The 55,403-nt window shown below is 72.3% G+C and carries 54 protein-coding genes (1 of these 54 cut by a window edge); 21 read left to right on the forward strand and 33 right to left on the reverse strand.

The genetic code is table 11. The features are described from left to right. Both AB0A97_RS21330 and AB0A97_RS21335 read right to left on the reverse strand, forming a co-directional pair. A protein-coding gene (locus AB0A97_RS21330; protein ID WP_361152131.1) for a right-handed parallel beta-helix repeat-containing protein crosses the window boundary here: on the reverse strand, positions 1–1,027 show its 5' portion. 518 nt of this gene lie to the left of the window's left edge; the window shows 1,027 of its 1,545 coding nt (coding positions 1–1,027); it begins with the start codon at positions 1,025–1,027; the stop codon falls past the left edge of the window. Between the two features lie 229 nt (positions 1,028–1,256). Continuing rightward, on the reverse strand, positions 1,257–3,008 hold the full coding sequence (locus tag AB0A97_RS21335; RefSeq protein WP_361152133.1) for a tryptophan halogenase family protein: 1,752 nt from the start codon (positions 3,006–3,008) through the stop codon (positions 1,257–1,259). A 186-nt stretch (positions 3,009–3,194) separates the two neighbouring features. Between AB0A97_RS21335 and glnT the strand changes: the two genes are divergently transcribed. Further along, a complete protein-coding gene (gene glnT, locus AB0A97_RS21340; RefSeq protein ID WP_361152136.1) occupies positions 3,195–4,553 on the forward strand; it encodes a type III glutamate--ammonia ligase in 1,359 nt (452 codons plus the stop codon). A gap of 65 nt (positions 4,554–4,618) precedes the next feature. Here the strand turns inward: glnT and asnB are convergent, their stop codons facing one another. From asnB to AB0A97_RS21355, 3 genes are all read right to left on the reverse strand, one after another. Beyond that, positions 4,619–6,484 (reverse strand): asparagine synthase (glutamine-hydrolyzing), encoded by a 1,866-nt coding sequence (asnB, locus tag AB0A97_RS21345; protein ID WP_361152138.1) that lies wholly within the window; start codon positions 6,482–6,484, stop codon positions 4,619–4,621. A gap of 83 nt (positions 6,485–6,567) precedes the next feature. Beyond that, positions 6,568–7,266, reverse strand: coding sequence for a TenA family transcriptional regulator (locus tag AB0A97_RS21350; RefSeq protein WP_361152141.1), 699 nt, complete (start codon positions 7,264–7,266; stop codon positions 6,568–6,570). A 206-nt stretch (positions 7,267–7,472) separates the two neighbouring features. After that, complete coding sequence (locus AB0A97_RS21355; RefSeq protein WP_361152143.1) at positions 7,473–9,077, reverse strand: FAD-dependent monooxygenase; 1,605 nt, start codon at positions 9,075–9,077, stop codon at positions 7,473–7,475. A 249-nt stretch (positions 9,078–9,326) separates the two neighbouring features. On the opposite strand from AB0A97_RS21355, the gene AB0A97_RS21360 reads away from it, so the two are divergent. The 3 genes from AB0A97_RS21360 (at position 9,327) to AB0A97_RS21370 (ending at position 12,849) form a co-directional block, all read left to right on the forward strand. Further along, on the forward strand, positions 9,327–10,340 hold the full coding sequence (locus tag AB0A97_RS21360; RefSeq protein WP_361152146.1) for a methyltransferase: 1,014 nt from the start codon (positions 9,327–9,329) through the stop codon (positions 10,338–10,340). A gap of 177 nt (positions 10,341–10,517) precedes the next feature. After that, the gene (locus tag AB0A97_RS21365; protein ID WP_361152149.1) at positions 10,518–11,846 is read left to right on the forward strand and encodes a SidA/IucD/PvdA family monooxygenase; all 1,329 of its coding nucleotides are present in this window, start codon (positions 10,518–10,520) and stop codon (positions 11,844–11,846) included. 250 nt (positions 11,847–12,096) lie between these two features. Continuing rightward, complete coding sequence (locus AB0A97_RS21370; protein ID WP_361152151.1) at positions 12,097–12,849, forward strand: SDR family NAD(P)-dependent oxidoreductase; 753 nt, start codon at positions 12,097–12,099, stop codon at positions 12,847–12,849. Between the two features lie 186 nt (positions 12,850–13,035). Here the strand turns inward: AB0A97_RS21370 and AB0A97_RS21375 are convergent, their stop codons facing one another. Further along, positions 13,036–14,250 carry an FAD-dependent monooxygenase gene (locus tag AB0A97_RS21375; RefSeq protein ID WP_361152154.1) on the reverse strand — a complete coding sequence of 405 codons (1,215 nt, stop codon included), beginning with the start codon at positions 14,248–14,250 and terminating at the stop codon, positions 13,036–13,038. Between the two features lie 261 nt (positions 14,251–14,511). Between AB0A97_RS21375 and AB0A97_RS21380 the strand changes: the two genes are divergently transcribed. Then, on the forward strand, positions 14,512–15,366 hold the full coding sequence (locus tag AB0A97_RS21380; protein ID WP_361152156.1) for an LLM class flavin-dependent oxidoreductase: 855 nt from the start codon (positions 14,512–14,514) through the stop codon (positions 15,364–15,366). A gap of 96 nt (positions 15,367–15,462) precedes the next feature. Here AB0A97_RS21380 and AB0A97_RS21385 read toward each other — a convergent pair whose 3' ends face one another. The 11 genes from AB0A97_RS21385 to AB0A97_RS21435 all read right to left on the reverse strand — a co-directional run bounded on the left by AB0A97_RS21385 (position 15,463) and on the right by AB0A97_RS21435 (position 23,448). Beyond that, positions 15,463–16,668, reverse strand: coding sequence for a nucleotide disphospho-sugar-binding domain-containing protein (locus AB0A97_RS21385; RefSeq protein WP_361152158.1), 1,206 nt, complete (start codon positions 16,666–16,668; stop codon positions 15,463–15,465). A gap of 128 nt (positions 16,669–16,796) precedes the next feature. Continuing rightward, positions 16,797–17,660 (reverse strand): NAD(P)-dependent oxidoreductase, encoded by an 864-nt coding sequence (locus AB0A97_RS21390; RefSeq protein WP_361152161.1) that lies wholly within the window; start codon positions 17,658–17,660, stop codon positions 16,797–16,799. A 39-nt stretch (positions 17,661–17,699) separates the two neighbouring features. Further along, on the reverse strand, positions 17,700–18,011 hold the full coding sequence (locus AB0A97_RS21395; protein WP_361152164.1) for an antibiotic biosynthesis monooxygenase family protein: 312 nt from the start codon (positions 18,009–18,011) through the stop codon (positions 17,700–17,702). Then, positions 18,001–18,324 (reverse strand): antibiotic biosynthesis monooxygenase family protein, encoded by a 324-nt coding sequence (locus AB0A97_RS21400; RefSeq protein ID WP_361152167.1) that lies wholly within the window; start codon positions 18,322–18,324, stop codon positions 18,001–18,003. The genes AB0A97_RS21395 and AB0A97_RS21400 overlap by 11 nt, the downstream gene beginning before the upstream one ends. Next, positions 18,324–19,076 (reverse strand): SDR family NAD(P)-dependent oxidoreductase, encoded by a 753-nt coding sequence (locus AB0A97_RS21405; protein WP_361152170.1) that lies wholly within the window; start codon positions 19,074–19,076, stop codon positions 18,324–18,326. The genes AB0A97_RS21400 and AB0A97_RS21405 overlap by 1 nt, the downstream gene beginning before the upstream one ends. Positions 19,077–19,150: 74 nt before the next feature. Continuing rightward, positions 19,151–19,606 carry an anthrone oxygenase family protein gene (locus AB0A97_RS21410; protein ID WP_361152173.1) on the reverse strand — a complete coding sequence of 152 codons (456 nt, stop codon included), beginning with the start codon at positions 19,604–19,606 and terminating at the stop codon, positions 19,151–19,153. A 10-nt stretch (positions 19,607–19,616) separates the two neighbouring features. Next, a complete protein-coding gene (locus tag AB0A97_RS21415) occupies positions 19,617–20,078 on the reverse strand; it encodes an SRPBCC family protein (RefSeq protein WP_361152176.1) in 462 nt (153 codons plus the stop codon). Between the two features lie 29 nt (positions 20,079–20,107). Further along, positions 20,108–21,343, reverse strand: a complete 1,236-nt coding sequence (locus AB0A97_RS21420) for a ketosynthase chain-length factor (RefSeq protein WP_361152179.1) — start codon at positions 21,341–21,343, stop codon at positions 20,108–20,110. Beyond that, positions 21,340–22,668, reverse strand: a complete 1,329-nt coding sequence (locus AB0A97_RS21425; protein WP_361152182.1) for a beta-ketoacyl-[acyl-carrier-protein] synthase family protein — start codon at positions 22,666–22,668, stop codon at positions 21,340–21,342. Before AB0A97_RS21425 ends, AB0A97_RS21420 begins: the two co-directional genes overlap by 4 nt. Next, positions 22,626–23,060, reverse strand: a complete 435-nt coding sequence (locus tag AB0A97_RS21430) for a cupin domain-containing protein (RefSeq protein WP_361152185.1) — start codon at positions 23,058–23,060, stop codon at positions 22,626–22,628. The genes AB0A97_RS21425 and AB0A97_RS21430 overlap by 43 nt, the downstream gene beginning before the upstream one ends. A gap of 52 nt (positions 23,061–23,112) precedes the next feature. Next, positions 23,113–23,448, reverse strand: a complete 336-nt coding sequence (locus tag AB0A97_RS21435; RefSeq protein WP_361152188.1) for a TcmI family type II polyketide cyclase — start codon at positions 23,446–23,448, stop codon at positions 23,113–23,115. A 175-nt stretch (positions 23,449–23,623) separates the two neighbouring features. Between AB0A97_RS21435 and AB0A97_RS21440 the strand changes: the two genes are divergently transcribed. Continuing rightward, on the forward strand, positions 23,624–24,022 hold the full coding sequence (locus AB0A97_RS21440) for a SchA/CurD-like domain-containing protein (RefSeq protein WP_361152191.1): 399 nt from the start codon (positions 23,624–23,626) through the stop codon (positions 24,020–24,022). Positions 24,023–24,139: 117 nt separating this feature from the next. Here the strand turns inward: AB0A97_RS21440 and AB0A97_RS21445 are convergent, their stop codons facing one another. From AB0A97_RS21445 to AB0A97_RS21485, 9 genes are all read right to left on the reverse strand, one after another. Continuing rightward, a complete protein-coding gene (locus tag AB0A97_RS21445) occupies positions 24,140–24,592 on the reverse strand; it encodes a DUF1772 domain-containing protein (protein WP_361152194.1) in 453 nt (150 codons plus the stop codon). Next, on the reverse strand, positions 24,589–24,978 hold the full coding sequence (locus AB0A97_RS21450) for a SchA/CurD-like domain-containing protein (RefSeq protein WP_361152197.1): 390 nt from the start codon (positions 24,976–24,978) through the stop codon (positions 24,589–24,591). The genes AB0A97_RS21445 and AB0A97_RS21450 overlap by 4 nt, the downstream gene beginning before the upstream one ends. Continuing rightward, a complete protein-coding gene (locus AB0A97_RS21455; protein ID WP_361152200.1) occupies positions 24,978–25,757 on the reverse strand; it encodes an SDR family oxidoreductase in 780 nt (259 codons plus the stop codon). Before AB0A97_RS21455 ends, AB0A97_RS21450 begins: the two co-directional genes overlap by 1 nt. Next, positions 25,754–26,023 carry an acyl carrier protein gene (locus AB0A97_RS21460; protein WP_361152203.1) on the reverse strand — a complete coding sequence of 90 codons (270 nt, stop codon included), beginning with the start codon at positions 26,021–26,023 and terminating at the stop codon, positions 25,754–25,756. The genes AB0A97_RS21455 and AB0A97_RS21460 overlap by 4 nt, the downstream gene beginning before the upstream one ends. Positions 26,024–26,117: 94 nt before the next feature. Continuing rightward, positions 26,118–26,942 carry an AfsR/SARP family transcriptional regulator gene (locus AB0A97_RS21465; RefSeq protein ID WP_361152206.1) on the reverse strand — a complete coding sequence of 275 codons (825 nt, stop codon included), beginning with the start codon at positions 26,940–26,942 and terminating at the stop codon, positions 26,118–26,120. 30 nt (positions 26,943–26,972) lie between these two features. Beyond that, positions 26,973–27,743 carry a thioesterase domain-containing protein gene (locus AB0A97_RS21470; protein WP_361152209.1) on the reverse strand — a complete coding sequence of 257 codons (771 nt, stop codon included), beginning with the start codon at positions 27,741–27,743 and terminating at the stop codon, positions 26,973–26,975. Positions 27,744–27,813: 70 nt separating this feature from the next. Continuing rightward, complete coding sequence (locus tag AB0A97_RS21475) at positions 27,814–28,626, reverse strand: 4'-phosphopantetheinyl transferase superfamily protein (RefSeq protein WP_361152212.1); 813 nt, start codon at positions 28,624–28,626, stop codon at positions 27,814–27,816. Positions 28,627–28,718: 92 nt separating this feature from the next. Beyond that, positions 28,719–30,494: an acyl-CoA dehydrogenase family protein gene (locus AB0A97_RS21480; RefSeq protein ID WP_361152215.1), complete on the reverse strand. Its 1,776-nt coding sequence runs from the start codon at positions 30,492–30,494 to the stop codon at positions 28,719–28,721. An 81-nt stretch (positions 30,495–30,575) separates the two neighbouring features. Next, a complete protein-coding gene (locus AB0A97_RS21485) occupies positions 30,576–30,794 on the reverse strand; it encodes a hypothetical protein (protein WP_361152218.1) in 219 nt (72 codons plus the stop codon). A 217-nt stretch (positions 30,795–31,011) separates the two neighbouring features. Between AB0A97_RS21485 and AB0A97_RS21490 the strand changes: the two genes are divergently transcribed. From AB0A97_RS21490 to AB0A97_RS21505, 4 genes are all read left to right on the forward strand, one after another. Beyond that, positions 31,012–31,686 (forward strand): antibiotic biosynthesis monooxygenase, encoded by a 675-nt coding sequence (locus AB0A97_RS21490; RefSeq protein WP_361152221.1) that lies wholly within the window; start codon positions 31,012–31,014, stop codon positions 31,684–31,686. A gap of 75 nt (positions 31,687–31,761) precedes the next feature. Beyond that, positions 31,762–31,977 (forward strand): acyl-CoA carboxylase subunit epsilon, encoded by a 216-nt coding sequence (locus AB0A97_RS21495; protein ID WP_361152224.1) that lies wholly within the window; start codon positions 31,762–31,764, stop codon positions 31,975–31,977. 124 nt (positions 31,978–32,101) lie between these two features. Beyond that, positions 32,102–33,841: a fatty acyl-AMP ligase gene (locus AB0A97_RS21500; protein WP_361152227.1), complete on the forward strand. Its 1,740-nt coding sequence runs from the start codon at positions 32,102–32,104 to the stop codon at positions 33,839–33,841. 34 nt (positions 33,842–33,875) lie between these two features. Then, on the forward strand, positions 33,876–35,117 hold the full coding sequence (locus AB0A97_RS21505) for an acyltransferase domain-containing protein (protein ID WP_361152230.1): 1,242 nt from the start codon (positions 33,876–33,878) through the stop codon (positions 35,115–35,117). Between the two features lie 26 nt (positions 35,118–35,143). On the opposite strand, the gene AB0A97_RS21510 is transcribed toward AB0A97_RS21505, so the two are convergent. Both AB0A97_RS21510 and AB0A97_RS21515 read right to left on the reverse strand, forming a co-directional pair. Further along, the gene (locus tag AB0A97_RS21510) at positions 35,144–35,758 is read right to left on the reverse strand and encodes a response regulator transcription factor (protein WP_361152233.1); all 615 of its coding nucleotides are present in this window, start codon (positions 35,756–35,758) and stop codon (positions 35,144–35,146) included. Between the two features lie 48 nt (positions 35,759–35,806). Beyond that, positions 35,807–36,817, reverse strand: coding sequence for a histidine kinase (locus tag AB0A97_RS21515; RefSeq protein ID WP_361152236.1), 1,011 nt, complete (start codon positions 36,815–36,817; stop codon positions 35,807–35,809). A 652-nt stretch (positions 36,818–37,469) separates the two neighbouring features. On the opposite strand from AB0A97_RS21515, the gene AB0A97_RS21520 reads away from it, so the two are divergent. Next, the gene (locus AB0A97_RS21520) at positions 37,470–38,264 is read left to right on the forward strand and encodes an AfsR/SARP family transcriptional regulator (RefSeq protein WP_361152239.1); all 795 of its coding nucleotides are present in this window, start codon (positions 37,470–37,472) and stop codon (positions 38,262–38,264) included. A 131-nt stretch (positions 38,265–38,395) separates the two neighbouring features. Continuing rightward, the gene (locus AB0A97_RS21525; RefSeq protein ID WP_361152242.1) at positions 38,396–39,985 is read left to right on the forward strand and encodes an acyl-CoA carboxylase subunit beta; all 1,590 of its coding nucleotides are present in this window, start codon (positions 38,396–38,398) and stop codon (positions 39,983–39,985) included. A gap of 99 nt (positions 39,986–40,084) precedes the next feature. Here the strand turns inward: AB0A97_RS21525 and AB0A97_RS21530 are convergent, their stop codons facing one another. Next, a complete protein-coding gene (locus AB0A97_RS21530; protein ID WP_361152245.1) occupies positions 40,085–41,131 on the reverse strand; it encodes a methyltransferase in 1,047 nt (348 codons plus the stop codon). A 72-nt stretch (positions 41,132–41,203) separates the two neighbouring features. Then, on the reverse strand, positions 41,204–42,214 hold the full coding sequence (locus AB0A97_RS21535) for a methyltransferase (RefSeq protein ID WP_361152248.1): 1,011 nt from the start codon (positions 42,212–42,214) through the stop codon (positions 41,204–41,206). Positions 42,215–42,485: 271 nt separating this feature from the next. Between AB0A97_RS21535 and AB0A97_RS21540 the strand changes: the two genes are divergently transcribed. Continuing rightward, positions 42,486–43,610 carry a cytochrome P450 gene (locus tag AB0A97_RS21540; protein WP_361152251.1) on the forward strand — a complete coding sequence of 375 codons (1,125 nt, stop codon included), beginning with the start codon at positions 42,486–42,488 and terminating at the stop codon, positions 43,608–43,610. A 7-nt stretch (positions 43,611–43,617) separates the two neighbouring features. Further along, positions 43,618–43,860 (forward strand): ferredoxin, encoded by a 243-nt coding sequence (locus AB0A97_RS21545; RefSeq protein ID WP_361152254.1) that lies wholly within the window; start codon positions 43,618–43,620, stop codon positions 43,858–43,860. A gap of 177 nt (positions 43,861–44,037) precedes the next feature. Here AB0A97_RS21545 and AB0A97_RS21550 read toward each other — a convergent pair whose 3' ends face one another. Next, a complete protein-coding gene (locus AB0A97_RS21550; RefSeq protein ID WP_361152257.1) occupies positions 44,038–44,547 on the reverse strand; it encodes a MarR family transcriptional regulator in 510 nt (169 codons plus the stop codon). A 141-nt stretch (positions 44,548–44,688) separates the two neighbouring features. On the opposite strand from AB0A97_RS21550, the gene AB0A97_RS21555 reads away from it, so the two are divergent. The 4 genes from AB0A97_RS21555 to AB0A97_RS21570 all read left to right on the forward strand — a co-directional run bounded on the left by AB0A97_RS21555 (position 44,689) and on the right by AB0A97_RS21570 (position 49,032). Next, positions 44,689–45,285 (forward strand): hypothetical protein, encoded by a 597-nt coding sequence (locus AB0A97_RS21555; protein WP_361152261.1) that lies wholly within the window; start codon positions 44,689–44,691, stop codon positions 45,283–45,285. Positions 45,286–45,434: 149 nt separating this feature from the next. Beyond that, positions 45,435–46,199 (forward strand): SDR family oxidoreductase, encoded by a 765-nt coding sequence (locus AB0A97_RS21560; RefSeq protein WP_361152264.1) that lies wholly within the window; start codon positions 45,435–45,437, stop codon positions 46,197–46,199. Between the two features lie 259 nt (positions 46,200–46,458). Continuing rightward, positions 46,459–47,838 carry an NAD(P)/FAD-dependent oxidoreductase gene (locus AB0A97_RS21565; protein WP_361152267.1) on the forward strand — a complete coding sequence of 460 codons (1,380 nt, stop codon included), beginning with the start codon at positions 46,459–46,461 and terminating at the stop codon, positions 47,836–47,838. Positions 47,839–48,207: 369 nt separating this feature from the next. Beyond that, entirely contained in the window at positions 48,208–49,032 is an 825-nt protein-coding gene (locus tag AB0A97_RS21570; RefSeq protein ID WP_361152270.1) for a transposase, read from the forward strand. A gap of 41 nt (positions 49,033–49,073) precedes the next feature. Here the strand turns inward: AB0A97_RS21570 and AB0A97_RS21575 are convergent, their stop codons facing one another. Then, on the reverse strand, positions 49,074–50,315 hold the full coding sequence (locus AB0A97_RS21575) for a hypothetical protein (protein WP_361152273.1): 1,242 nt from the start codon (positions 50,313–50,315) through the stop codon (positions 49,074–49,076). A gap of 757 nt (positions 50,316–51,072) precedes the next feature. Continuing rightward, positions 51,073–52,551 carry an MFS transporter gene (locus AB0A97_RS21580; protein ID WP_361152276.1) on the reverse strand — a complete coding sequence of 493 codons (1,479 nt, stop codon included), beginning with the start codon at positions 52,549–52,551 and terminating at the stop codon, positions 51,073–51,075. A gap of 684 nt (positions 52,552–53,235) precedes the next feature. On the opposite strand from AB0A97_RS21580, the gene AB0A97_RS21585 reads away from it, so the two are divergent. The 3 genes from AB0A97_RS21585 to AB0A97_RS21595 all read left to right on the forward strand — a co-directional run bounded on the left by AB0A97_RS21585 (position 53,236) and on the right by AB0A97_RS21595 (position 55,041). Then, positions 53,236–53,964, forward strand: a complete 729-nt coding sequence (locus tag AB0A97_RS21585) for a DJ-1/PfpI family protein (protein ID WP_361152279.1) — start codon at positions 53,236–53,238, stop codon at positions 53,962–53,964. A gap of 151 nt (positions 53,965–54,115) precedes the next feature. Continuing rightward, on the forward strand, positions 54,116–54,799 hold the full coding sequence (locus AB0A97_RS21590) for a DUF3159 domain-containing protein (RefSeq protein WP_361152282.1): 684 nt from the start codon (positions 54,116–54,118) through the stop codon (positions 54,797–54,799). A 14-nt stretch (positions 54,800–54,813) separates the two neighbouring features. Continuing rightward, positions 54,814–55,041: a hypothetical protein gene (locus AB0A97_RS21595; protein WP_361152285.1), complete on the forward strand. Its 228-nt coding sequence runs from the start codon at positions 54,814–54,816 to the stop codon at positions 55,039–55,041. Positions 55,042–55,403: the final 362 nt, after the last annotated feature.

Consider the following 55,403-nt stretch of genomic DNA (forward strand, 5'->3'; position numbering starts at 1 on the left):
AGAGGAAACCACCGCCGTTGTCCTGTGAGTAGTTGTACTGGTAGGTGGTACCGACATTTCCCCCTTCCACGGCGAAGGCCATGCCCGGGCCCTTCCCGCGCCGCACGGTGTTGTGTTCGATGACGGTGCGGTCCGAATTCCAGGCGTAGGCGCCGATGTTGTAATCGGTGGAGCGCATGTTATATCCGTCGACCGTGTTCTCGGTCACCCGGGCCCGGTTCCCGTTGAACAGGATGATGCCGTCACCGCCGATGTTCTTCACGGTGTTGCGGCTGATGACGATGCCCTCGTTGGGGACGAACTCGGTACCGGGGCCCTTGGGGTTCTCCGGGCGCTTCTGCCAGTCGGAGGTGATGCCGATGCCGGTCCGGTCGACGTTGTCGACCGTGCTGTCGGTCACCGCGATCCCGGAGAAGCCGGTCGGTACCGAGGAGCCGGCCGCCTCGAAGAGGATGCCGCCGCTGGGACGGGGATAGCGGTGGTCGGTGCCGTTGACGTCGCGGACGGTGACGTTGTCGATCACGTAGTGGTGACCGATGCCGTAGTCCCGCAGCAGCACCCGGATGCCCGCGCGCTGGGCCGGCGTCGCGCCGGTGTTGGTGACGGTGATCTTCCGTATCTGGTAGTACTCGACGTTCTCCAGCAGGACGGCGGCGGACGCCCCGGCGCCGTCGACGACGGGGGCGCCGCCCCTGCCGTAGGGCTCCACGGACACCGGTGCCTGCGCGGTGCCGGACCCCTTGGGGGCGAGGGTGCCCTGGCAGGTCGTCCCGGCGCGCAACTGGAGCGAGTCGCCCGGCGCGAACTTCACCTTGTTGGCCCGGGCCAGGGACCGCCAGGCGGTGCTCTCCGAGGTGCCGTCAGCGTTGTCGTCGCCGCCGGCGCAGTCGACGAAATACGTGGTGCCGGCCTTGGTGTGGGCCGTGGCGACGGGCGGTGCCGCGGCGGCCGGCGCCGGTACGGGACCCAGGGCCAGCGCGCCGGCCAGTACGGTCCCGACCGGCCCGATGGCGAACCATTTACGCACATCTCCTCCATTCCGCCCACGCGGACGGCCGTCGTCGGCGTGGGTGTGCGCCGCATCGTGGTCGGGTCCGCATGAGCGGGACTAGAGAAGGCCTGGACTCCTCTTGTGGATTTTCGAATTGATGTGGTAGCAGGGTATTTACGTTCGGTGACGGCGGTCACCGTCGGCTGTTGTCAGTGCCCGGCGGTACCCGGCCGGCCCGCGCCGGTCGGGCGCCGCGGGCGGGACGTCACCGCATCCCCATCCGCCGCGCGATTTCCCTGCCGGCCCAGCTGTCGTCGTCCTCCAAGAGCTGGCGGTTCAGCTCCGGACAGGCGTCGAACGCCTCCAGCGCCTCCCGCGTGGGCAGCGCCGCACGCACCAGGGCGTCCGCGGCCCGCTTGCGCGTCTGCCACGCCGACAGCGGTTCGTCCATGGGCAGGATCCGTGTGGGCACCTGCTGACCCAGCAGCAGGTAGTCGATGCCGAACAGGCCGAAGAAGGACGGTGCCACCCGGGACAGCATGTCCTGCACGAAGGCGTTGCGGCGGGACAGCGGCGCCCCGCCCGCGAAGACGTCGAGCAGGGGCTGGAAACCGGACACGTCGGCGGAGGCGCGGCACTCCTGCCAGAACTTCGTGTCCAGCCGGGTGTTGAACCGGTAGTGCAGGCCCAGCAGCCACCGGATCGCGTCCCACTGCTGCCCCAGCGCGGCGTTGAGGGTCTCCCGCACCTGCGGGCCGTCCCAGGACGCCGGCAGACACGAGACCAGGCTCTGCACCTCGACGCCGATCATCATCAGCCCGGTCGACTCCAGCGGTTCCACGAAGCCGTACGAGTTGCCGACCGCCACCACATTGCCGCGCCAGGCCTTCGCGTAGCGCCCGCTGCGGAACCGTACGAAGTGCGGGTCGGAGATGCCGGGGAAGCGGGCCGCGAGCTCCCCGGCGGCCTCGTCGTCGGAGATCGCCGCCGAGGAGAACACATAGCCGCGGTGATCGCTGCCCCGCGTGGGGATGCGCCAGCACCAGCCGGCGTTCATCGTGGTCGCCTGGGTGTAGGGCCGGATCTTCCCGTCCTGGGCGACGTTGCCGGTGACGGCCGAGTCGGTGAACAGGGTGCTGGAGAACGGGACGTACGGTGTCGCGAAGGCCCGGCCGAGCAATTGCGAACGGAAACCGGTGCAGTCCACGTACAGGTCGAACGACAGGTCGCGCCCGTCGGAGGTCCGCAGCTTCTCGACCCACTCGGGGCCGCTGAGTTCCACGTCGGCCACCGTCGCCTCGACGTGGTGGACGCCGCGGCGCTCGGCGAGTTCCGTCAGGTACGACACGAGCAGGGCGTTGTCGAGGTGGTAGGCGAACGGCAGGTACTTCATCAGAGACAGCGGGGCCTCGCCCTTGCGGTACACGGCCGCCTTGTCGGCCGCCATCAGCGCGGAGCCCAGGGTGGAGCCGTTGATGCCGCCGGTCGTCCGGAGGGCGCCCTGCAGGCCCACCGAGTCGCTGGACCAGTCGAACGGCCCCATGAAACCGTCCGGGTGCGGTCCCCAGTCGAACCTGATGCCCAGCTTCCAGGTGGGGCGCACGCGGCGATACAGCTCCTCGGCGTCGATCCCGAGGTAGTGGTGGAGGAAGAGCGTCATGTACGTCACGGTGGCCTCGCCGACCCCGATGATCGGGATGTGCCGCGACTCGACGAGCGTCACGTCCAGCCACGGCCGCTTGGCCTTCAGCGCGAGCGCCGCGAGATATCCCGCTGTCCCGCCGCCGATGACGCCCACCCGGCGGATCGCCCGGGGCGTGGACGCGTCGGGCCGCTCCATGTCCCCACCCGAGGCCGCCAGCGACCGCAGCAGAGCCAGCGGCTCCGCGCCGCCCCCGGCCCCCGGCAGCCAGCCGCGCACCGCGTCCGCCTCCTCGCGGGGCAGGGTGCCCAGCACCTGATCCAGCGCGTTCCCCGGCCGCGTGGCAAGCCCGCTGTTCAGTACCTTGTGGTCCATCCGTACCTCTTCTTGGTTCACCGGATTCCCGACATGTCGCACCGGGTCCACCGTGTTCCACCGCACTAGAGCGGGCCTTGAGGGGGGCGTGCCGCGGAATCCGTCACAAGCTCCCTAGCCGCTCTCAAGTCCCCCTGTTCACCCTGTCGGGCAGACCACACGTGCACGCTCGAAGGGGAGGACACGATGACGGCGCACACACCACCGGCGAACGGTGCCGAGCTGGCCCGGGCGGTGGCCCGGGACGGGGTGGAGTTCCTGCTGGTCATGTTCGTCAACCTGCGCGGGAAGACCTGTGCCAAGCTGGCGCCCGCGCACACCCTCGACCGGTTGCTCGGCGAGGGGCTGGGCTTCGCCGGGAACGCCGCCGACGGCCTGGGGCAGAGTTCGGCCGATCCGGACGTGGTGGCGATTCCCGACCCCACCTCCTACGTCCGGGTGCCGATCCAGGAGAACCTCGGCATCCTCCAGTGCGACCTGTACGTACGGGGCGAGCCCTGGCCGTACGCGCCCCGCGGCATCCTGCGCAGGCAGCTCGCCCAGCTCGCCGAACAGCGGCTCGAACTGAAGGCGGGCGCCGAGCCCGAGTACTTCCTGGTGCGCCGTACCGAGGACGGCGGCATCCGGGTGGCGGACGAGCTGGACGACACCGCCGGGCCCTGCTACGACGCGCACGCGGCCAGCCGGTCGCTGGACCACCTGACCACGATCAGCCGCGCCGTCGACGCCATGGGCTGGGAGAACTACTCCAACGACCACGAGGACGCCAACGGCCAGTTCGAGCACAACTTCGGCTACGCGGAGGCGCTGCGCACCGCCGACCGCGTCGTGGTCTTCCGCCATCTGGTCCGTCTCGCCGCGCACCGGGCCGGGCTGGTCGCCACCTTCATGCCCAAGCCGTTCGGCGGCCTCACCGGCAGCGGACTGCACCTGCACCTGTCGCTGTGGCAGGACGGCCGCAACGTCTTCGAGGCCCCGGACGACCCGCACGGCCTCGGCCTGTCGCGGCGGGCGTACGGCTTCATCGCCGGCGTGCTGGACCACGCGCCCGGGCTGATGGCGCTGACCTGCCCGACGGTCAACTCCTACAAGCGGCTCGGGGCGGGGGCCGCGACGCTGTCCGGGTCCAGCTGGGCGCCGGGGTACGCCAGTTACGGGGGCAACAACCGCACCCACCTGGTCCGGGTGCCGGACTCGGACCGGATCGAGGTGCGCTGCGTGGACTCCGCCGCCAACCCCTACCTGGCGCTCTCCGGTCTCGCGGCCGCCGGAGCGGACGGCATGGCGCGCGGCGCCGACCCCGGCGGGCCGCTCGACGTGGACCTGGAGGCGACGGGGGCGGGCACCCGGCGGCTGCGTCCGCTGCCGCCCACCCTGCTGCACGCGGCGGAGGCCCTGGCCCAGGACGACGTGCTGCGTGACGGCCTGGGCAAGACGCCGGACGGCTTCTACGCCGACTACTACGCGGACCAGAAGCGCGCCGAGTTCGACGCCTACCACCGTCAGGTGTCCGAGTGGGAGCTGCGCACCTACCTACAGGTCTGAACGGGAAGAACGACCGTCGGGCCGGCCGGAGAAACTCCGGCCGGCCCGACGGCGTACCGCGGCGGTTACAGGTCGAGCGTGATGCCGTAGTGCCGCAGCCAGAAGTCGAACCCGAGGGCCATCTCCAGGTTGGACCGGCTGTGCCACTCGTGGGCGGTGGGGGACTGGTCCGCCACCGCCGCGTGTGCCGCGTCGACGTCCAGCAGCGGCAGCACCGGCGAGTTGGAGTCGGCCAGGACCGCGGCCATCGCGTCGTGCAGCGCGCGCGTGTACGCGGGGTCCTGGGTCACCGGGTACGGGCTCTTCGGGCGCTCCAGCACCGACTTGGGCACCAGGCCCCCGCCGGCGGCGGCACGCAGCAGGCTCTTCTCCCGGCCGTCGAAGGTCTTGAACGACCAGGGCGTGTTGTAGACGTACTCCACGAGCCGGTGGTCGCAGAACGGCACCCGGGTCTCCAGGCTGGAGGCCATGGCCAGCCGGTCACCGCGGTCCAGCAGCATCGGCAGCCAGCGGTTGAGGTGGGAGAAGCACAGCTCCCGCATCCGGTGCTCGTGCGGGTCCTCGTTCTCCTGGTGGGGGGTCAGGGCACGCGTCTGCGCGAAGGCGTCCGCGTAGTAGCCGGGCATGTCCAGCTTGTCCAGCAGCCCGCGGCCGAACAGACCGCGCCCCAGACCGCCGCCGCGGCTGCCTTCCTGGCGCTTCTCCGCCTCGACCCACGGGAAATTGTCGGCCGCCACCAGTTCGCTGTCGTGCAGCCACTTGAAACCGCCGAAGATCTCGTCGGCGGTCTCGCCGGTCAGGGCCACCGTCGAGTGCTCGCGGGTGGCGCGCAGCATCAGGTACAACGAGGTGTCCATGTCGCCGAGCATCGTCGGCATGTCCTGCGCCAGCACCGCCGCCTCGCGGGCCCGGGTGCTGATGAGGTCGGCGGTGCCGAGCACGATGTCGGTGTGGTCGGCGCCGACGTGCCGGGCCAGTTCGGCGGCGTACGGGGCGTCCGGGGTGTCGCGCTGGTCGTCCGGGCGGAAGTTCTCGCTGTAGCCGACGAAGGTGGCGGTGATGGTGCGCACCGCCTCGTCGCCCGCCTCCTCGCGGGCCTTGGCGGCCAGGGAGGTGACCACGCTGGAGTCGATGCCGCCGGACAGCGTGGTGCACAGCGGGACATCGGCCACCAGCTCGCGGGTGACGATCTCCTCCAGCAGGGAGCGGATGTGCCCCACCGTCGCGTCGAGGTCGTCCGTGTGCGGGCGGGCCTCCAGGGCCCAGTAGCGGCGCTCGCGGACGCCGGAGCGGCTGACCGTCATGGTGTGGCCCGGCAGCAGCTCCCGCATGTCGCGGAAGACGGCCTGGCCCGGGGTCTTGGCGGTGGAGAACAGCTCCTGAAGTTCCGGTACGCCGACCACCGGCTCGATGTCGGGATGCGCCAGCAGGGCCTTGGGCTCCGAGCCGAAGAGCACGCCGTCCGGCCGGACGCTGTAGAACAGCGGCTTGATGCCCAGCCGGTCGCGGACCAGCAGCAGTTCCTCGGTGCGCAGGTCCCACACCCCGAAGGCGAACATGCCCTCCAGGCGTTCCGCGCAGCCCGCGCCCCACTCCAGGTACGAGCGCAGCACCACCTCGGTGTCGGACCGGGTGCGGAACCGGTGGCCGCGCGACTCCAGCTCCGAGCGGAGCTGCTTGAAGTTGTAGACCTCACCGCTGTACGTGAGGACGGCGAGGGTCCGGCCGTCCTCCTCGGCGGCCATCGGCTGGATGCCGCCGGCCAGGTCGATGATCGAGTTGCGGGTGTGGCCCAGCCCCGCGTGCGGGCCGACCCACACACCGCGGGCGTCGGGGCCCCGGAGGCCGAGTGTGTTGTTCATGGCCTCGACCGTCGCCTTCTCGCGACGGAGATCATGGGCGTAGTCCACCCAACCGGTAATGCCGCACATGTGGAGCTCTCCTCACTGTCGACTGTGTCGTCGGTCGGATCTCGGGATGGCGCCGGCCGCCGGTGCGCTGCCGGTGCGACGGGTCAGAACGGCCAGGCCTCCTGCCGCCAGGCCGCGTCCACGTGGGCCCACTCGAAGTAGGCGGCGTGCCGTGCGGAGGTGACGAGTTCGCGGCGGCCGGCCGGCGCGCTGTCCGCGGCGATCTCCGCCACGGCGCCCAGGAACACGTCCACCAGCTCGCGGTAGGTGTCGCCGGGGTGCCACTCCTCGATCACCGTGGCGTAGCGGGAGCCCGGTACGCACCGGGTCAGCAGCTCGTCGGTGACGAGCAGGAACAGCCAGGCGGCGGGCAGGACGGCGCCGGTCCCGGCGGCCAGTGAACGGGCCGGGGCGGCGCCCAGGAAGGACGTGTAACCGAGCGTGGTGGGCAGCAGCGCGGGAGTGCCGTCCGCGAGCGGCAGCCGGAGGTCCTCGCCCCACCACCGTACTCGCTCCCGACGCCGTTCGGCGTCCTCGGCGGTGCCGGTGCCCAACCGGCTGAACAGCAGGGCGTGGGGGTGGCCGGCGGCCACCGCGGCACAGCGGGCGTGGGCGGCGGCGTAGGCGGGCAGGACGTGCCAGTGGTCCTGCTGGAGGAAGTGCGCCAGTGCGGCTTCCGGCAGGGTTCCGTCGGCCAGCCCCCGGTAGAAGGGGTGGTCGGTCAGGCGCCGGGCGGTGTCCCGTACGACCCGGGCGAGTTCGGTCCGTACCGGCGGGTGCCGGTCGGTGGTGTCGCGCTCCATGCGGGTGAGCGTGGGGGCAAGGGCTCGAAAACGGATCGGAGACGGCTCGCGGGGCGACCGGCCTTCGTAGGCCGCCGCGCCGCGCGCGAAGGACAGCGCCGCCCCCGGCGGACCGGGGACGGCGCTGTGGCCGGTCAGGAGGCGGCGTACGGCCGGTCGGTACTCCGTCCCGGCCGTTCCGTCCTCCGCGAACGGCCGGGGCCTGCTCAGTCCTGGCAGGCGGCCCGGGACAGCGCGTCGGCCAGCACTTCCTGCGGGTCTCCTGGCACGCGCTCGGCGCGCCAGGAGACGAAGGCGTCCGGTCGGACCAGGACGGCGCCGCCCGGCCCCACCCCGTACGCCTCGGCCCAGTCGCGGTCGACCGGCCTCAGCTCCGCCCGGTCGCCGACGGACCAGGTGCGCAGCGGGACGCCGAGTTTCCTGGCGACCGGTTCGGCGGCCCGGGCCCATGCCTCGCCCCCGGGGCCGGTGAGCAGCACGTACGAGTCCCAGAACAGGTCGATCGTGGAGATCTCCTCGGTACCGCGCCGCAGCCGCACGTGCGGGGCCCGGGTGCCGGGCTCGCCGGTGAGCCGGAGTTCGGGGCTGAGGACCCGGGCGTCCGGGTCGGCGGCCAGGACGGAGGCGGAGCGGTAGCGGTAGCCCAGGGTGATGATCACGTCGTCCACGAAGCCGGCCCGGTCCGCCTCGGTGGCGTACCCGTGCCGGATCCGGTTGCGCACCAGTGCCTGTTCGGACATCGCGATGCCCAGCGGGCGCCGCTCGGCGTCATAGGTGTCCAGCAGCGCGTCGGTGCCCCAGCCCTTGAGCACCGCGGCCAGCTTCCAGGCCAGGTTGTGGGCGTCGTGGATACCGGTGTTGGCGCCGAACCCGCCGGCCGGCGGGTGGACGTGCGCGGCGTCGCCCGCCAGGAAGACCCGTCCCGCCCGGAACGTCTCCGAGACGAGTTGCGCCCCGCGCCAGGGCACCTTGTCCATGATCTCCACGTCGATGTCCCGGCCTGCCGCCTGCCGTACGATCTCCACGCACCGCTCGTCGGTGAAGTCGTCCGGCGACTCGCCCTTCTCGGGGAAGTACAGCGGCGCGGCCAGCCACGGGTCGCAGCCGTGCAGCCGGGACAGGCCCATCAGCCCGCCTCCCGCGGAGGCGTAGCACAGGATGAACTTGCGGTCCTTCAGCAGGCGTTCCAGTTCCGGGGCGCGGAAGTAGACACTGAGCGCGTTGAACACGGTGCCGCGTCCCTCGCGCCGCACTCCGAGGGCCTCACGGGTACGGCTGCTCGCGCCGTCCGCCCCCACCAGGTAGTCCGCCCGTACGGTGAACTCCTCGCCGGTCGCGTTCTCGCCGACGACGGCGGTCACCCCCTCGGCGTCCTGCTCGAAGGAGATCAGCCTGCAGCCGAAGCGCACGTCGGCGCCGTGCTCCCGGGCCTTGGTGACCAGCACCTTCTCGTAGCGGTCCTGGCCGCAGCCCATCACCCGCTCGGGGCTGACCGTGGGGCCGTCCAGGGACGGCACCTCCAGCACCTCCGCGTCGTCGATCTCCGCGAAGGTGCGCACCTTGATGATGCCGCCCTCGAAGTACGGGTGGGAGTCGCCCATCTCCAGGGCCCGGATGTCCGGCCCCAGCCCGGCCGCCCGGAACAGTTCCATGGTGCGTGCCTGCAGGCCCGGGGCGCGGGGCAGCGTGGAGGTGTCGTCGCGCTTCTCCAGCACCATCGTCCGCAGCCCGTGCCGGCCGCAGAACAGCGCGGTGGCGAGCCCGACCGGGCCCCCACCGACGATGAGCACCGGAATTCTCAGGTCAGACATGCATGTCCCCTCTGCGTGGACTGGGCCGGACCAGGACCGCTTCCGGGCCCTGCCGACAACCGGGAGCCCGCCGGCCGTCCGGCCGCGGGGCGCCCTTCGAGGAGTACTGGCGAGCCCTCAAGTGGTGCTGGAGGACGGCCTTCCGTACGCCCGGCGGATTCTCAAGGGGTGTTCGACCCGCGGCTGCGAAGGTCCCGCCGACCGTGTGGCACCAGGCCACGGTCGGTGCCGGAAGAAGGAGCCTCGCGCATGACGCACACCCTGCCCGATGTCACCACCCCGGCCGGAATCATCCGGCTGGGCAACATGTTCTGCGACGCCAAGGCGCTGCTGACCGCCGTCGAGCTGCGGCTGTTCAGCACGCTCCACGAGAGGGGACCCTCGACGCAGGAGGAGATCCGTACCGCGCTCGGCCTGCACGGCCGGGGGCTCTCCGACTTCCTCGACCTGCTGACCGCGCTGGGCGTGCTGGAGCGCGCCGACGGCCGGTACCGCAACGCGCCGGGCTCGGACGCCTGCCTTGTCCACGGCGCGCCGGGGTACGTCGGCGGGTTCCTGGAGCGCTCCAACCGCAACCTCTACCCGGCCTGGGGCCGGCTCGCGGAAGGGCTGCGCACCGGGAAGCAGCAGTCCGGCAGCGACTTCGGGCAGGTGACCCGGAATCCGACGATCCTGCGGCAGTTCGTCGGCATGATGGACGGGCTGACGAACGTGGTGGGGCCGGAGCTGGCGCAGAAGTACGACTGGTCCGGCCACGGTTCGGTGCTCGACGTGGGCGGCGCCCGCGGCAACCTGTGCTCCCTGATCGTCAAGGCGCACCCGCATCTGGCCGGGCACGTCTTCGACCTGCCCGCGATGGCGCCGCTGTTCGACGAGAAGGTGGCCGAGCACGGCCTCACCGGCCGGGTCGCGTTCACCGGCGGCAGCTTCTTCGAGGACCCGCTCCCGCACGCGGACGTCGTCCTGCTCGGCCACGTCCTGCACGACTGGGACCGGGAGCAACGGGCCTACCTGGTCGGCAAGGCGTACGAGGCGGTCAACCCGGGCGGCACCCTGCTGATCTACGACCGGATGCTGGAGGACGAGCCGGCCCACATCGAGAACCTCGTCATCAGCCTGGACATGCTGCTGGTCACCGACGGCGGTGAGGAGTACCAGGCCTCCGAGATCACGGCGGTCGCGGAACAGGCCGGGTTCGTGAGCACCGAGGTCACTCCGCTGAGCGACTACGACACCCTGGTGATCTGCCGCAAGGGTGCCTGAGCGCGCCAGACGGCGTGGCCCGGTGGGCGCGGGGGGCGTGGGCGGGGGCGGTTCTGTCCTCGCCCCCGCCCCGCGCTCCGCCCGCTCTCGACCGCCGCCCGATCCGCGCTGCGGACCCTGGACCGTACCGACGACGGCCCGTCGGAAACCTGCGCACCCGTGGCCGGGAGGAGAATGATGAGCGAGCAGCGCCAGCAGCCCGTCGCAGTGCCAGGGAACCGGTCCGGCACCCGGCTGCCCCATCACACGGTGGCCGGCATAGGGGCCGGCCCGGCCAACCTGAGTCTCGCCGCGCTCGGCGAGCGGGAGGTCCCCGGCGGGGTCCGGCTCTACGAACGGCGTTCCTCGGCGGCCTGGCACCCCGGCCAGCTCAGCGAGGGCACCCGCCTGCAGACGTCCTGGCTCAAGGACCTGGTGACCCTGGTCGACCCGACCAACCGGCTGTCGTTCCTGAACTACCTGGTGGCCGGCGGTCGCATGTACTCCTTCATCAACGCCCAGTACGCGGAGATCCCTCGGCTGGAGTTCGCCCGCTACCTCGCCTGGGCGGCCGGTGAACTGGGCACGGTCCGGTACGGCAGCCCTGTGGAGCGCATCGGCCACACCGGGACCGGGGCCGCCGGGCGGTTCGTGCTGCACGGCCCGGGCGGCCCGGTGGCCACCGCGGACCACGTCGTCCTCGGCCTGGGCACCCGCCCACGCGTCCCGGCCTGCTTCGAGGGCCTCGCCGCCGACGGGCTCGTCCTGGCCGAGCGGCTGCACGCCCGGCTGCGCGGCGCCGCCGTACTGCCGTACCAGCCGGCCGTGGTCGTCGGCGGCGGGCAGACCGGCGCCGAGTCGGTGCTGGAACTGATCCAGCACGGCTTCCGGGACATCCGGTGGATCGGTCGGCGCAACTGGTTCGCGCCGATGGACGACTCGCCCTCGGCCAACGACTTCTTTCGGCCCACGTACCTGCGATTCTTCCACGGCCTGCCTGCGGAGGTACGGCAGCGGTACGTGGCCGAGCAGCAGCTCACCAGCGACGGCATCTCCCTGAGCACGATCCAGCAGATCTACCAGCTCAACTACGAGATGTACCTGCGCGAGGGGCGCTACCCGGTCATGCTGCTGCCCGGGCGCGACGTGGTGCGGGCCTGCGAACGGGACGGCCAGCTCGTCCTGTGGTGCGAACGGGACTGGGGCGGCCGGGAACGGCACGCGGCGCCCCTGGTGGTGATCGCCACCGGCCGGGAGGCGGCGGACCTGCCGCTCGCCCCCGAACTGCTCGCGCTGATGGAGCTGGACGAGGCGGGCCAGCCCGTGCTGGAGGCCGACTACTCGGTGCGGTGGAAGTACGCCGAGCACAACCGGCTCTACGTGCAGAACCGCAGCCGGACCGGGCACGGCATCGCCGACCCCAACCTCAGTTTGCTGGCGGTACGGGCCGCCACGATCCTCAACTCCGTACTGGACCGGGAGGCGTACGTGATCCGGGACGAGCACGTCAGCACGGCCTGGCTCTGAGCGGGCGGGCCCGGCGCCGAACGGTGCCACGGGCCGCCCCGCGCCCCTGTGCACAATCTCTTGACAATCTAGCTACTCGTCCGCCAAGCTAACTGGGCCGGGGTGCCCGCGAGTTCTCGAACCGGGCTGCGCGGCGCGGCGCATGACGAGGCGTCATGTCCGATGGGCGACCATGCGCGCCTGGCTCCCGCTGTACAGCCATGGCAGCGCACCACGTCGGCACGACCGTATTCAGGCAGAGAGGCGAACGATGGATCTGGGCTTGCAGGACAAGCGGGTGCTGGTGACCGGCGCGACGCGCGGCATCGGCAGGGCCGCCGCGAAGGCCTTCGCCGCCGAGGGCGCCCGGGTGATCGTCACGTATCACACCGGCGAAGCCGCCGCGAAGGCCGTGGTGGAGGAGCTGGGCGGCGCCGAGCGCGCCCACGCCGTCCGCCTGGACCTCGGCGACCCGGGGTCCGTGACCGCCGGCGTCCGGGCCGCCGAGGACCGCTGGGGCGGCATCGACGTGGTCGTCGCCAACGCCCAGACGTGGGTGTGGGTCGACCCCGACCAGCAGCCGCCACTGGAGGACCTGCCGACCGACGAGTGGTTCGGCAAGATGCGTGCCAACGTCGAGGGGCACATCCTCACCGTCCGGCAGGCGCTGCGCGGCATGCGCGAGCGTGGCTGGGGGCGGGTCGTGCTGCTCTCCTCGGTCACCGCGACCGCGGGGATGCCGGGCTCCGAGATCTACAGCGCCGCCAAGTCGGCGCTGCACGGCTTCGCCCGCGGCCTGATGTGGAACCACGACGGCATCCTCGTCAACGTGGTGGCCCCCGGCGGCACGATCACTGAACAGCTCGCCGGCGTGGACCCGGCGGTCATCGAGAAGAGCGCCAAGGAGACCCCCAGCGGGCGGCTGACCACCGCGGAGGAGGTCGCGCGCCTCATCGTGTTCCTGGGCTCGGACGGCAACGGCAACGTCAACGGCGAGGTCGTCCACACCGCCGGCGGACGCTGACCCGCGCCGTCGGCCCACCAGGCTGCCCCGGACTTTCCCCCGGCCGGGGCAGCCTGGCGAACCGACGGCGCACCGCCGCGGCCGGGGCGGTGGCCTACGGGCCAGGGCTCCCGCACGCGGCCTCTCGCACGGGAGGGCCCAGGGCCGGGCGACCGGCCCCGGGCCCTCGCGTCACCTCCCCGTCGTTCACCCGTCGACGTCCACCTTCTTGATCGACCAGCGCGCGATGCGCAGCGACATCTCCACGCCCTCGGTCGCGTACTCCACCATGGCCTTCTGATAGGCCGCCACCGCGTCCGCGAGGCCGCGCTCGCCCCGGTCCACCGCGGTCAGCGCCTCGGTCAGCGCCGCGGCGTCCCGTACCGCGGTGTTGGCACCGACCCCGCCCGAAGGCGGCATCGTGTGCACCGCGTCCCCCAGCGGGACGACCGGGCCGGCCTCCCAGGGCACCACGGGCGTGTGCGCCCGCAGGGCCACGCCGAAGGTGAGCTCCGGCCGGGCGTGCCGGAAGACGCCGCGCAGCCCCGGGTGCCAGGCCGCGGTCCGGGCGGCCGCGAAGCGGCACAGGCCGGGCCCGTCCAGGGCGAAGAACTCCGCGTCCGGCATCCCCAGGTCCGCCCGGTGCACGTTCAGCACCGCCATGTAGTAGTCCCCGGTGTCCGGCAGCGTAAGCCCCGGGTACAGCCGGGCCGCCGTCCCGCGTACCCCGTCCCGGAACGACATCGGCATCAGCCCGAGATGGCTGCCGTCCGTGCCGATCACATAGCTGAAACGGTCCCGCAGCGACTCCGGCAGCCCCGCGCGCACCGCGTCCGCGCGTGTGATGCGCGAGAACACCGTCCGTACGCCCAGGTCGGCGGGCCGGCGGTCGGGCCGGAACTGCGCCCGCACCTGCGAGTTGGCCCCGTCCGCCGCCACCAGGACGTCCCCCTCGGCGCTGCTGCCGTCGGCGAAATGGGCCCGCACCCCGCCGCCCGGCAGCCGTTCGCAGCGCGTGAAGGTCCTGCCGTACCGGACCACCGGCTCCAGCCCGGCCAGCAGGATCCGGCGGAGCACGTCCCGGTCCACCGCGTCGATCTTGTCGGGCCGCTCGCCCCGCGGATCGTCGAAGCTGGGCGTCCACTGGGGGGCGAGGTGTTCGTCGTACGCGTCGAGGCCGTTCTCGCCACGCCGGTGCGCGGTGGCCACGAGCAGTTCGCGCAACGGCGGCGGCAGGCAGGCGCGCAGCGACGCCTCGCCCTCCGGGCTGATCCGCAGCCGGTACCCCTGGCGCCGTTCGTCCGGGCCGCCGTCCCGTTCGAAGACCGTGACGTCCACCCCGGCGCCGCGCAGGCCCTGCGCGAGGCACAGACCGCCGACGCCCCCTCCGATCACCAGGACCCGCATTCCGTTCCGGCCCATTGGCACGCTCCTCTCGCACGGTGTGTCGGCCCACTGTGCGGACGACGGCTCGGAAATCCCTGGAAAGTCCGTCCACCGGAACTGGACGCGCCTTTGAGACGACGCCTGCAAGGTGGCCGCACGCCCGGGCTCCACCGGACCCGGCCGGGCCCGCGGCCGGTACGCCGGGGCCCGTGGTCTCCGCGGACGGCGGACTGCGCCGACACCCCGCCCCCGCCCGGCACACCGTGCCCCACCGCACACACAAGGAGCTGATCAGGTATGGAATTCGGGTTGGGCCTGCCGACGACGGTCCCGGACAAGGACGGCCCCGCACTGGCCTCCTGGGCCCGCCGGGCCGAGGACGCCGGATTCGCCAGTCTCGGCGTGATCGACCGGCTCGTCTACGACAACTACGAACCGCTGACGGCCCTGGCCGCCGCGGCCGCGGTGACCGAACGCGTACGTCTGACGACCGGCATCCTCATCGCCCCCTACCGCACCCAGACGGCGCTGCTGGCCAAGCAGGCGGCCACCGTCTCGGCGCTGTCCGGCAGCCGGCTGGTGCTGGGCGTCGCCGCGGGCGGCCGCGAGGACGACTTCCAGGCCGTGGACGCCACCTACCACGACCGCGGACGCCGGCTGGACGCCCAGCTCGCCGAGTTGCGCGACATCTGGCAGGGCAAGGGCGAGGTGTCCGGTATCGGCCCCGAACTGAGCACCGGGCAGCCGCAGCTGCTGGTCGGCGGCCACTCGCCGGCGGCGATGCGGCGCGCCGCCCGCCTCGGCGACGGCTGGTTCTGCGGCGGCAGCTCCGCGTCGGCGTACGGCGACCTGGTCGCACGGGCCCGCGAGGCGTGGAAGGCGGAGGGCCGCGCCGGCCGGCCGCGGTTGGTGTCGCTCGCCTACGCGGCGCTCGGCCCCGGCGCGCGCGAGCTGGCCCAGGCGTACCTCGGCGACTACTACGCCTTCGCGGGCCCCTTCGCTCAGCGCATCGCCTCCATGGCCGTCACCGACCGGCAGGAACTGGTGGACCTCGCCCAGAGCTACGCGGACCTCGGCTGCGACGAACTGATCCTGATGCCGTGCTCCGCCGACCCGCGGCACCTGGAGTCCCTGGCAGAAGCCGTGCTGTGAGCCGGCGCGAGGGCCGCCCACCGTCGAACCGGTGGGCGGCCCTCGTCGTGTGCGGCGCCGCCGGGGCGCAGTGGGCTCCCGGCGCCCGGGTGCCCCTCAGCGGCTCCCCGCCGCGCGTACCGGCAGCATGCCTGACAGTTCCGCCGCGACCTGCGCCGGCGTCGGGTGGGCGAGCATGGCGGCGCTCATGCGGCGCGCGGCGGCCGGCGCCGCATCGTCGTCCAGCAGCTCGTACGCCTCCGCGCGAAGGCGTTCGGCGGTGGCCTCGTCACGGGTGAGCGCCCGGCCCGCCCCTACGGCCGTCACCCGCCCGGCGTGGCCCTTGTGGTCCGGCAACTGCGGGACCAGAAGCAGCGGCACGCCCGCCCGCAACGAGGTGAGCACCGTGCCGGCCCCGCCGTGGGCCACCACCAGGTCCGCCGAGGGCACCAGCGCGTGCAGGGGTACGTCCGTCACCACGCGTACCCCCGCCGACCCGTCGAGCAGCTCCGGGCCGAGCAGGTCCCGCTGCCGGGCCGACACCGCGAGCACCACCTCGACACCAGGGCCCGCCAGCGCCGCGGCCGCCTGGCCGCCGAGGAAGAGCCGGCCGTCGAGACGTGCCATGGTGTGCCCCCAGGTCACCAGTGCCCGGCGCACCCCCGGCGGCGTGTCCGGCAGCGGCGGCCGGGGGACCTCGCCACACCCGTTGTACGGCACGTACCGCACTGCCATCCGCCGGTACGTCACGGGGAGTTGGAGGGCGTCCGGGCACGGGTCGACGGTCAGCGTGCCGAGTGCGTCGAAGTCCTCGATGCCGTACCGCTCCAGGAACGGCGCCACCGTCTGCGGCAGCAGCGCGCGGGCGCGCGCCAGCAGGTCCGTGCCGTACAGCACCCGGACCGCGGGCACCCCGGCCGCCGCGGCGGCGACCGGGCCGGCCAGCGCGGTCGGTTCGTACACCACCAGGTCCGCGCGCCAGTCGCGGGCCAGCTCCACCAGGTCGTCGGTCATCGACGCGGCGAGTGCCGCGACCATCCGCAGGGCGCGCGGAGCGTTGTTGCCCGGCAGGGGCTCTCCGCCGGAGGGCGGGGCCGACGGGCCGACGGCCGCGGACGGCAGTACGTAGCCCCGCACCAGGCCGGCCGCGTCGGTGTCCGTACCGACCACCGCGCCCGGCAGCCCGGTGCGGTCCGTCTCCGGCTTCAGCGCGGGCGGCCCGGCGACCAGCACCTCGTGCCCGGCGGCCCGGAAGGCCGAGGCCAGCGGCACGAGGGCGTACAGGTGCGAGGGCCAGGCCCAGGACGTGAACAGTACGCGCATGACTTTACGTTGTCCCTTCGTGACGATGTGGACCCGCTCAGCCGGGAGAGAGGGGCCGGAAACGGCCCGCCGCGTACGGCCCGGCGGCCTCCGCAGGGGGAGACACCGGGCCGTACACGGCGGGCCGGCTACGCGGAATGGTCGACGATGACGGAGGCGTCCTTGGCGCCGTCGCCCGCGGCGACCACGGACGCGAACCGCTCCCGCACGGCGTCCAGCACCGGCAGCCCGAGCCCGCTCTCGCTGGCGGCCCGGGTGGCGATCCCGATGTCCTTCTCCATCAGGTCGGCGCGGAAGAACGCCGGCTCGTACGAGCCGCGCAGCATCAGGTCCGCGCGGAACCGCATGACCAGGGAACTGAACCCGGACTCCGCGATGGTGGAGATGACCCGCTCCCGGTCCAGGCCGGCCGCGACCCCGTAGGAGACCGCCTCGGCCATCGACGCGACCTGGGCGCCGAGCAGCAGATTGAGCACGATCTTGAGACTGGTCGCGGTGCCCGGCGCCCCGAGGTGCACCACCTGGGAGCCGAGCGTGTCCAGCACCGGCCGCACCTCGGCCAGGTCCGCCTCGGCCCCGGACACGAAGACCCGCAGCTCGCCCCGGCGGGCCTGCGGCGGATTGCCCACCACGCACGCCTCGACGCGCCGCAGGCCCTGGTCCGCCAGCCTCCCGGCCGCCTCCCGGGCGAAGCCGGGCGAGACGGTCGAGGTGTCGACGACGAGCGCCCCGGGCTCCAGGACCGGTACGACCCGGCCGAACAGCACCTCCTCGACGGCCTGTTCGTCACTGAGACTCAGCAGGACGACCCGCTGCCCCGCGGCGGCGGCCCCGGGGGAGCCGGCACCCCGCGCCCCGGCCCGCAGCAGCGGTTCGGCCTTGCCGGCCGTCCGGTTGTACACGGTCAGCCCGTACCCGCTCTCCAGCAGCCGGTACGCCATCCCGCCGCCCATGGCACCGAGGCCGATGAACGCCAGTTGCCGGTGGTCCATGTGCACTCCTCTCCTTCGACACGGCGGCGCGCGCGTACCTCAGTACGCGGCGTCGACCTCGTACACGGCGAACGGGGCGGCGGTCCTGGTGTCGCGGAACGGGCGCAGCGGAGCGGTGTCCTGGCGGTGGTCCGCGCCCTTCTCCCACTCCAGGAAGGCGGCCATGGACTCCCAGCGGCTCATCACCGCGAGCGCGGTGGGGTCCGTTGGATCGCGCAGCAGCTCGTTGCCCAGCAGCCCCGGCACCTTCGCCATCCGCTCGCTGACCCGGTGATAGGCGGCCCGGACCGCGTCGAGCTGCGCCTCGTCGTACGCGGCCTGGTAGACGATGACCCGAGCCTCACCGGGCACGGCCCGCCACCGCCCGGCCCTCGACGTGCTCCACCATCTCCATGGGGTGGAAGGATCCGCTGCGGCGGAACGGGTGGAGCTTGGCCCGGTGCTCCAGATGCGCGGGGCTGTCCTCGAACTCCCGGAACCGCGCCTCGTCCAGCCAGTCGCTGACGATGTAGTAGGTGCCGTCCTCGGTGGTGGCCCGGGCGAGCGACTGGCCGAGATTGGCCGGATGCCCGGTCACCGCGTCGCTGCCCTCGCGCCACACCCGCTCGAAGTCGCCCTCGCGGCCCGGCTCGATCTCCATCCGGAGCATCACACGGAAGGTCATCAGGAGATCCCCCCGTCGACACCGATGACGTTGCCGGTCACGTAGCGGGACAGGTCGCTGGCGAGCCAGAGCACCGCGCCCGCGACCTCCTCGGGTTTGCCGAGCCGGCCCAGGGCGGTCTTCCCGCCGTAGCGCTGGGTCATGAGGGTGCGCTGCTCCTCGGGCAGCGCGTGGAAGTTCTCGGTCTCGATGACCCCGCAGGCGACCACGTTGAACCGGATGCCCTTGGGCCCGAACTCCCGCGCCAGCGAGCGGTTCAGCCCCACGACGGCGGCCTTGGTGGCGGTGTAGTGGGCGCGCAGCGGTACGCCCGCGTCGACGGCCCGGGAGCCGATGCTGACGACGGAGGAGCCCTCGCCGAGCAGCGGCAGCGCGTGCTGGACGACGAGGTGGGTGCCGGTGATGTTGGTGCGGAGGATGCGTTCCCACTCCTCCAGCGGCAGGTCGGCGTAGGGGACGTGGCTGATGGCGCCGGCGTTGTTGACGAGCAGGTCGAGGGTGCCGTACCGCTCCTCGGCCTGTCGCAGCAGCTCGGCCACGTCGGACGGCCGGGTCAGGTCGGCCCGTACGACGTGGTGGTCGCCGCCGATCGCCTTCAGCTCGGCCTCCAGGGAGCCGACGAAGTCGCTGTCGGAGCGGTAGCAGGTGACGACGTCGACGCCGGCCCGGGCCAGGGCGAGGACGATGCCCCGGCCGATGCCCCGGGTGCCGCCGGTGACCAGCGCTTTCTTTCCGCGCAGTGCGAGTTCCATGATTCCTCCGTAGGGGACGGGACGGGACGAAGCGGAGAGGGTGAAGGGCGTAGGGGGTGGGGGACGGGCGGGGGTCAGAGGAGCACGCCCAGACCGGCGCAGTTCGCCAGGAGGGCGGCGATGGCGAGCAGGCTGCGCCGGCGGTTCCAGGCCCCCCAACTGCGGCGCGGGTCGGCGAAGTCGGCCGGCAGGCGGTCCGGGTCCAGGGTGCGCATCCACCGGTTGACCGGGGCGTTGCGCGCGACCGAGATGACGGCCGTCGCCACGGCCAGCACGGCGGCCACCGCGAACGCCGCCCGCGCGGCAGGCTCCGGTGCCAGGAACGCCAGCGCCGTGTCGCAGCCGACCGTGCCGACGAGACAGAGCGGCATCGCCGGGTCGTAACGGGTGCCGAAGAACGCGTGGGCGTGCACGTACCGGTCGACGGGCAGGGAGGCCAGATAGGGGAAACCGCCGAGCTGGGTGCCGAACAGCACGCCGGCCGCCAGCCCGTTGAGCAGCAACGTCAGCGGAGCGAAGAGGGCCAGCACGTGGGGCCCCTCAGCGGACGAGGGCGCGCGCGGCGGCCTCGACCTTCTCCTTGATCAGGGCCATCTGCACCGTGGTGTTGCGGTTGAGGCGTTCGGTCATCTGCTCGTCGGTGACCGGGGCCGCGTCCTTCATGTGGAAGTCCTGCACCCAGCGCATCCGCACGCCGCCGGGCTCCTGGACGTACTCCCAGTAGATCTTCATGTACGCGAACGGGCCGGTCTCCACCCGCTCGGCCCGCACGGTCCGGCTCGCGGCGTCCGACGTCCGCCGGGACACCCAGCTCCAGACCTGGCCGTTCTCGTCCGGGTGCATCGTCAGGCGGAACAGCACGGTGTCGCCGTCCCGCTCCAGCACCTCGGCGGCAGCGTACTCGCTGAACAGTCCGGGCCACCGGGGCACGTCGTTGGTCATCCGCCACACCAGGTCCATAGGGGCGTCGATGACGATCTCGTTGTCGGTGTGTCCGCTCATGGTGCGTGCTCCTCACGTCGTCGTGCTGGTCAGCGGCCCAGTACCAGGGCCGAGGTGAACCCCCCGTGACCGCGCGCCAGGACCAGGGCCCGCCGCAGCGGCGCTTCCCGTGGCGCTCCGGTCACCAGGTCTATCTCCAGTCCCGGGGCGGGGCGCCGGGTGCCGACGGTGGGCGGGACGACCCCGTCGCGCAGCGCCAGTAGAGCTGTCGCCACGTCGAGCGGCGCGCCGCCGCCGTAGAGCCGGCCGGTCAGCGTCTTGGGCGCCGTGACCGGTACCGCCGACGGCCCGAAGACGTCGGCGACGGCCCCGGCCTCGGCGCGGTCGTCGGCGGGCACCCCGGCCGCGTCGGCGAACACCACGTCGATGTCGCGCGGGGTGAGCCGGGCGGCGCGCAGGGCCTGCTCGACGACCCGGCGCAGCGCCCGGGGACGTCCCGAGCCGGCCGGCGGGTCGAATCCGGCGGCGTGGCCGAGCACCCGCCCGTACTCCGTCCCGGCCGCCCCGCGCGCCTCGGCGGCCTCGGCGCTCTCCAGGACCAGGACGGCGCCGCCCTCGCCGGGCACGTAGCCGCACGCCTCGGCGTCGAACGGCAGGTAGGCCCGCTCCGGATCGGTGACCGTGGACAGCTTCCCGGTGGAGAGCTGCGCGGTCAGGCCGTACGGGCACAGCGAGGCGTCCGTGCCGCCGGTGAGCACCAGCCGAGCGCCCCGGCCGGTCAGCCGCCGGGCCTGGGCGATGGCGTCGAGGCCGCCGGCCTGTTCGCAGGCGAGGACGCCGCAGGGACCGCGCATCCCGTGACGGATGGAGAGCTGGCCGGTGGTGGCCGCGTAGAACCAGGCGATCGACTGGTAGGCGCCGACCCAGGACGGGTCGTGCCGGTAGAGCGCCGTCATCTCCCGCTGCCCGAACTCCGTGCCGCCCGAGGACGAGGAGGTCACCACGGCCATCTCGTACTCGGGCAGCATGGCCGGGTCGACGCCCGCGTCCCCGAGCGCTTCCTCGGCGGCGGCGAGCGCCAGGTGCGTCCAGTGGTCGGTCTGGGAGATCAGCCGGCCGGGCCGTACGGCGGACCGCGCGTCGAAGGCCGGTACCTGGCCGGCCAGGCGTACGGGGTAACCGGACACGTCGAAGCGGGTGGTCCGGCCGATCGCCGATGTGCCGGCCAGGGTCGCCGCCCAGTGGTCCTTGACGCCGAGGCCCGTCGGGGCGACGACGCCGATACCGGTGATCACCGGGGCCCGGGCGGGTCGGGTGACGGTCATATGTCGGTCCTTCCGGCCGCGGCGGCCGCGGTGCCCGGACGCGCCAGCAGCAGCGCGGTCTGGAAACCGCCGAAGCCGCTGCCGACGCTCAGCACCACGTCCATCGCGTGCTTGCGCGCGGTGAGCGGCACGTAGTCCAAGTCGCACTGCGGGTCCGCGTGATGCAGGTTGGCCGTAGGCGGTACGACCTGCCGTTCGAGGGCGAGCGCACAGGCGGCCACCTCGATCGAGCCGATCGCACCCAGCGAATGGCCCACCATGGACTTGATGGAACTCACCGGGATGTCGTGGGCGTGCGCCCCCAGGCTGCGCTTGAACGCCGCCGTCTCGTGCCGGTCGTTCTGCTTGGTGCCCGACCCGTGCGCGTTGACGTAGTCCACGGCGCCGGGGTCGAGCCGGGCCTGCTCCAGGGCGACCGTGATGGCCTCCGCCATCTCTCGCCCGTCGGGCTTGAGTCCGGTCATGTGATAGGCGTTGCTGCGGCTCGCGAAGCCGGCGATCTCACCGTAGATGCGGGCGCCCCGCCGCTCGGCGGCCGTCCGCTCCTCCAGTACCAGTACGGCCGCCCCCTCGGCGAGCACGAAGCCGTCCCGGTCCCGGTCGAAGGGGCGGGAGGCGTGCTCGGGGTCGGCGTTGTTCGGTGTCGTCGCCTTGATCGCGTCGAAGCACGCCGAGGTGATGGGGGACAGCGGGGCGTCGGTGGCGCCGGCCACCGCCACGTCCGCGCTGCCCTCCTCGATCAACTGGACCGCGTGCGCCACGGAGTCCAGCCCGGAGGTGCAGCCGGTCGAGACCAGGGCGACCGGCCCCTCGGCACCGACCTCCCAGGCGACCTCGGCGGCCAGAGTGCTGGGCACCATGTAGCCGTAGAGGTGCGGTACGCCGTACTCGTGGTCGACCAGCCACTTCCGGCCGCGGTCGCTGAGCACGACGTACTCCTCCTCCAGCCCCATGGTGCAGCCCACCGCGCTGCCGATGCTCACCGCGAGCCGCTCGGGCGGCAGCGCCGCGAAGTCCAGTCCGCTGTCCTGGACCGCCTCGCGGGCGGAGACCACGGCGAACTGGGCGGCGCGGTCCATCCGGCGCACCTGGCGCGGTTCCAGGCCCGCGGCGGCCGGGTCGAAGTCGACCTCGGCGGCGACCTGCGAGCGGAAGGCGGCCGGGTCGAACAGGGTGATGCGGCGGGTGGCGGTGCGCCCTTCGGACAGCAGGTCCCAGAACGCCTCCCGGCCCACCCCGCCCGGCACCACGGCGCCGATACCGGTGATGACGGCCCGTCGTCTCACGACGCCCCGCTCACGTCCGGGTTGGCCTCCTCGGGGCATTGGGCCTCCTCGGTGTCCACGTGCCCGAGCTCCGGCCGTGGCGCCAGCGGCGACAGATGGAAGGCGCACCGCGCCGGGCTCTGGCCGGTGTTGACCAGCCGGTGCCGTACCCCGATGGGCACCAGCAGCGAGTCGCCGGCGGTGAGCCCGATCGGTTCGCCGTCCAGCGTCATCGTCAGGCGGCCCTCGACGACGTGCAGGAACTCCTCGGAGTACGGGTGGTAGTGCTCGGTGACGAAGTCACCGGGTTCCAGGGTCAGCACGCCGCCGAAGCCCGAGGTGCAGCCGACGGTGCGGGGGCTGAGGGTGACGCGGAGGTCGCCGCCGCGCTTGGTGTTGGGCGCGACCTCGCCCGCTGAGACCTTGACGGTCCGGGTGATGGCGGTGGTCATGGGTGTTTCCTCCCGGCGGGGGCGGTGGGGCAGGTCCGGTGGCGTCCGGGGGTCACCTGACCCGCCCCTCGTCCTTCGTCCAGATGTAGAAGGGGTCGGCCATCGCGTCCTTGGGCTCCTTCCAGTCCGGGTCGTAGGGCTCGACGCACTCGGCCAGCCGCGTGTTGATGTCCTCGTAGAGCGGGTGGCTGCGGGCCCGGTACAGGTTGGGCGTGATGTCCTGGTCGGCCTCGACGAGGTGGAAGTAGAGCCCGTGGAACCGGAAGAGGGTGCGACGCGAGACGCCGACCAGGTGCGGCAGGTCGGTGGCGTCGGACTCGCCGAAGATCCGGGCGATGTCCTCGGTCTTGTCGGGCTTGAGGCGGGCGACGATCAGGGTGCGGTGCACGGCGTACCTCCCGGAATGTGCCACGGACAGCGTCGGTCGGGACCGTCGCACCGGCGTCTGGAGGGCCGCTCAAGGACGTGTCCAGCCCGCCCGCCGCTGCTGTACGGCCCCTTGAGCTGCCCGCGAGCCGGCTCGGATGCACTGGGAGCCCGTCCGAGCCACCAGGAGCCGCCCCATGCCCTTCGCAGCGATCACGTACGACGTCAAGCCCGGTCACGAGAAGGAACTGACCGAGATCTTCGGGAACTTCACGCGGGTACGCGGCAGTAGCGTCACCGACGCGCAGGGCCGCGCGGCCGGCACCATCCTGGCCACCGCCGTCTTCCTGCGCGACGACACCCTGGTCCGCGTCATCGAGTACACCGGCGACCTCGACGCCGTCGCCCGGCACATGGCGGGCCAGCCCGGGGTGCGTGAGGTGGAGCGCAAGCTCAAGCCGTACCTGAGCCGTCCCCGGGACACCGACACGACGGAGGGGTTCGTGGCCACGTTCCGGCGCAGCCTCCTGACCACCGTCGCCGAGATCTCCGTACGCGACCGGGAGTCCTCCGGGCAGGGGGCGCCGCGCACGTGAGCCCCGCGGTCCGCCGCGCGCCCATGCCTTTGGCCCTTCCGCACCTGGCGCGCGGGAGGGCCAAAGGCGTTGCCGTGCCGGGGCCCCGGCCGCGGTGACGACAGGCCCCGGCAGAGGTCAGGCGGCGTTCACCGCGGCGGCCGTCACCGCCAGGGCCAGGACGGCGAGCACCGTACGCAGCAGGTGCCAGCGGCGCCACAGGGGCCGCGGGTCCTGCCAGTCCGGGGGCAGCGCCGTGGGGTCGGTGACGGCCTTCACCCGTCGGTTGATCGGCACGTTGCACAGGTGCGACACGGCCGACACGCCCACCAGCAGTACGGTGGCGAGCACGAACAGCAGCCGCGCCGTACCGTCCGCCAGGGCGGCGAGCACCCCGTCGGCCAGTGCGCTGCCGAGCACGATGGCCGGCATGGTGGGATCCCAGTTCCGTCCCAGCAGTTGGTGCGCGTACACGTACGTACCCGTGTCCATGGCGAAGAGCGCGGGCAGCACGCTCAACGCCACGGCGAACAGCACCCCCGCGGTGATGCCGCTGCCCAGCAGCGCCGCGACGCCGAGCACACCGGTCATGACGCCCGGGTCGCGGTGGGGTGGGTGTCGACGGTGAGCTGCGCGATCGAGCGCATCGTCGCGTCGCGGAAGTAGGCGGCGAAGTCCTGCGCGGAACGGGTGTCCCGGCGCTCGGCCAGGTACGGGGCGAGCTTCTCCTCCAGGACGTGCACGCCCTTCTGCGCGGCCATGTGGCGGCCGACGGCGGAGAAGTCCCCCTCGTAGTGGATGACCCGTACCAGCACGTCGTCTTTGAGGAACACGGCCGTGCCCAGCAGCCGGCCCGCCTGCTCGCCGGACTCTCCGGCGAACTCCGGCCGGTCGACCCGCTGGAAGCCCGCGAAGATCTCCGCGATCTCCTCCTCGTGGCCCGGTTTCACGCGATAGGTGATGGCGGCGTAAGGCATCAGATTCCTCCGTCTACGTCGAGAGTGACACCGGTGACGTACGCGGCCGCGTCGCCGGCGAGAAACAGGACCGCGCCCGCCACGTCCTCGGGACGGCCCAGCCTGCCGAGCGCCGTCATCGCGGCGATCCGCTCGGCGACCGGGGGCGGCGGGCCGGTGCCGGGACCGGCCGCGGTCACGCCGGGGGCCACGGTGTTGACCCGGATGCCCCGGCCGCCCAGCTCCTTGGCGAGCGCCCGGGTGAAACCGACCAGGGCCGCCTTGGAGGCGCTGTAGTGCACGCCCAGGGGCCGCCCGCGCAGCCCCACGGAGGCGCCGATGTTGACCACCGAGGCGCCCTCCGCGAGCTGCCCCGCCAGCGCGTGGGTGACCTGGTAGACGGAGGTGGTGTTGTGGTTCAGCACCCGGTGCCACTCCGCCTCGGTGAGGTCCTCGAACCTCGCGTGGCCGTCCACCCCCACGTTGTTGACCAGCACGTCCACGCCGCCGAGGTGCTCACCCACCGCGTCCGCCACCGTGCGGGCACCGGTCGCCTGCGTGACGTCGGCCCGCACCAGGACCGGCGGTGTGCCCGCGAGGGCGGTCAGCTCCTCGGCAGCCTGCCGGGGCGCCTCGCCGCCGCCGCGGTGCACGACGGCGAGGCGGGCGCCGGCCCGGGCGAAGGCCAGCGCGACGGCCCGGCCGATGCCACGGGTGCCGCCGGTGACCACCACCCGGCGGCCGCCGAAGCCGGCTCCCGGGGCGGGCGGTCCGGGGGAGCGGGGAGCCGGGGTGGTCACCGGGCCGCTCCGGCGCGCGGCGCTTCCCTCACGAGGTCCAGCAGCAGGCGCGGCGTCACGGCCTCGGCCACCGCGTCGTCGTTCAGCGCGATGCCGTGGCGGCGCTCGATGACGCCCGTGACCTGGAGCAGGGCCAGGGAGTCGTAGCCGAACTCCAGGAACGGCGTGTCGAGGGCGTCGTCACCGTCGAGGCTCATGCCCTCTTCCGGTGCCCCGACGCACTCCAGCAGCAGTTCGTTGAGTTCGGCCAGCGAGATGTCGCTCATCGTCCGTGTTCCTTTCTCGGGTAGCGGTCAGAGCCCGGTGCGCGGTGAAGGGGAGGACCGGGCGGGGGGCGGAGTCTCGGGCACGGGCCGGGGGTCAGCCGGCCCGGACCAGGCGCGCGAGCGGCAGGGAGCCGTCCAGGCCGAGCAGGGGTGAGGAGTCGAGCACCGCCTGCTGGAGGTCCTCGATGCCCGGCGACGGGTCGAGGCCGAGGTGCTGGCCCAGCGCGGCACGCAACTGCCGGTAGGTGTTGAGGGCGTCACCGCGGCGCCCCGCCCGGTACAGCGCCACCATGAGCTGTCCGTGGACCCCCTCGTGCAGGGGGTAGCGGGCGGCGAGCCCGGACAGTTCACCGATGACCTCATGGTGGCGGCCCAGCCTCAGGTCCGCCTCGATCCGCGCGTGAAGGACGCTCATCCGCGACTCTTCCAGGCGCGTGACCTCCACCTCCAGCAGTGGACCGCACTGCACGTCGACCAGGGCCCGGCCGTGCCACAGTGCCAGCGCCCGGCCCAGGCAGCTCGCCGCGCCGCCCCAGTCCCCCTGTTCCAGCGCCCGGTGGCCGGCCGTGGCCAGCGCCTCGTACTCCTGGACGTCGACCAGCCCGCCCATGGTGTCGAGGAGGTAACCGCCGGGTTCGGTGACCAGGACGCTCTTCGCGCCGTTCGGCAGTCCCGCGCGGTCCTCACCGAGGGCGGCGGAGATGAGAGTGCGCAGTTGGAGGATGTAGGTCTGCAGGGTCGTCTGCACGCTGCGCGGCGGTGACTCCCCCCAGACCTCCTCCACGAGTGAGGAGGTCGAGACCAGTTGGTTGGCTTGCAGAGCGAGCAGGGCGAGCACCTTGCGGGGCTTGACGGCGGTGGGTGTCACCGACACGCCCGACTGAACCGCTCTGAACGGCCCCAGTACGCTGATGTCCATCCGCGGATCCCCTATCTGTTGACGAACCTTTCAGGCGGTACGGGGCACGGGCATGACCGTGTGCAGCGCTTCTGCCACGGCCCGCGGCGCCTCCCGGCCGCGGACGAAGAAGTGGCCGCCGGACACGGTCCGCAGGCGGAACTGCGCGGTCGTGCAGTGCCGCCAGGCACCGACCTGCGCGACGCCGACCAGCGGGTCGTCCGTCCCCGCGAACGCCCACAGCGGGCAGGGCAGGGTGGCCGGCGCCGTCTCGCGCAGACCGGCGGCCAGCCGCAGGTCGGCCCGCAGGGTGCGGACCGTCGCACGGAGCCACCCGCGGCGGGCGAGCATCGCCTCGGGCACGCTCGCGCCGTCGACCAGCAGACCCACCAGTTCCTCGTCGGTGGGGCCGGGCGCCGCCGCGCCCGCCAGCAGCCGGGAGGGCGACTGCGGCGCCGGACACGCGCCGACCGCCAGCAACTCCGGCCCTCGGTGCCCGGCCTCGATGAGGTGGTGGGCGAACCGGTAGGCCACCAGGGCCCCCAGGCTGTGCCCGTAGAAGGCGTACGGCGCGTCCAGCAGCGGCCCCAGCTCCTGCGTGAGCGCCTCGACGAGCGTCGCCGCCTCGGTGACCGGGGCCTCGTGCCGCAGCGACTCCCGGCCGGGCAGCCGGACCGGTAGGACCGTCACGCCCGGGCCGACCCGCCGCTGCCACCCGGCGAAGGCCATGGCCCCCGCACCGGCGTGGTGGAAGCACAGCAGCCGGCGGGCCGAGCTGTCGTCGGGCCATCGCGCAGCGAGAAATCCGAGAAGAGCACGCACCGTATCTCCTTTCCGTGCCATGTCGGCAGGCGAGACGGAACGAGAGTCACCGCATCTCCTGGAACGGCGCTCAACAAGCGGTGGAACCGCGGTCGGGAAGCGGCAGCGGCCCGGTCGAAGCGGCACCGAAGGGCGGCCGCCCGCCGGGCTCCGGCCGGTCGCCGAACCCGGGGTCGTGCACGGCCGCGCTCACCGTGAACCGGCCGGACACCCGCCAACTGCCGAAGTCCCACTCCTCGCCGACGCCGGGCGAGCCGTCCGGCCGCAGCAGCCGGATCCGTCCGCCCCGGGCACCGAACCCGAACTCGGTGAACCGGAAGCGCAGCCCCTGGCCGATCGCCTTGCTGTAGGCCTCCTTCAGCGTCCACAGCCGCACCAGTTCGCCGTTGCGCCGGTCCTCCGCGACACGGCGCAGTGCCTCCAGTTCGTACGGGGTGCACACCTGGCGCTCGGTGCCCAGGCCCAGCATCCGCCGGTCGGCGCGTTCCACGTCCACCCCGATGCGACTGTGCCGGGTCAGCCCCACCACGAGGAGGTCCTCGGTGTGGCTCAGGCTCACGTCGAGCTGGTCGATGCCGCGCAGGTATGGACGTCCGCCGGGCTTGTACGCCAGATCCAGTTCCTCGGGGGCGGCGCCGAGAACCGCGCCGGCCGCCGTCTTCAGCAGCAGTCTGGACGCCACGAACCGGCGCCGGACCTGGGGCCTGGTCAGGTGGCGGAGCCGCGCGTGGTCCTGGCCGAGCGCCGCCGCGATGCGGTGGTCACCGAGGTCGGCGGGGAGCCAGTCGGCGACGGCCCCGTAGACCACCGAGGCGCCGGTGGAACGGAGTTCCCGGCGCACCGGCTGCCAGGAGGCGTCGGTGACGGGGAGCGGCCCGTCCAAGGGGCGCACGGTGCCCGGCGGAGGTACACGGGGTGGGCGGGGCATCGCCGTCTCCTCGTCGTCGTCCGATCGGGGGCGCCGTACGATCGGGGTCATCGGCCGATCGGAGTCGCGTACAGGTCGAAGCTGCGGGCGTCGTCGAAACGGTTCAGCAGTTCGGTGAGCAGCGGTTCCGCGGCCGACGCGGGAGGCCGGGGCGCCGCCGGGTCGAGCCTGCGCAGGACCCGCGCCAGCGCCATGACCGCCCAGGCCGGCCCGGCCGGCAGGCCGTCGTCCGGGCCGGTGCGGTACCGCCACACGCCCAGGCAGGCGGCGCCCGCGGCGATCAGCGCGTACCGGTCCACCAGCGCGTACACCCGGGGGCGCGCGGGGCCGCCGGACCGGCCGAGCAGGGCGCAGTCGCGCCGGAGCCGGTCCAGCTCACGGCCGAGCGCGGTGGCGTATCCGGCGAGCGTCCGGTCCAGCTCGCCGCCGCCTGCCGCGCGGGCCCGCTCGACGGTCTCCTCCAGGCCGCCCACCAAGGAGTCCCCTTCCGCGGGCAGGACGAACTCCCGCGGCCGCAGCGCGGGCAGCCCCGGCTCGTGCCACTGGAACAGCGCCGCACCGGCCGCCCCCACGGGTGGCGGCCGCAGCCCGGGCAGCCGCAGCAGCCGGTCCGCGACGGCCGCCCGGCTCGCCTCGCTGCCCACGGGGCCGAGACCGATCATCGGCAGGTCCCGCAGCGCCTTCCGGAAGACCGCGTACGCGCCCTGCCGCGCATACGACTCCGCTCCGAGCACCGCCGACAGGTCGTAAGCGGACTCGGTCAGGAACATGGGCAGGAGGTACTTCGCCACCGCGCTCAGGGTGGCGCTCTCGCGCGGCAGCAGATGCGCCGCCCGGGTGGCCACCAGCGCCAGCGCGTCACACAGCAGCAGGTCGCTGAACGCGTCCTGGAGCGCCTGACGGGTGCGGGGCGCGCGCACCGACGCCCGGCTGCGGGCGCGGTGGGCGCGAGCGAAGGCGACCGCCGTGCGCAGTGTGGTGTCGGCGCACCCCAGCGCCATCGAGGGGCCGGTGCTGCGGATGACGGGGAAGGCGCGGGCGGCCAGTTCCGCACCGGTACCGGTACCGGGGCCGAGCTGCCGGTCCGCCGTCACGGGGTACCGGGTGAACTCCAGGCCGTGCACGAGGCAGCCGCGGACGCCGGTGGTGGACCGCCGGGGCAGCAGCCGAAATCCGGGCGCGTCCGCCTGCGGCGCGTCGATCAGGAAGGCGCGGTGACCGCCCCCGCCGGGCTCGTCCACGCGCGCGAACAGCAGCAGGGACGCCGCCCGGGCAGCGTTGTTGAGTGCTTCCTTGCGGCCGTCGAGCAGGTACCCGGCACCGTCCGGGGAAACGGTGAAACCGTTGTGCAGGAAGGCGTTGCCCTCGGCCGGCTGCGGGTAGGCGCAGGCCATCCGGCCCCCGGAGAGCAGCAGGTCCGCGGTGCGGTGGCGCTGCCGCGCCGAGCCCCCGGCCCACACGGCCGCCGCGGCCAGGTACGGGCCCGTCCCGCAGGCCAGCCCCAGCGCCGCGTCCCGCCGGAACACCGCCCGCAGCACCCGCGCCAGTACATCGAGCCGCCCCAGCCTGCCGCCCAGTTCCCGCGGCACGATCTCGGCCTGCAGCCGGAAGCCGTCCAGCAGCGCCTCGGCCGCCGGCAGCAGCCGCCGCTCGGCATCCGCCCGGACGAACTGCTCGGTGCCCAGCGGGTTGCCCGGGTCGTCCAGGTCCCCGAAGCCGCGCTCCAGCCGGGCGACGCGCTCCCGCACGGCGGCCTCGGCGGCCCGGGCGGCCCCGGCCCCCTCCGCCGGACCCGGCCCGGTGTCGGTCGTGGCCACGGTCATGGTCTCCGCCTCCCGTCGCTGTCCGCCGTCCCCGTCACGCGGCTGCCGCCCCCGCGCGGTGCCCGCGGCCTCGCGCCGCGGTCAAGGGCCGCTCAAGTCGGCCGTGCTGGACTTGTCGGCGCGCACCGGCCGTGCCGGGTCCTCGCGCCCGTACGGCCAGGTGGCGCCGTAGCACTCCTGGGGCGGTACGCCCGGCAGCCACAGCCAGCCGTACATGACGAGGGCGCGGGCCACCGGACGCAGCAGGCTGCGCAGCACGCCGGCCGGTCGCGGTCCGGCGGAACGGTCGGTACGTGGCATGGTGTCGGTCCCTTCGGCTACGGCTCGGGCGCGGCAGCCTGGCAAGCGGTGCTCGACGGGACCTCGAAGAAACCTCGCGGTGGGGCCCGGCGGCACCCGCGCGTGAGCTGCCGCGCCGCCGGTGCCGCCTGGTCCCGCGCCTGCTGGTTCCGGATACCGGAGGGCAATCCCTCCGGTTCGTGGCGATCACCGGGTTCCGAGAGGGAGATACGCAGTGATGTGGAACGTCCCAAGCGGGAAGGGGCGCGAGCCGTCTCCCGCCGCCTTGGGCGGGGAGCGGGGCCGGCAGGTCGCCTCCGTCGTGCGGTTCGTACTCGGCGACGAACGCGGCGCGCAGGAGTTCGAGGACGAACTCGCCGACCAGGTACGCGCCTGGAACCTCGTGACGGGCTTGAGGAACCAGGTGCTCCTGCGGTCCCTGGACCGCCCGGGCGCCTACCTCCACCTGGCCTCCTGGCAGTCGCCCGAGCATCTGTTCGGCGCGGTCCACTCGGACGCGGCCTGCGCTCGGCTGGACCGGCTCGGCGAGCTGGCGGCCGTCGAACCCGGGCAGGCGGTCGCGGTCGGGCACCTGGGCGACGGTCCCGCCATGGCCGGAGCCGTACACGCGCTGCTGGTACGGGTGACGCTGTCCGGACCGGCGGCCGCCTTCGAAGCGCAATTCGGCGCCCTGGCGGGCCGCTTCCTGAACGACCCCGGGTGCGGAGGCTGCCTGCTGCTGCGGTACACCGTCGAGCCGCGTGCCTATCTCGGCCTCATCTGGTGGGACAGCGCCACGTCGTGCGACGCCGCGACGCGCGGTGACCGCTTCCTCGAAGGCGAGCGGCGACTGCGCCACCTGGCATCCGGACTCGCCTTCGAGCGGGCGCGGACCGTCGGCGGACGGAGCTGACCCCGATGGACCGGCTCAAGCGTTTCGCAGGCGGAGTTCCACCGGTGTTCGAGCCGATCGGCACAGACTGGCGCCATGCCGGATCACGCCCTCTTCACCGTGCTCCGCGGTCACCCCGACGACGCCGAACTGGCCGCCCTGACCGCCGTGCTGACATCGTTGCTGAGCGCCGCGGGGCCGCCCTTCCCAGCGGCGCCAGGCCGTCCGGGGACCGCCGGTGCCCCACGCCGCGCCTCCTGGGGCAGCACGCCCTCCCGGCGCCGCTCCGCGGTGTCCTGGTCCGCGCCATGAGCCGCCGTCGAGCCACCACCGGCCGACGCGGACCGCTGCGCGCCGCGGCCCGGACGTGCGCGCCGCCGGACCACCGGCCCGCGTTCGAGGACAGCACCGAGGCATTACTCGCGAGGGGGACGCATTGACCGCATACCGCACCTTCACCGACGTCATGCTGGCCCGGTCCGAGGCGGACCCGGACCGGGAAGCCCTGCTCCTGCTGCCGGACGGCGCGCAGTGGCCGCAGCCGGAGACGGTCACCTACCGGAACCTGGACATCTCGGCGCGCCGGCTCGCCGGCTGGCTGCAGAGCCACGGCGCCGCGGGCGAACGGGTGCTGCTCCTGCACCGGTCCCGCCACCGGTTCGCCGTCAGTTTCCTGGCCTGCCTGTACGCGGGCGCCGTCGCCGTACCGGCTCCGCCGGGCGGCGGACGGGCCCACCACACGGAGCGCATCGCCGGGATCGTCCGCGACACCGCGCCGTGCGTGGCGCTCACCGATGCCGCGCTTGCCCCCGAGATGTCGCGGATGCTGGCGGAGTGCGGACACGGCGGCACGCTCTGTCTGCCCGCCGACGTGGTGCCCGCCGCCGACCCCTGGCGACCCCCGGCACTGAAGCCCGACACGGTCGCCTACCTCCAGTACACCTCGGGATCCACCGGCCGCCCGCGCGGGGTGGTCGTCACCCACGCCAACCTGCTGGCCAACCAGCGGGCGATGAACGAGGCACTGGAGACCGAACCGGGCACCAGGCTGGGCGGCTGGCTTCCGCTCCACCACGACCTGGGCCTGGTCGGCCAGTTGCTGCACCCGCTGTGGCTGGGCAGCACCTCGGTGATGCTGCCCGCCGAGACGTTCGTCCGCCACCCGGTGCGCTGGCTGCAGGCCATCGACCGGTACGGGATCACCGTCAGCGGCGCCCCCGACTTCGCGTACGGGCTGTGCGTGAGCCGGGTCACCGACGAACAGGCGACCGAACTCGACCTGAGCAGGTGGCGGACCGCCGTCTCCGGCGGCGAGCCCGTACGGCCCGCGACGTTGCGGGACTTCACCGAGCGCTTCGCCCCTGCCGGATTCCGCCCCGAGGCCTTCTCGGCGTGCTACGGGCTGGCCGAGGCCACCCTGCTGGTCTCCGGCTGCCGGGACAAGGAGCCGGACGACGAGTGCGCGGTGGACGCCGAGGCCCTGGAGCGCAACCTGTGGCGCGCCCCCGTACCGGGCCGGCCGACGCGCCGCCTGGCGTCCTGCGGGACCGCCGCCGACTGCGACGTCCGCATCGTCGCCCCGGACACCGGAGCCGTACTGCCGGAAGGCCGGATCGGCGAGATCTGGGTGCGCGGCGGGGGCGTGGCGCGCGGCTACTGGCGCGACCCCGGCCAGACCACCCGCACCTTCCAGGCCGTCACGGCGGACGGCGAGGGCGGCTACCTGCGCACCGGGGACCTCGGCGCGCTGCGCGACGGCCGGCTCTTCGTCACCGGCCGGCTCAAGGACGTCATCGTCGTGGCCGGACGCAACCTCTACCCGCAGGATGTCGAGCGCACGGTGCAGCGCGTCAGCGCGCTGTTCGGGCCCGGCACGGCGTTCGGTGTACCGGGGGAGCGGGAGCGGGTCGTGGTCGTCCAGGAGCTGCGCACCCGCACCAGCTTCGACGTGAACCTCGAATCCCTCGCCACCCAGGTCGAGCGCTGCCTCACCGAGGAGTTCGACGTCCGGGTCGGCGGGGTGCTGCTGGTCCGCCCGGGCACGGTGCGCCGCACCACCAGCGGCAAGGTGGAGCGATCGGCGATGCGCGACCTGTTCTTGCGTGGCCGGATCCGCCCGCTGCACCAGCGGCTCGACGGCGACCTCAGCACCGGATCCGCCGCCCTGGCCGGGTGAGACCCGCGGGGGCGGCAAGCGAAGGGGGGCACACGTGGAGGCACCACCACGCGGCGGACCGTACGAGCCGGACCCGCTGCACTGGCTCATCCGGCGCATCTCCGGCTACGCGTCCCGGGAGATCGGCCCCCAGACGCCCCTCGCGGAGTGCGGACTGGACTCGGTGGCGATGCTGGGCCTGTTCGGCGAGATCGAGGAGGGCTTCGGCCCGCTGCTCGACCCCGAGGACTTCTGGGCGTACCCCTCCGTGGGCGCCCTGGCGTACCAGCTCACCGCGCGCCGGGTCCGCTGGGACACGGGCCGCTGGATCCGCCCGGCCTTCGTGCTCGGCGGGCCGGGCGGTCCGCACCCCGCCGTGGCGGGCGGCCTCCTCCGGGGATCCGTCGCGTACCGCGCCTGCTTGGACCAGGCGGACGAGGCGCTGCGGCCGCACGTCGGCTGCTCGGTCGCCGGGCTGATCCGTGACGGCGGTCCGGGCCCGCACCGTGCCGCGCTGTCGCCACCGGTGGCGTTCGCCGTCGGCTATGCCCTGGCCCGGACCCTGCTGGACGCCGGGGTGCGGCCGGTCGCGGTGGTCGGCCACGGAGTGGGGGAACTGGCGGCGGCCGTGATCGCCGGGGCCCTGCCGCTGGCCGAGGCGGCGGCGCTGGCCGCACTGTGCGGTGCGGGCGCCCAGCGGCTGCCGGGCGGGGGCGGCATGCTGGCTGTCTGCGCGGACCCGGGCGAGGCCTTGGCGGCTGCCGCGGAGCCCGGGGTGTACGTCGGGGCGGTCAACGCGGCCCGGGCCACCGTGCTCTCCGGCCGGCGCGACGCCCTGGTCCGGGCGCGCGACGCCCTGTCGGCGGCGGGCGTCGCCAGCCGGCTGCTGCCCACCGGGCACGCCTACCATTCGCCGCTGATGGCACCGGCGGTCCCGCGGATGCGCGCGCTGGCGGCCGGGATCGTCTCGGAGCGGCCCCGGACGGCCTACTACTCGACGGTGTACGGCTGCCGGTGGGCGGAGCCGCTGGGTGCCGACTACTGGGCCGCTCAGATCACCTCGCCCGTACGGTTCGCCGAGGCCGTACGGCTGATGCTGTGCCGGGAGGCGCCGACCCACGTGGTGGAGATCGCGCCGAAGGCCGTCCTCACCCCGTACGTGCGCCGGATCGGCGGGGCGGCGGGGCCGAGCTGCTTCCCGGTGTGCGACGGGCCGGGGAGCGGCGCGGCGGACCTGGCGGGAGTGCTCTCCGCGCTGGACGCCCGGCCGCTCGCCGAGGGAGCGGTCAGGTGGTGACCGCCCGGCCCCGGACACCGCGGCCGTCACGGTATCCAGCCCGCCTCCTCGGCGGCGCGGATGGCGTCGATCCGGTTGCGGGCGTTGAGCTTGGTGACGATCGCGGTGAGGTAGTTGCTGACGGTTCCCCTGGTCAGGAAGAGGGTACGTGCGATGTCGGCCGCGTCGGCGCCGCGGGCCGCGAGCCGGAGCACCTCGGTCTCCCGCGGCGACAGCGGTGAGTCCTGCGCCTCCCAGGCGGACAGCGCCAGTTGGGGGTCGACGACCCGCTCTCCGGCCGCCACCGACCGGACGGACCTGGCGAGGTCGCTGGGGGGAGCGTCCTTGAGCAGGAAACCGGCGACGTGCGCGCTGAGCGCCCGGCGGACCGTGCCGGGGCGGCCGAGGCTGGTGAGGATGAGTGCCCGGCAGCTCGGCAGCCGCCGGTGCAGTTCCGCCGCGGCGGTGATGCCGTCGGCGCCCGGCAGGTCGATGTCGATGACGGCCACGTCGGGGCGGGTGCGCAGCGCGGTCTCCACGATGGTGTCGCCGCGGTCCAGAGAGGCGACCACTTCGAGGTCCGGTTCCAGCTCCAGCAGGGCGACGAGCGCCCCCCTGATCATGTGCACGTCCTCGGCAAGCAGGATTCTCACCGACAGCATGGATGTCCCCCGATCGAACGTGCGGTTCTTCCGGCCGTGCGGTGAAGATTATCCGTGCTCCGGGCACAACGCGCCGGGCCGGACCGGACTATGTGCTTCCAGGTGGAAACGTCCGTCGCGGCGTACCCCCGAGGTGACGCGGCCCCCGATGGCGGTGAGCCGGGTGCCCAGGTTGTTCAGGCCGCTGCCGTCGGAGCCGGCGGGCCGGTCCTTGCCCACCACCCCGTCGTTGACGAGCGTGAGCCAGACGGTGTCGTCCTTGCGGACCGCCGTGATGCTGCACGACTGGGCCTTGCTGTGCCGGAGGATGTTGGTGACCCCCTCGCGCAGGGTGGTCGCCAGCGCCGTGTCCACGGCCGGGTGGAGCCGGCCGCAGGAGAGGTCCAGGGTGACCCGGATGTCCGCCGCGGCCAGCACCGTCGCGGCCGACTCGGCCTCGTCCGCCAGGGACATCTCGCGGTAACTCCGCGCCACCAGCCGGGCGTCCGCGAGGGCCTGCCGGGACACCCCCAGGACGGCGGTCACCTCCTCCTGGGCGCGGGCCGGACTGGTCACCACCAGACGGTGGATGAGCTCGCACTTGAGTGTGATCGCGGACAGGCTGTAGCCCAGCAGATCGTGCACGTCCCGGGAGAAGCGCATACGTTCCTGTGCGACAGCCATGCGGGCCAGCGCCGTACGCGCCGAATGGACCTCGTGCACGAGGTCGGTCAGCCGGGTCAGCCCGTACAGCACGAGTCCGGTGAGCAGCGTGGTGAGCGGGGTGTACAGCTCGGCGACGGCCGGCAGTCCGAGGGCGAACGCGTAGCCGTCGACCACCGCGGTCACCAGTGCGAAGAGGAACCAGGACAGCGGCGCGGGCAGCATGAGCAGCAGCGAGGCGCCGAGAATGCCGCTCATGCCCGACCAGGTGATGTCCAGCCACAGGAATGGGAGGAATGTCAGGACGGACTGGACAGTGAGGGTCAGGGTTTTCAGCGGCAACGGCCAGTGGCGGGCCCGTGGCGTGCTGTGCAGCAATTGCAAGAAGAAGAGTGCGACTGCCGAACCTGTACACATTAGCAGAAGGTTTAGGGGTGGATCATCCCGGAGAACATCGAGGAGAGGGACGGCTGTGTAGCCGCACAGCACAATGACGGTGATGATTCTGGCCACGTGGAGGGCCGGAATCTCACCCCCGGGGGCGACGCGTAACGGCTGGTCGTCCACCTCCTGTCCTAACGAGGCATGATGCCTGCTTCCGCTGGCCCCCGTATCGAGGGGGGCGGCTTTGGCAGCCGTTCGTCGAAAAGGGTCAACCATGCGGTGCCTCCTCGTGAGATGGCGCAGCGGGGCGCGAAGACCCGCGCATACGTTACCCGGATGATGAGAACTTGGCCGAAAGAATAGGCAGTTATGATGCTTTGGTTATGCAAATTCGGTCGGTTGGATAAGGGGCGGGGTTCCCAGAGGTCACCTGTAAGCCGCCGTCCGTTCGCCGGGGCGTGGCCGTCCCCGGCTCCGTAGGTGCGGCAGGCCCGGTGAGCGAGCCCGGCCCGGAGCGGCGAGTGTCTGCCCGTGTCATCGGCGGAGTGTGAAAATCTCATGTCCGGGTTCGTGTCAAGGTCACTGGGCGCCCGGTGACCTTGATGCCACCCTGATCGACAGGTTCCGGGTGGCCGCACCCCGGGGCCTGGACCGTGCGAGGTGAACCAGGAGGGGAGAGCGCGCAATGGACATCACGTTACTGGGCCCGCTGACCGCACACGAGGACGGCGTCCCGGTGGTACCCAGCGCGGCCAAGCCCCGGCAGATCTTGGCCATGCTGGCGCTGCAGGCCGACCACGTCGTCACGGTACCGACCCTGATGGCGGAGATCTGGGGCGAGCGCATACCGCGCAGCGCCTCCACCACGCTGCAGACGTACATCCTCCAGCTCCGCCGCAAGATCGGGGTCGCGCTCGCCGGAAACCCCGCCGTCGACGCCAAGGACGTGCTCGTCACCCGGTTCGGCGGATATCTGCTGCGGGTGCGGCCCGGGCGGATCGACGTCCAGGAGTTCGAGCAACTGGTCGCCGGCGGACGGGCGGCCTTCCACGCCGCGGACTACCGCACCGCCTCCCAGATGCTCTCCCGGGCCCTTGCTCTGTGGCAGGGGCCCGCGCTGGTCGACGTACGGGCCGGCAGCATCCTGGAACTGGAAGCGCTGCGCCTGGAGGAGAGCCGGATGGCCGCCCTGGAATGCCGCATCGAAGCGGACCTGCACCTCGGGCGGCAAGCCGAACTCGTGCCCGAACTCCGTGTTCTGACGGCACGTCACCCCATGCATGAGCGGTTCTGTGCCCAGCTCATGCTGGCCCTGCACCGTTCGAGCGGTTCGTGGCGCGCCCTGGAGGCGTACCAACGGCTGCGCGGCACCCTGGTCACGGAGCTGGGCCTGGAACCCTCCCCGTTCCTCCAGCGGCTCCACCAGGCGGTGCTCTCCGGCGGCACGGTGCCGGACCTGGCGGCCGCGGGCGCGGACTGAGAGTCCGTGCCACGACCCCGGCCGGGCGCACGCCGCCTGGCCGGGGTCGTGGCACGGGTGCCGACCGGTGGACGAGCGGCTTTCCAGCCCGCCTTCAGCACCCTTTGAGGCGCCGCTCCTACGGTCGCGCAATGACGACCTTCGACGAACTCCTGGCCGCCGCGCCCCGGCCCGACCTGCGCCGGTCCACCGCGGAACTGCGCCGCCTGAAGGCGGAGGTGCGCCGGGGGCCCGACCCCGGTGCCACCGAGCGCCAGCACGCCAAGGGCAAACTCACCGTGCGGGAGCGGCTCGAACTGCTCTTCGATCCTGAGTCGTTCACGGAGACCGAGCCGCTGCGGCGGCACCGCAGCACCGGCTTCGGCATGGCGGACCGCAGGCCGCACGGGGACGGGGTGGTGACCGGCTGGGGCCGGGTGCACGGTCGGACCGTCTTCGCCTATGCGCACGACTTCCGTGTCTTCGGGGGCGCGCTGGGTGAGGCACACGCCGCGAAGATCCACAAGATCATGGACCTCGCGCTGTCCGCCGGGGCCCCGCTCGTCGGCCTCAACGACGGGGCCGGGGCCCGTATCCAGGAAGGTGTCACCGCCCTGGCCGGCTACGGGGGCATCTTCCGGCGCAACGCCCGCGCCTCCGGCGTCATCCCGCAGATCAGTGTGGTGCTCGGCCCGTGCGCGGGCGGCGCGGCCTACAGCCCCGCGCTGACCGACTTCGTGTTCATGGTCCGCGGCACGTCCCAGATGTTCCTCACCGGGCCGGACGTGGTCAAGGCGGTGACCGGTGAGGAGATCAGCCAGGACGGGCTGGGCGGCGCCGGGGTGCACGCGAACGTCTCCGGGGTCGCCGGCTTGGTCTACGACGACGAGGCCGACTGCATCGAAGACGTCCGCTTCCTGCTGTCTCTGCTGCCCGCCAACAACCGGGAACTGCCACCGGAGGTCCCGGTCACCGACCCGGTCGAGCGCCGCACCGACGCGCTGACCGCCCTCGTCCCGGCCGACCCGTCCCGGTCCTACGACATGCGCGAGGTCGTCGAGGAGATCGTCGACGACGGCGAGTTCTTCGAGGTGCACGAGGGCTGGGCACGCAACGTGGTCTGCGCGCTCGCGAAGCTGGGCGGCCAGTCCGTGGGCTTCGTCGCCAACCAGCCCGCCGTGCTGGCGGGGGTACTGGACATCAACGCGTCCGAGAAGGCGGCCCGCTTCGTCTCCACCTGCGACGCGTTCAACATCCCCCTGGTGACCCTGGTGGACGTCCCCGGCTTCCTGCCCGGCCTCGACCAGGAGCACGGCGGTGTCATCCGGCACGGCGCGAAGCTGCTGTACGCGTACTGCAACGCGACCGTCCCACGGGTCTCCGTCGTGCTGCGCAAGGCGTACGGCGGCGCGTACATCGTGATGGACTCCCGTTCGATCGGTGCCGACCTGTCCTTCGCCTGGCCGACGAACGAGATCGCGGTGATGGGCGCGGAGGGCGCGACGAACGTCATCTTCCGCCGCGAGATAGCGGCCGCCGACGACCCGGACGCGACCCGGGCCCGCCTGGCCGAGGAGTACCGGGCGGAACTGATGCACTCCTACTACGCGGCGGAGCGGGGCCTCGTCGACGACGTCATCGACCCCGGCGAGACCCGTCGGGTGCTGGTGGAGGCGCTGGCCGCGCTGCGCGGGAAGCACGCCGACCTCCCGGAGCGCAAGCACGGCAACGTGCCACTGTGAGGCGGCCGGGGCCCGGGACCGCCCGCCGTCCCCGTCCGGCCGGGGCCCGCGGGCGGCCCCCCTCAGGGCCGCCCGCCGGTCCGCCTCCGCGACCGTACGTCAGACCGGCACGGCCTCCAGCGCGTAATAGAGGAACGGGCACTTCAGCGGTGTGAGTCCGGCCGGCTTCAGCCCGGCGCCCGCGAAGAGCTCCTCGAACTCCCTGCGGGTGCGCTCGCGCCCGGTGGTGACCGTCATCATCTCGATGTCCATCAGCGCGGCGCCCAGCGCGTCACCCGGGTCCTCGTCGTGCCGGCCCTCGGCGAGCACCGAGGAGAAGACGATGATCCGGCCGCCCGGCGCCAGGCCCTCCCGGCAGTTGCCGAGGATGCGGCGGCAGGAGTCGTCGTCCCAGTCGTGCAGGATGTTCTTGAGCAGGTACGCGTCCGCCCCGGCGGGCACCGAGTCGAAGAACGACCCGGAGACGACGTCGCAACGGTCCTCCAGCGCCGCTTCCTTGAGCACGCGGGGCGCGTCGAGGACCCCGTCGGGTGTGTCGAAGACGGTGCCGCGCACCTCCGGGTTGGCGCGCAGGATTCCGGCGAGGTGCGTGCCGTTCCCGCCGCCGACGTCCGTCACCCGGCGGAAGCGTGTGAAGTCGACCCCCTCGACGATGGCGGGCACCTGCACCGCGCTGCCGGCGGCCATCGCGGCGTGGAAGACCTCCGCGTGCTCGGGTGTCCGGACCATGTGTTCGAAGAGGCCGTGCCCGTGGACCAGGTCGAAGGCGGGCCTGCCGGTCCGTACGCACTGTTCGAGCGCGCCCCATGCCTGCCAGACCTCGGGCGCGCCGTGCATGGCGTCCAGCGGGCCGCCGTGCAGCGGCGAGTCACTGCGGTACATACCGCCGAGCGGGGTCAGCGCGAAGCGGCCCTGACCGTCCTGGGACAGCAGCCCGGCCGGGACGGCGGCCCGCAGCAGCCGGTGCAAGAAGTCGGGGTCGGCGCCCGTGTGTTCGGTCAGCTCGGCGGCGGTCTTCGCGGAGTCGCCGAGCGCGTCGGGGATGCCGAGCCGGGAGACGGCCCCGCCGATCTGGAAGAGGGCGAAACCGAACATGATGGGCAGGTACTCGGCCGAGGTCGGCTGATCCGAGAGGGAACGGCTCATACGTACGTCTCCTTGAGGTGTCGGTGCGGTGGTCCGCGGCGCCGGAAGGAGGGCGCGAGGGTGCGGTCCGGGTCAGGGTTTGCGGCAGACGGCGAGCGTGTCGAAGTCGGCGAGCGGCCGGTGCTCCGGTGCGGCGAAGCCCGCGGCGCGGGCCTGCTCGGTCAGTTCGGCGAGGGTGTACTCCCCGCCGCCCTCGGTCAGCAGGAGCATGTTGAGCGAGGCGACCAGGTTCTCGGTGTCGTCCGGCTGCTCGCCGAGCATCCGGTCGTAGACCACCAGCGCGCCGCCCGGGCGGATCGCCTTGTACGCCGCCTTCAGCAGCCGCTGCCGCTGGGCCGCGTCCCAGTCGTGCAGGACATGGCCGTAGATCAGGACGTCCGCCGGGGGCAGCGGGTCGCGGAAGAAGTCGCCGCCGTGGAAGACAGCCCGCCCCGTGAGGCCGGTCCCGGCCATGTACGCGTCGAAGAACGGCTCCAGTTGCGGCAGGTCGAAGAGGTGCCCCCGCAGGTCCGGGCGGGCGGCCAGCACCTGGCCGAGCAGATGCCCGCGGCAGCCGCCCACGTCAAGCACCGAACCGAAGTCCACGCCGTCCAGCGCGGCGAGCACCGGCTCGCCCAGCCCGGCGGTGACACCGTCCATCATGCGTACGAAGTGGCCGGTGGCGACCGGGTCCCGCAGCATGCCCAGATAGTCGCCCTCGGCCTGCGGCCGGCCCGTGCGCAGCGCTTCCGTGAGCTTGCCGTAGACGGGGTAGAGGTTGAGGTCGGCGCCGTGCAGGAAACCGCAGACCGCTTCCGGACGGCCGGTGACGAGATGACGGGCGGCGGCGTCGGAGTTGCGGTAGCGCCCGTCGGCGTCCCGCCGCAGCAAACCCAGGGCGGTGAGCAGCGCGAGGAAGTCGGCCAGGCCCCGCCCGTGCAGTCCGAGCCGTACGCGCAGCTCGCCGACCGTGGCCGGTCCGTCGTCCAGAACGGTGAACAGATCCAGGCGTACGGCGGTGAGCAGCGCTTTCGCGTCGCAGAACCGATTGCCGAGGCGCAGTATGCCCGCCGCCGTACCGAGGTCCGAAGCGCTGCCCGTCATGACCGGTACTCCCTTTCGCCGCCCTGTCCCTGGACCTGTCCGCAACGGAATCTCGCACCGCCGGATGGAGAACCGCTCGATCCGCGGTCGTCCCGTGCCGGGCCCCGGCCGGCCCGGCTCCACCGGGCGTTGAGCCGGGCACCAGTGCTCTTTCCAAGACTGCGCACGACAGCCCCGCAGCCGAGAGAGGTGTCAGGTGAGCTCCAAGTGCCCGGTCAGTTACCCCTTCCCGTGGGCCCCCGCGCCTGATGTCCCGACGGACTGGCGCTCCATGCGGGAGGGTCCGCTGCTGGATATCACGCTGCCCAGCGGTGACCCCGCGGTCCTGGTCACCCGTTACAAGGACGTCCGCAGGCTGTACGCCGACGAACGGCTCAGCCGCAACTGGGCCCGTCACCCGGTCTCCCGGATCTCCGCCAGCAACGACCTCTTCGCCGACCCCGAGATCGACAACGACCCGCCGCGCTACCTCGTCGAGCGCGGCATCGTCATGCGAGCTTTCAGCCACCGCCGGCTGGAGGCACTGCGCCCCGTGGTCCGGCAGATCACCGGTGATCTGCTGGACGCCATGGAGGCGGACGGGAGCAACGAGGCCGAACTCATGGAGGCGTTCGCCTTCCCGCTGCCCATCCTCGTCATCTGCCACATGCTGGGCGTACCGTCGCAGGACCGGGGCAAGTTCCGCACCCTGATCGACGGCTACCTGTCCGTGAGCAAGCTGTCGGACGAGGAGGTCGAGCGCTGCCGCGTGCAGTACTGGGACTACCTCTCCGAGCTGATCGCCACCAAGCGGGCCGACCCCGGTGACGACCTGATCAGCGACCTGATCAAGGTCAATGCCGAGGACCCGGACAAGCTCACCGACCACCAGCTCCAGCACTGGGTCAAGACCCTGCTCATCGCCGGATACGTCACCACGGCCTCCCAGATCGGCACCGGCATGGCCGTCCTGCTGCACCGGCCCGCGGTCGCCGCCGAGCTGAAGGCCGACCTCTCGCTCGTCCCCTCGGCCGTCGAGGAGCTGCTGCGCTACCAGATCATGGGCACCTCGCTCGGCTCGCTGCGCTACGCCCTGGAGGACATCACCCTCCAGGACGGCACGGTGGTCCCCGAGGGCAGCACCGTCCTGCTCTCCGTCGAGAGCAACATGGACGAGGAGGTCTTCACCGACCCCACCACCCTCGACATACGGCGCGAGGACAACCACCACCTGACCTTCGGCGCGGGCATCCACTTCTGCGCCGGCGCGGCCCTGGCCCGTATGGAGCTCCAGGAGGCCACCGCGGGCCTGCTGCGCCGCTTCCCGGGCCTGGCTCTCGCGGTGCCGGGAGAGCAGTTGGTCCGTCCCGTGGGCGGATTCCTCGCCGGATACGCCGAGATCCCCGTGAAGTGGTGAGGCTGCCATGCCCGGTACCGGCACTCCGGACGGCCCCGAGGCCGGTCTGACCGTCATTGCCGACAACGAGACCTGTGTGACCAGCAATCTGTGCGTCAACCGGCTCCCGGAGGTCTTCGGCCAGGACGAGGACGGCTGTGTCGTCGTCCTCGATCCGCACCCGTCCGCCGAGCTGGCCCGCGAGCTGCTCCGCGCCAGGAGGAGCTGCCCGACGCGCTCCATCCGGGTGGAGGGACTGGAAGAGGACTGATCCGCGACGCACGGCCGGCCCCGGCTCCGCTCGCACCGAAGCCACCCCCGCGGGGGGCGACGGTACGAGCGGGCCGGGGCCGACGTATGTGTGCGTGGCGTACGGACAGGAACTCCCGTACGGCGGGTGAGGCCGGGCGTCGTCCGCCACCGGCAGCCCGTGCCGCGCGGTGGGGGCTCAGTCCCCCTTGGCCAGGCGCGCGGCGTGATCCCGCTGCTGGCCGGTGGCGAAGCGGAGGAAGGCGACCATCTCGCCCAGGGTGTCCGCGTCGAGCCCGCGCAGGTACTCCGCCCCTTCGCGCGCGATGGGTGTGAAGATCTCGGCGACCATCGCGTAGCCCTTCTCGGTGGGCGTCACGATGACCCGGCGACGGTCGGCCGTGTCCCGGGCGCGGGTGGCGTAGCCGGCACGTTCCAGACGGTCGATGGCGGTGGTGACGCCGCCCGTGGTCAGCCCGGCGGCGGTGGCGAGCTCGCTGGGGCTCATCGGGGCGGGCCCGAAGAGCAGGTCGAGGCAGCGCAGGTCGGTGCGGTTGAGCCCGAGCCGGTCGGCGACCTGCTGGTCGAGGGTGTCGGCCGAGCGCTGGAACTCCTGCATGACCGTGCCGAACTCCTCTATGAGCCGTTCCCGCCCGTCGTCGGCGGCGGCCCGCTCAGGCCGTTGCTCCGGAACCTTCTCCACTGTCACGTCCGATCCTCTCCCCGGGTCTCTTGACATTCTAGCGAACTGCTCCGTAGAGTTCTAAGTGGCTAGGGAATCTAGCTACTAGAACCTCGGCTTACACGATTTTTGCCCAGACGGACGTCTGGTGCGGTGAAAGGAGCTCCGATGGACACCACCCCCACCGGCCGACTCGTCTTCGTCCCTCAGGTCCAGCACCTCACGCTGGATGTCGCCGACGTCTCGGCCGGTGCCACCCCGCAGCCGTGCAGCACCGAGTTCGGCGGCCGGGACTCGCTGGTCGAGGACGACGGAAAGGGCACGATCACGATCCGCCGGCGCGGCCCCGTCCACCCCTTCGACCTGGCCCGGCGCACGGCGCACGTGACCCTGAGCCCGCTCATCGCCTGGCACATCGAGGTCCAGGGCCCGGCCGCGCACATCGAGGCCGACCTGACCGGTCTGCCGCTGCTCTCGCTGACCGTCACCGGCGGGCTCACCCAGGCGCGTTTCGTCCTGCCGCACACCGAACGCACCGTGGCCGTGCACTTCGGCAGCGGTGTCCGCAAGACGACGATCGTGCGCCCGCCCTCCGTGCGCGCCACCCTGCGGGGCGACACCGGCTTCACCGGCCTCTCACTGGACGGCGAATGGGCCGGCACCCGCACCGAGGCCGACTGGCGCAGCGCGGAGCCGGTCGAGTCGACACCGGGGTGCTACGACATCACGCTGGACTCCGGCGCCAACCGGCTCACCATCGCCTGAACCGGCGGCCCGGCCGGCCCGCCCCGATCCGCCCGGCTCGTACACCCGCGACACCCGCTCCCGTTCGAGCCACGGTCGAGAGTCCGTGGCAACGATCGACCGGCGGGAACTCCCGCACCCCACCCCCACGAGCACCGCGAGGAGCCGTCATGGATCTGAAGCTGCAGGGCAAGCGGGCCGTCGTCACGGGCGCCGGACGCGGCATCGGCCTGGCCGTCACTCGGGCACTCACCGCCGAAGGAGCGCAAGTAATGGGAGGCACGCGCAGCGAGAGCGCCGCCCTGCGCGACGCCACCCCGCACACCATGGAGGTGGACCTCGCCACGCCCGACGGGCCGGCCCGCCTGGTCGGCCGCGCCGTCGACACCTTCGGCGGCCTGGACATCCTGGTCAACAACGTCGGCGGCCGCACCACGCCCGCCACCGGCTTCCTGGAACTGGCCGACGAGGACTGGCGGGCCAGCTTCGACCTCAACCTCCTGAGCACCGTACGGGCCGTGCGGACGGCCCTGCCGGCCCTGCTGGAAAGCCGGGGCGCCATCGTCAACATCGGCTCGGTCAACGCACAACTGCCGCTGCCGTTCCTCACCGAGTACGGCGCGATGAAGGCCGCCCTGGTCAACCTGGCCAAGGCACTCTCCGAGGAGTTCGGCCCGCGGGGCGTACGCGTGAACACCGTCTCGCCGGGTCCGGTCCTCACCGACGCGTGGGTCAACCCGCACCGCCTGGAGCGTCCGGACCCCGGCACCGAGGAGCGGCTGGCCGCGGTCCCCGGTCGGATGCGCCTGACCACGGGGGCCTTCATCGACCCGGAGGAGGTCGCCGCGATGGTCGTTCTCCTGGCCTCCGAGCGGCTCCCGGGCGCCACGGGTGGCGACTGGCTCATCGACGCCGGGATGCTCAAGTCCCTCTAAAACCACAGTGTTGCTGACGTGACCGGCCGTTCATCGGGCATGAGTTGCGCGGGGGAGTCCTGACGCCGGCTCGCCGTACCCGGCCCGTACTCCGCCCGCGCGCGCAGCACAACACCACACAACACAACACCGCGCTACGCAGCACGGCACCCGCCAGGGAGAACCGCCCCGTACCCCTTCCCGTACCACCCGCAGTACCGCAGAGACCAGTAACGCACTCGCAATACACCCGCAAGACACCTGAGGGGAACAACCCGACATGACCGACTCACCGTTCCACGTCCTCATCATCGGTGGCGGCACCGGTGGCATGGCCCTGGCGCACGGCCTCAAGCGGGCCGGAATCAGCTTCGCGGTCTACGAGCGCGAGCAGACCCGCAGCTCCGGCCTGCACGGTTACCGCGTGGGCATCAACCCCGACGGCAGCCGGGCGCTGAAGTACCTGCTGCCGCCCGAGCTGTTCGACACCTTCCTCGCCACCTGCGCCCGGGCGCCGAAGTACTTCAGCTTCCTCAAGGAGGACCTCACCCCCAGCGTCACCCTGGACATCGTCGAGAGCGACGACCCCGTCAACAACGAGAGGTCCGTGAGCCGGATGACCCTCCGGCAGGTGCTGCTCACCGGCATCGAGGACGACGTCCACTTCGGCAAGACCTTCACGCACTACGAGAAGGAGTCCGACGGCCGCGTCACCGCGTACTTCGACGACGGCACCAACGCCACCGGCGACCTGCTCGTCGCCGCCGACGGCGCCAACTCGCGGGTGCGCAAGCAGTACCTGCCGCACTCCCGGGTGCAGGACGCCAACATCATCTCCATCACCGCCAAGGTCCCGCTCACCCCGGAGACCAAGGCGCTGCTGCCCTACAAGGTCCACCAGGGCATCGGCCTGGTCGTCGCCCCCAAGGGGTACAGCTGCATCCTGCACACGATGGAGTTCGGCTGGGACCGGGAGGGCCGGGTCAAGTCCGGCATCGGCGGCAACGACGCGGCGCTCATCGAGCAGTGGCCCGGGCTGCTCTTCGACAACACCCGCGACTACATCAACTGGGGTTTCTGGGCCTCGACCGACAAATTCCCCGAGGGTGTCATGAAGAAGTCGCCGGAGGAGCTCATCAAGCTCGTTCTGGACATGACGCCCGACTGGAGCCCCAACCTGCGCAAGCTCTTCAGCATGGGCGACCCGCAGACCACCTTCCCCATCAACATCCGCACCTCGGTGCCGATCCCGCGGTGGAGCGCCAGCAACGTCACCCTCATCGGCGACGCCATCCACACCATGACCCCCGGTCAGGGCGTCGGCGCCAACACCTCCCTGCGCGACGCGGCCCGGCTGTGCAAGCTGCTGATCGAGTATGTCCGCGGTGACATCCCGCTCCTGAAGGCCGTCGACACCTACGAGGCCAAAATGGTCCAGTACGGGTTCGAGGCGGTCAAGGAGTCCCTGAAGCAGACCGGCGGCGATCAGCCCATCCACAAGCCGGTCATCGGCCGGGCCACCCTCGCCTCCATGCGCGGCTACTTCTGGGTCGCCCGCCACGTCCCGGCCGTCCAGCGGAAGATGGCGGAGGACCTCTACCTGGACCGCGGCGGCGACCGCGAGGACTACGGCGAACTGGTGCCGCCGGGCGGCAACTGACCCACACCTTGGCCACGCCGCCGCCCATCGGAGCGGCGTACCACGACAGTCCCCGCGACGGGCGGGCGCGGCGCCCACCGCGCCCGCCCGTCGACGCGACTCCGGCGTACGGTACTCCGACATCCTGCACGTGAGACGAGGTTGTCCCGGTGGTGGCCCACAACCAGTCCCGCCGCTTGAACCCGACGTACAGACCGGTGCACACGTTCGCCACCAGGACGAGGGCGAACGGGGAGCCGAACGCCCAGGCGGCTCAGCTTTACGCAGCCGATTCTCCCCAGGTGCCCCCACCGGGGCTCCGTTCTCCCCAGTTTCTCCCCGGAGAAGCTCCTCGGTTGCAGTCGTTCCCGTCCCCGGGGAGGTGCTCAGTTGGGAAGGGGCCCTCGCGGCCCTCAGAGCTCGGGAACGTACCGTTCGGGGGCGGGAGCCGACACCGAGTGCGGGTTGCTGGACAGCCAGAGCGTCAGGGCCACCGAACGCGGCAGCCGGCACGGGTACGACGGCGGCAAGAAGATGCCGGGCATCAAACGCCACCTCCTGGCCGACACCCTCGGCCTGGTGCTCGCAGTCTGCGTCAGCCCGGCCGACGTCAGCGACCGGGACGGCGCCGCCGTGCTGCTGGCCCGCTGCGCGGGCAAGTTCCCCCGCTTGCGGCACCTGTGGACCGACCAGGGCCACCGCGGCCGGGACTTCCTGAACTGGGTCCGCGAGGAGACCGGGATCACCATCCAGATCGTCCAGCGCGAGGACGGCGGCTTCCGCAGCACCTGGGCCAGGGCCGACGCTCCACCACGGGCGGTGCCGAGGTTCGCGGTGGCTCCCCGCCGTTGGGTGATCGAGCGGAGTTCCGCCTGGCTGGGCCGCTACCGGCGACATTCGAAGGACTACGAGTACCTGGCCGCCAGCCAGGAGAACGCGGTCCACCTGGCGACCGTGATGCGCCTGCTGCACCGCTCGGAAGATCGCTGTTCTGAACGGGGCTTCTCGGACGCCTTCCAGCCAGCCCGGAAAACGCTTTCCGCCTGCGGCGCAGCAGCTTCAGCCAGCCCGCCAGTTCCGGCCCCCCTCCCGCCACGAAGCCATCGCCGCCCCCGGAATCCGGTCACCCGACGCCATGGCGATCGAGCAACACGCCCAGGCCCCCCAAGGCCGGCCCAGAAGCAGGGACGCGTAGGCCCCGCACGCAACCGGTAGGCCGGGTTGCACGTGCGGGGCCGCTCACGGGGTGTGGGCCGTCAGACTGCGATCAGGCTGTACGTGCCCGTACCGTCCTGCCGGCCGCTGGAGTACTGGCGTATGAACTCCCCGTCCGCGTACCGGTCGTGGCCCATCATGGAGCCGGTGTACTTGTTCTGCACACCGATCTTCGAGCTGCCGGGTACGTCGCGGTAGATGTAGAACCGCTGGAGGTCGTCCTCCGCGCAGGTGGTCGTCTGCAGGACCGCCCGATCGGTGGCCGCGTTCTGCGAGGCGATGGTCGCGCACCCGCCGTTGCCCCAGTTCCACAGGGACGCCTCAAGGACCCCGTTGCGCTCCGTCACGTTGCACAGGCGCCAGTTGTCCAGGTGGGCGCTGAAGATCGTCGAGGGCCGCAGGCGGACACCGTCGGCCGCCAGGAGCGGCGCGCCCCAGGACAGGGGCTTGCCCGGTACGGCGATCTTGTAGACGCCGGCCTGGCAGTCGAGCGCGGCCCGCGCGCTACGTCCGGTGGCCCCGCGCTGTTCGGCGGACGTGCCGCCGGCGAGAGCCGGGCGCTGCACGACGCGGTCCCGCATCTGCTTCGCCGTCGGCGCCACCGCACCCGCCGGGTGCTCGGCCTTCGCGGCGGCCGAGCCGCAGTCGAGGAGGGACTGCGCCTTGGCCATGATGCTGCCTGCGGGCACCTTGTCCTGGCAGCGCACCGCGCCTTCCTCAAGGGTGGTGTAGGTGGTGAAGTTGCCGCCGTCGGGCCCCTCGATCCACTTCAACGCCCAAGCCCCGCCGCTCTGTTGGACTCGGTTGCAGTTGAGGCTTCCGTAGGTTCCGGTGACCTTCTTGGTGCCCTTGTAGGCGCCGTAGTAGCCGGGCTGGTTGAAGTTCCACGTGACCGCGTTCGACTCGGTGCTGGTGGAGGTGTAGTCGACCTTTACGTTCAGGCCCAGGCTCGCGCCGACCTTGCCGAGGACCTCGTTGCCGAAACCACCCTCGACATTGCCGTTGAGGCCGACGGAGACCGTGATGGTCGTCTGGGTGGTGGCGGTGACGGTCTGGGTGCCGGTGGTGCCCTCGGTGACGTACCAGCCCTTGAAGTGGGTGATCGTCGGGGAGACTTCGGTTGTCTTGATGTACGGGTGGCGTGTGCCGAGGTCGGCCGCCGTACAGGTGTCGCCGGGCGCGGGCGTCTGCGCCGTCGTGGTGGTGGGTGCTGCGGCAGCCGGTGAGGCGGCGAGGCCCATGGCGGTGACCGCACAGGCGGCCGCCGTAGCGGTCACCGCCATGAGTGGTCTGCCAATGCGGCTGACGGGTCTGCTGGGGCGCATCGTTGCCCACTTCCCCCTGGTTGTGTGTGTCCGGTCGGGGTGAATGTAGCGGCCTTAGGGGGTGGTGGCGTGAGGCCGGAACTGGCCACAAAGGATCACGGAAGGGCTGATTCCGCCCTGTCGCAGACCGTTGCCGGGCTGCTTCGGTCCTCGGTGAACCCGTACGCCATGGGGTCACCCTTTGGGACGCGGAGGCTGGGGGCGGCTGTCGGAGGCGACGCGTGATCTGTTTCCCGTTACGCAACATGTGGAGTGTGTGATGCTCCTTGAGCAAGTGGCCAAGGGTTTCTGACCTGCGGTTTGCCGGGACCCGGCGCCGCGCTGGGCTGTTGTGGTCCGCGATCCGGACCGCACCGGGTGATGGTCAGTTTTCCGGCCGAACCGGCGACGCAGGCGGGGTTGAATGGCCCCCTTGAGCAGCCGGATGGCCTGTGTCCGGTGCGGCCAGAGGCTGCGCCGCCGGGTGGGGGTGACCAGCATGGCGAAGAGTGTGTCTTCAGGGCGTGCGCCGATGTTGTGAAGTCCCACCTCGCGTTTTCGACGGGCAGTGGTTCGGCCCGGCCGCCCTATCGCTCCCGTACCCGTAGGTGTCCGCAGAGTCGGGTTGGGGGCGTGGACGTGGTCGTGAGGCTTCACCCGTCGTGGCTGTATGGGGTGTACGGGGAGAGGACGAGGCGGCGGCACGGGCCGGGTGCCGCCGCCTTGGGGAACTGGTCTACCCGGCCCGGTTCTTCGTGTGCTTGGGCAGGCAGAACAGCAGGGCCCACAGCAGGGCCAGGAGGCTGCCGACCCACCACAGCACGGTGACGAACGCGTCGCGGTTGAGTGCGGCCTCGGGTGAGCCGCCGGTGGTCGCGAAGAACACCAGCGCGGTCAGCGCGGTGCCCAGGGCGATACCCAGGTGCATGACGGTGTTGAACAGGCCCGAGGCGGCCCCGGCGTCCTCGTGCGGGACCTTGGCCAGCGACATGTCGGCGAGCGGGCCGCCGACCATGCCGAGGCCGAATCCGATCAGTACCACCGGAGCAGTCATCGCCACGAGGCTCAGGTCCGCCTGGCCTGCTTCGATCTGGAGCCCGTAGGCAGCCATCGAGGCGAGCGTGACGAGAGCTCCGGCTTGCGGCAGCCGGCGGGCGAAACGCCCGCCGCTCCTCGCCACGACCGTCGCACCGCCCAGCTCTCCGACGGAGAGCAGCACGAAGGCCAGGGCCGCGTGGAAGGGGCTCATGCCCAGTCCGTGCTGGAGGTAGAGGGTCCAGGTCATGAAGAACAGCCCGCACAGAAGGCCGTGCATCAACTGCGCGGCCATGCCGCCGGAGAACTGCCGGCTCCGGAAGAGGGGCAGAGGTACGAGCGGGGCGTTGCCCTGCTTGCGCTGCTGGTGACGCAGGAAGACGCCGAGGACGAGCAGGCCCGCGGCGAGCAGGGCGAAGCACCACAGTGGCCAGTGATGCAGGTGACCCTCGGTGAGGGGGAAGACGATCAGGACGATGGCCAGCGCGGACAGGAGCATGCCGGTCAGGTCGAGCCGGTCGGCCTTCTTCACGGTCGACTCGGGGATGAACCTGCGCCCCAGGAGGATCACGGCGAGGCCGACAGGCACGTTGACCAGGAAGATCGGCCGCCAGGACAGCCCGAACAGGTCCGACTCGGTCAGCAGACCGCCCATCACCGGGCCCAGGACATTGGCGAGCGACATGATGGCCCCGTACAGGCCGAACACCTTGCTGCGGTTCTGCCCCTCGAAGGTGACGTGGAGGGTGGCCAGGATCTGCGGGACCATCACGGCCACGCCCACGCCCTGGAGCGCACGGGCGGCGATCAGCACACCCGGCCCGGCAGCGAGGCCGCACAACAGTGAGGCCGTGGTGAACACGACGGTGCCGATGAGGAGGATTCCGCGTCGGCCGCAGAGGTCGCCGAGGCGTCCGCCGGTGATCAGTCCGACGGCGATGGGCAGCGAATAGCCGGTGGTCAGCCACTGCACCGTGTCCGGTCCGGCGCCGGTGGACTCCTGGATCGCGGGCAGGGCGGTCAGGACGACCGACTGGTCGATCATGTCCATCAGCTCGGCGCCCAGGAGCACCAAGAGGGCGATCCAGGCCGCCAGGCCCATCTTCGACAGACCGGGTGAGGGCTGGGTCGGGGGCTGGGTGGTGTGCTTCGGCTCGTTGCCGAGCGCGGAGGAAGACACGACGGGAAACTCCTGATCCAAAGGAATCGGGGAGCCCTGCCGACAGCCGCACCGGGTCCGGAAAGCACGAAACCCGGGGCAGACGGCAGAGCTGCACCCGGGAAGGAAAACTGCGGGGAAGGGTGACGCAACTCAGGCCAGCGCGACGTCCGCCCCCGGACACGTGCGACACAACAGCACGCGGGGAACGCGGACGACTACATGGCCTGGTTAATAGGTCGCCACCCCAAGATCGATAGAGAAGAAAACAGAGAATCCGGTCGCTGCCACCGATACCTCGGCACAGGAACACTGTCACGCTACGTCATCACAGGCTCCCGACGCAAACCAGACGTCTGCGACAGCATCCGCGGCATGACAGCCCCGTAGGAAGCCACCCCGAGCGACGCGGACGGCATCGAGCGCCGCCCCGGTTCGCGCTGCCGGACCGTACTCGCCTCACCTTGCCGCTCGCACCCGGTCGGGGTCGCCGGCACCTACCGCACCGGTCGCTTCAGCTCGGCGCCACTCCCCACGGCCTCCCGACGGGGCAACGTCGGTCAGCAGGAAGAACCCGCAGCTCATGGCGTTGGCGAGATCCCGTTGGAGACTGTCGATCCAGCCCATGGCCCGCCCCTGCCGCGCTGCTTAGCGTGAGGGGCGCGGTCAAGAGACCGGCAGCCTCCGGAAGAAATGAGAAGCGCCATGCTCGCCCAGTTCGTCCTCTTCGACGGCTTCGACCCGCTGGATGTCATCGCCCCGTACGAGGTGTTCAGCGCCGCCGGGAACTTCACCGACCAGGTGCGGGTCGAACTGGTCAGCGCCGAGGGGACCAGGGAGGTCCCCAGTGGGATTCCCGGCGTTTCCCTGACGGCCGCTGCCCCGCTGGACCCGAGCCGCGCGGACCTGATCGTCGTACCCGGCGCGGCGGGCACGCTGCCCGCGGGGACGGACGACCCCGCCGGGGGGCCGTCCGGCGCGACCATCCCCGTCCTCATCGGCAACTCCCTCACCACCGAGCTTCCGGGGCTGCTGGCCAAGGCCCTCGCCACGCCCGGCACCACGGTGGCCACGGTCTGCGGGGGTTCGCTGGTTCTGGCGATGGCCGGGCTCATCAAAGGCCGTAACGCGATGACCCACCATCAGGGCGTGGACCTGCTCGCCCGGAACGGCGTCACCGTCGTCCGCGCCCGCGTCGTGGACGACGGTGACCTGGTGACCGCCGGAGGCGTCACTTCCGGTCTCGACCTGGCCCTGCACCTGCTGGACCGGGAGATCGGCCCGAAGATCGCCTTGGCCGTCGAGCACCTCTTCGCGCACGAACGCCGGGGCGTGGTGTGGCGTGACCAGGGGGCGGTCCCGCAGCCCAGCCCCTTCGACACGGCGCAGGGCGCCGCCGCCGGCATGTCGTCGTCCGCATCCGCTTCGGCCTGACACCTCGCACGCATACGCGTCCCGCCGTATGTTGCCTGCCACGGCGGGTACGGCGGGGCGCGCCATCCTCCGGCGCGGACCGGGAACCGAGCACGTGCCGTCCCCGGCGGCTCGGACTGCCCGCCGCAACTGTGGCGAACGGAAGGAAGCCATGGACACACCACACACCGAGGTCTCGACGGGGGGCGCCCTCCACAGCCCCCTCCCGGCCTCCGGACTCAGCCCTGGGAAGGCGGTGATCAAACGGTTCGGCGGCGCCTCGGGACTGGTGGCCACCGCGGCTCCCACCCTCGTGTTCGTCGTCGCCGACCGCCTCGGCGGCCTGCGGCTCGCCCTGGTGTCCACCACGGTGACGGTGATCGTCGTCCTCGCCTGGCGGCTGCGCGCCAAGGAGCAGGTACGGCACGCCGTCATCGGCGCGCTGGTGGCGGTGGCCTGTGCGGCCGTGGCGGCCGGCACCGGGGAGGCCAAAGGATTCTTCCTGCTGCCGATCCTGGTACCGGCCGTGGCGACGGTGGTCTGCGTCCTGTCGGTGGCCGCCGGCCGCCCGCTGGCCGGTCTGGTCGCGAACCGGCTGGTCGGCGGCCCGCCGCGGTGGCGCTCGTACCGGCCCCTCCGGCGCTTCTACGGGGCGACGACACTGCTCATCTCGGTGGTGAGCCTCGCGAGCCTGGTGGCGCAGGTGATTCTCTACCGGCAGGCCGAGATCGCCTGGCTCGGAGTCCTGCACATCCTCATGGGGCCGCTGTGGCTCGCCGTCACGGCCGCCTCCATCCTCCTGTCCCGCATGGCCGTGACCCGCTACCGCAAGGCGGCCACGCAGGAGTCGGAGTAGGCGGGGGCCGAGGCGTGACTGGTTACGACGCCGAGCTGCTGCACGTCTACAGCCTCCTCGCACCCGCCACCGCCTCGCGTGTGAAGCACGAGTTCGCCGACGTTGCCGACCCACCACAGGGCCAAGCCGTCCAGATGATCCTGGCCACGGAACTGCTCCAGTCCGCCTTCCGTGGCGACCACCCGGAACTCGTACCGCCGCTGCGGGCGACATCAAAAAGATCAGTGAAACGCTCCAGGTAAGGCAGCGCTGCGTCGTGCGCGGGTCCTTGTGGTCGGCCCAGTGCTGGATTTTTTCCGGCCGGGTGCCGGGCCGGTCTTCTTCTGCGGCAGGCGGCCCGTTTCGCGGTGGCCTGGTTCGGGCCGCGCGCCGCGAGCCGAGTGCGGCGTCGGGTGGCGTGGCACCGGGCGGATGGCTGTTTCGCAACAGTGCGGGCGATCACGTGGAGGTCGCGGCGTACGGCACGACGTGGGCGCGGGCCGGGGAACTGGCCCTGACCCGGACGGTGTGCGCGAGCAGGTCAACCGGCTCATCGAGCAGTCCCTGCCGGAGTGGGACCGCTTCAGGGGGAGGAGGCGTTTCTGCGGGGGTGAAGCGCAGTTCT

The sequence above is a fragment of the Streptomyces sp. NPDC045470 genome (assembly GCF_040646595.1).
Taxonomy (GTDB): domain Bacteria; phylum Actinomycetota; class Actinomycetes; order Streptomycetales; family Streptomycetaceae; genus Streptomyces.

Excerpts from the sequence above, each read along its gene's own strand:
- AB0A97_RS21335 (WP_361152133.1), bottom strand. The coding sequence starts at position 3,008 with ATGGACCACAAGGTACTGAACAGCGGGCTTGCCACGCGGCCGGGGAAC.
- glnT (WP_361152136.1), top strand. The coding sequence starts at position 3,195 with ATGACGGCGCACACACCACCGGCGAACGGTGCCGAGCTGGCCCGGGCG.
- asnB (WP_361152138.1), bottom strand. The coding sequence starts at position 6,484 with ATGTGCGGCATTACCGGTTGGGTGGACTACGCCCATGATCTCCGTCGC.
- AB0A97_RS21350 (WP_361152141.1), bottom strand. The coding sequence starts at position 7,266 with ATGGAGCGCGACACCACCGACCGGCACCCGCCGGTACGGACCGAACTC.
- AB0A97_RS21355 (WP_361152143.1), bottom strand. The coding sequence starts at position 9,077 with ATGTCTGACCTGAGAATTCCGGTGCTCATCGTCGGTGGGGGCCCGGTC.
- AB0A97_RS21360 (WP_361152146.1), top strand. The coding sequence starts at position 9,327 with ATGACGCACACCCTGCCCGATGTCACCACCCCGGCCGGAATCATCCGG.
- AB0A97_RS21365 (WP_361152149.1), top strand. The coding sequence starts at position 10,518 with ATGAGCGAGCAGCGCCAGCAGCCCGTCGCAGTGCCAGGGAACCGGTCC.
- AB0A97_RS21370 (WP_361152151.1), top strand. The coding sequence starts at position 12,097 with ATGGATCTGGGCTTGCAGGACAAGCGGGTGCTGGTGACCGGCGCGACG.
- AB0A97_RS21375 (WP_361152154.1), bottom strand. The coding sequence starts at position 14,250 with ATGGGCCGGAACGGAATGCGGGTCCTGGTGATCGGAGGGGGCGTCGGC.
- AB0A97_RS21380 (WP_361152156.1), top strand. The coding sequence starts at position 14,512 with ATGGAATTCGGGTTGGGCCTGCCGACGACGGTCCCGGACAAGGACGGC.
- AB0A97_RS21385 (WP_361152158.1), bottom strand. The coding sequence starts at position 16,668 with ATGCGCGTACTGTTCACGTCCTGGGCCTGGCCCTCGCACCTGTACGCC.
- AB0A97_RS21390 (WP_361152161.1), bottom strand. The coding sequence starts at position 17,660 with ATGGACCACCGGCAACTGGCGTTCATCGGCCTCGGTGCCATGGGCGGC.
- AB0A97_RS21400 (WP_361152167.1), bottom strand. The coding sequence starts at position 18,324 with ATGACCTTCCGTGTGATGCTCCGGATGGAGATCGAGCCGGGCCGCGAG.
- AB0A97_RS21405 (WP_361152170.1), bottom strand. The coding sequence starts at position 19,076 with ATGGAACTCGCACTGCGCGGAAAGAAAGCGCTGGTCACCGGCGGCACC.
- AB0A97_RS21415 (WP_361152176.1), bottom strand. The coding sequence starts at position 20,078 with ATGAGCGGACACACCGACAACGAGATCGTCATCGACGCCCCTATGGAC.
- AB0A97_RS21420 (WP_361152179.1), bottom strand. The coding sequence starts at position 21,343 with ATGACCGTCACCCGACCCGCCCGGGCCCCGGTGATCACCGGTATCGGC.
- AB0A97_RS21425 (WP_361152182.1), bottom strand. The coding sequence starts at position 22,668 with ATGCCCCGAGGAGGCCAACCCGGACGTGAGCGGGGCGTCGTGAGACGA.
- AB0A97_RS21430 (WP_361152185.1), bottom strand. The coding sequence starts at position 23,060 with ATGACCACCGCCATCACCCGGACCGTCAAGGTCTCAGCGGGCGAGGTC.
- AB0A97_RS21440 (WP_361152191.1), top strand. The coding sequence starts at position 23,624 with ATGCCCTTCGCAGCGATCACGTACGACGTCAAGCCCGGTCACGAGAAG.
- AB0A97_RS21445 (WP_361152194.1), bottom strand. The coding sequence starts at position 24,592 with ATGACCGGTGTGCTCGGCGTCGCGGCGCTGCTGGGCAGCGGCATCACC.
- AB0A97_RS21450 (WP_361152197.1), bottom strand. The coding sequence starts at position 24,978 with ATGCCTTACGCCGCCATCACCTATCGCGTGAAACCGGGCCACGAGGAG.
- AB0A97_RS21460 (WP_361152203.1), bottom strand. The coding sequence starts at position 26,023 with ATGAGCGACATCTCGCTGGCCGAACTCAACGAACTGCTGCTGGAGTGC.
- AB0A97_RS21465 (WP_361152206.1), bottom strand. The coding sequence starts at position 26,942 with ATGGACATCAGCGTACTGGGGCCGTTCAGAGCGGTTCAGTCGGGCGTG.
- AB0A97_RS21480 (WP_361152215.1), bottom strand. The coding sequence starts at position 30,494 with ATGACCGTGGCCACGACCGACACCGGGCCGGGTCCGGCGGAGGGGGCC.
- AB0A97_RS21485 (WP_361152218.1), bottom strand. The coding sequence starts at position 30,794 with ATGCCACGTACCGACCGTTCCGCCGGACCGCGACCGGCCGGCGTGCTG.
- AB0A97_RS21490 (WP_361152221.1), top strand. The coding sequence starts at position 31,012 with ATGTGGAACGTCCCAAGCGGGAAGGGGCGCGAGCCGTCTCCCGCCGCC.
- AB0A97_RS21495 (WP_361152224.1), top strand. The coding sequence starts at position 31,762 with ATGCCGGATCACGCCCTCTTCACCGTGCTCCGCGGTCACCCCGACGAC.
- AB0A97_RS21510 (WP_361152233.1), bottom strand. The coding sequence starts at position 35,758 with ATGCTGTCGGTGAGAATCCTGCTTGCCGAGGACGTGCACATGATCAGG.
- AB0A97_RS21515 (WP_361152236.1), bottom strand. The coding sequence starts at position 36,817 with ATGTGTACAGGTTCGGCAGTCGCACTCTTCTTCTTGCAATTGCTGCAC.
- AB0A97_RS21520 (WP_361152239.1), top strand. The coding sequence starts at position 37,470 with ATGGACATCACGTTACTGGGCCCGCTGACCGCACACGAGGACGGCGTC.
- AB0A97_RS21525 (WP_361152242.1), top strand. The coding sequence starts at position 38,396 with ATGACGACCTTCGACGAACTCCTGGCCGCCGCGCCCCGGCCCGACCTG.
- AB0A97_RS21530 (WP_361152245.1), bottom strand. The coding sequence starts at position 41,131 with ATGAGCCGTTCCCTCTCGGATCAGCCGACCTCGGCCGAGTACCTGCCC.
- AB0A97_RS21535 (WP_361152248.1), bottom strand. The coding sequence starts at position 42,214 with ATGACGGGCAGCGCTTCGGACCTCGGTACGGCGGCGGGCATACTGCGC.
- AB0A97_RS21540 (WP_361152251.1), top strand. The coding sequence starts at position 42,486 with ATGCGGGAGGGTCCGCTGCTGGATATCACGCTGCCCAGCGGTGACCCC.
- AB0A97_RS21545 (WP_361152254.1), top strand. The coding sequence starts at position 43,618 with ATGCCCGGTACCGGCACTCCGGACGGCCCCGAGGCCGGTCTGACCGTC.
- AB0A97_RS21555 (WP_361152261.1), top strand. The coding sequence starts at position 44,689 with ATGGACACCACCCCCACCGGCCGACTCGTCTTCGTCCCTCAGGTCCAG.
- AB0A97_RS21560 (WP_361152264.1), top strand. The coding sequence starts at position 45,435 with ATGGATCTGAAGCTGCAGGGCAAGCGGGCCGTCGTCACGGGCGCCGGA.
- AB0A97_RS21565 (WP_361152267.1), top strand. The coding sequence starts at position 46,459 with ATGACCGACTCACCGTTCCACGTCCTCATCATCGGTGGCGGCACCGGT.
- AB0A97_RS21575 (WP_361152273.1), bottom strand. The coding sequence starts at position 50,315 with ATGGCGGTGACCGCTACGGCGGCCGCCTGTGCGGTCACCGCCATGGGC.
- AB0A97_RS21585 (WP_361152279.1), top strand. The coding sequence starts at position 53,236 with ATGCTCGCCCAGTTCGTCCTCTTCGACGGCTTCGACCCGCTGGATGTC.
- AB0A97_RS21590 (WP_361152282.1), top strand. The coding sequence starts at position 54,116 with ATGGACACACCACACACCGAGGTCTCGACGGGGGGCGCCCTCCACAGC.